Source organism: Heyndrickxia sp. NPDC080065 (assembly GCF_050281185.1).
GTDB lineage: Bacteria > Bacillota > Bacilli > Bacillales > Bacillaceae_C > Heyndrickxia.
Genome location: NZ_JBNNWS010000007.1, coordinates 1 through 57,671, shown reverse-complemented (window position 1 = coordinate 57,671; position 57,671 = coordinate 1). Strand labels below are relative to the sequence as shown.

The 57,671-nt window shown below is 34.8% G+C and carries 48 protein-coding genes, 3 tRNA genes, 1 rRNA gene and 1 other annotated feature; of the genes, 11 read left to right on the top strand and 41 right to left on the bottom strand.

Translation table 11 applies throughout. The features are described from left to right. Positions 1-463 precede the first annotated feature (463 nt). The 4 genes from ACQKP0_RS09640 to galE form a co-directional block, all read right to left on the bottom strand. The gene (locus ACQKP0_RS09640; protein ID WP_427405622.1) at positions 464-1,297 is read right to left on the bottom strand and encodes a hypothetical protein; all 834 of its coding nucleotides are present in this window, start codon (positions 1,295-1,297) and stop codon (positions 464-466) included. A gap of 1 nt (position 1,298) precedes the next feature. Next, complete coding sequence (locus tag ACQKP0_RS09635; protein WP_427405621.1) at positions 1,299-2,702, bottom strand: glycosyltransferase family 2 protein; 1,404 nt, start codon at positions 2,700-2,702, stop codon at positions 1,299-1,301. Beyond that, positions 2,695-3,624 (bottom strand): HEAT repeat domain-containing protein, encoded by a 930-nt coding sequence (locus ACQKP0_RS09630; RefSeq protein ID WP_427405620.1) that lies wholly within the window; start codon positions 3,622-3,624, stop codon positions 2,695-2,697. The genes ACQKP0_RS09635 and ACQKP0_RS09630 overlap by 8 nt, the downstream gene beginning before the upstream one ends. A 545-nt stretch (positions 3,625-4,169) precedes the next feature. Further along, entirely contained in the window at positions 4,170-5,159 is a 990-nt protein-coding gene (galE, locus tag ACQKP0_RS09625; protein ID WP_427405619.1) for a UDP-glucose 4-epimerase GalE, read from the bottom strand. A gap of 481 nt (positions 5,160-5,640) precedes the next feature. Then, positions 5,641-5,880 (top strand) — a binding site (T-box leader). A gap of 47 nt (positions 5,881-5,927) precedes the next feature. Between galE and gltX the strand changes: the two genes are divergently transcribed. Beyond that, the gene (gene gltX / locus ACQKP0_RS09620; RefSeq protein WP_427405618.1) at positions 5,928-7,592 is read left to right on the top strand and encodes a glutamate--tRNA ligase; all 1,665 of its coding nucleotides are present in this window, start codon (positions 5,928-5,930) and stop codon (positions 7,590-7,592) included. A 441-nt stretch (positions 7,593-8,033) separates the two neighbouring features. Here the strand turns inward: gltX and ACQKP0_RS09615 are convergent, their stop codons facing one another. From ACQKP0_RS09615 to ACQKP0_RS09490, 26 genes are all read right to left on the bottom strand, one after another. Further along, complete coding sequence (locus tag ACQKP0_RS09615) at positions 8,034-8,696, bottom strand: DNA-binding response regulator (RefSeq protein WP_427405617.1); 663 nt, start codon at positions 8,694-8,696, stop codon at positions 8,034-8,036. A 224-nt stretch (positions 8,697-8,920) separates the two neighbouring features. Continuing rightward, positions 8,921-9,382 carry a hypothetical protein gene (locus tag ACQKP0_RS09610; RefSeq protein WP_427405616.1) on the bottom strand — a complete coding sequence of 154 codons (462 nt, stop codon included), beginning with the start codon at positions 9,380-9,382 and terminating at the stop codon, positions 8,921-8,923. A gap of 699 nt (positions 9,383-10,081) precedes the next feature. After that, the gene (gene rlmH, locus ACQKP0_RS09605) at positions 10,082-10,561 is read right to left on the bottom strand and encodes a 23S rRNA (pseudouridine(1915)-N(3))-methyltransferase RlmH (protein WP_427405615.1); all 480 of its coding nucleotides are present in this window, start codon (positions 10,559-10,561) and stop codon (positions 10,082-10,084) included. An 83-nt stretch (positions 10,562-10,644) separates the two neighbouring features. Beyond that, positions 10,645-10,803: a CxxH/CxxC protein gene (locus ACQKP0_RS09600; protein ID WP_427405614.1), complete on the bottom strand. Its 159-nt coding sequence runs from the start codon at positions 10,801-10,803 to the stop codon at positions 10,645-10,647. A 289-nt stretch (positions 10,804-11,092) separates the two neighbouring features. After that, entirely contained in the window at positions 11,093-12,319 is a 1,227-nt protein-coding gene (locus ACQKP0_RS09595) for a S1C family serine protease (RefSeq protein WP_427405613.1), read from the bottom strand. 318 nt (positions 12,320-12,637) lie between these two features. Beyond that, positions 12,638-13,432 (bottom strand): MBL fold metallo-hydrolase, encoded by a 795-nt coding sequence (locus ACQKP0_RS09590; protein ID WP_427405612.1) that lies wholly within the window; start codon positions 13,430-13,432, stop codon positions 12,638-12,640. A 5-nt stretch (positions 13,433-13,437) separates the two neighbouring features. Further along, a complete protein-coding gene (locus tag ACQKP0_RS09585) occupies positions 13,438-14,238 on the bottom strand; it encodes a two-component system regulatory protein YycI (RefSeq protein ID WP_427405611.1) in 801 nt (266 codons plus the stop codon). Further along, positions 14,225-15,568 carry a YycH family regulatory protein gene (locus tag ACQKP0_RS09580; RefSeq protein ID WP_427405610.1) on the bottom strand — a complete coding sequence of 448 codons (1,344 nt, stop codon included), beginning with the start codon at positions 15,566-15,568 and terminating at the stop codon, positions 14,225-14,227. The genes ACQKP0_RS09585 and ACQKP0_RS09580 overlap by 14 nt, the downstream gene beginning before the upstream one ends. Then, positions 15,565-17,382, bottom strand: a complete 1,818-nt coding sequence (gene walK, locus ACQKP0_RS09575; RefSeq protein WP_427405609.1) for a cell wall metabolism sensor histidine kinase WalK — start codon at positions 17,380-17,382, stop codon at positions 15,565-15,567. The genes ACQKP0_RS09580 and walK overlap by 4 nt, the downstream gene beginning before the upstream one ends. A gap of 4 nt (positions 17,383-17,386) precedes the next feature. Further along, positions 17,387-18,097 carry a response regulator YycF gene (yycF, locus tag ACQKP0_RS09570; protein WP_427405608.1) on the bottom strand — a complete coding sequence of 237 codons (711 nt, stop codon included), beginning with the start codon at positions 18,095-18,097 and terminating at the stop codon, positions 17,387-17,389. Positions 18,098-18,701: 604 nt separating this feature from the next. Beyond that, complete coding sequence (locus tag ACQKP0_RS09565) at positions 18,702-20,168, bottom strand: peptidoglycan DD-metalloendopeptidase family protein (RefSeq protein ID WP_427405607.1); 1,467 nt, start codon at positions 20,166-20,168, stop codon at positions 18,702-18,704. Between the two features lie 304 nt (positions 20,169-20,472). Next, positions 20,473-20,545: transfer RNA gene (locus tag ACQKP0_RS09560), tRNA-Phe, on the bottom strand. A 161-nt stretch (positions 20,546-20,706) separates the two neighbouring features. Beyond that, positions 20,707-20,783, bottom strand: a tRNA-Asp gene (locus tag ACQKP0_RS09555). 27 nt (positions 20,784-20,810) lie between these two features. Beyond that, positions 20,811-20,883 (bottom strand) — tRNA-Lys (locus ACQKP0_RS09550). A 169-nt stretch (positions 20,884-21,052) separates the two neighbouring features. Further along, positions 21,053-22,339: an adenylosuccinate synthase gene (locus tag ACQKP0_RS09545; protein WP_427405606.1), complete on the bottom strand. Its 1,287-nt coding sequence runs from the start codon at positions 22,337-22,339 to the stop codon at positions 21,053-21,055. A gap of 354 nt (positions 22,340-22,693) precedes the next feature. Continuing rightward, the gene (dnaB, locus tag ACQKP0_RS09540; protein ID WP_427405605.1) at positions 22,694-24,058 is read right to left on the bottom strand and encodes a replicative DNA helicase; all 1,365 of its coding nucleotides are present in this window, start codon (positions 24,056-24,058) and stop codon (positions 22,694-22,696) included. Between the two features lie 348 nt (positions 24,059-24,406). Further along, positions 24,407-24,856, bottom strand: a complete 450-nt coding sequence (gene rplI, locus ACQKP0_RS09535; RefSeq protein ID WP_427405604.1) for a 50S ribosomal protein L9 — start codon at positions 24,854-24,856, stop codon at positions 24,407-24,409. Beyond that, the gene (locus ACQKP0_RS09530; RefSeq protein WP_427405603.1) at positions 24,856-26,826 is read right to left on the bottom strand and encodes a DHH family phosphoesterase; all 1,971 of its coding nucleotides are present in this window, start codon (positions 26,824-26,826) and stop codon (positions 24,856-24,858) included. Before ACQKP0_RS09530 ends, rplI begins: the two co-directional genes overlap by 1 nt. Before the next feature lie 78 nt (positions 26,827-26,904). Next, positions 26,905-27,849, bottom strand: coding sequence for a YybS family protein (locus tag ACQKP0_RS09525; protein ID WP_427405602.1), 945 nt, complete (start codon positions 27,847-27,849; stop codon positions 26,905-26,907). Between the two features lie 290 nt (positions 27,850-28,139). Next, positions 28,140-30,146, bottom strand: coding sequence for a methyl-accepting chemotaxis protein (locus ACQKP0_RS09520; protein ID WP_427405601.1), 2,007 nt, complete (start codon positions 30,144-30,146; stop codon positions 28,140-28,142). A 320-nt stretch (positions 30,147-30,466) separates the two neighbouring features. Then, entirely contained in the window at positions 30,467-30,703 is a 237-nt protein-coding gene (gene rpsR, locus ACQKP0_RS09515; RefSeq protein WP_427405600.1) for a 30S ribosomal protein S18, read from the bottom strand. Positions 30,704-30,738: 35 nt separating this feature from the next. Beyond that, positions 30,739-31,266 carry a single-stranded DNA-binding protein gene (gene ssb / locus ACQKP0_RS09510; protein ID WP_427405599.1) on the bottom strand — a complete coding sequence of 176 codons (528 nt, stop codon included), beginning with the start codon at positions 31,264-31,266 and terminating at the stop codon, positions 30,739-30,741. Positions 31,267-31,332: 66 nt separating this feature from the next. Next, entirely contained in the window at positions 31,333-31,620 is a 288-nt protein-coding gene (gene rpsF, locus ACQKP0_RS09505; RefSeq protein WP_427405598.1) for a 30S ribosomal protein S6, read from the bottom strand. A 241-nt stretch (positions 31,621-31,861) separates the two neighbouring features. Further along, a complete protein-coding gene (gene ychF / locus ACQKP0_RS09500; RefSeq protein ID WP_427405597.1) occupies positions 31,862-32,962 on the bottom strand; it encodes a redox-regulated ATPase YchF in 1,101 nt (366 codons plus the stop codon). 358 nt (positions 32,963-33,320) lie between these two features. Further along, positions 33,321-33,518 carry a DUF951 domain-containing protein gene (locus ACQKP0_RS09495; RefSeq protein ID WP_427405596.1) on the bottom strand — a complete coding sequence of 66 codons (198 nt, stop codon included), beginning with the start codon at positions 33,516-33,518 and terminating at the stop codon, positions 33,321-33,323. An 18-nt stretch (positions 33,519-33,536) separates the two neighbouring features. Continuing rightward, the gene (locus ACQKP0_RS09490) at positions 33,537-34,415 is read right to left on the bottom strand and encodes a mechanosensitive ion channel family protein (RefSeq protein ID WP_427405595.1); all 879 of its coding nucleotides are present in this window, start codon (positions 34,413-34,415) and stop codon (positions 33,537-33,539) included. A 172-nt stretch (positions 34,416-34,587) separates the two neighbouring features. On the opposite strand from ACQKP0_RS09490, the gene yyaC reads away from it, so the two are divergent. Beyond that, positions 34,588-35,211, top strand: a complete 624-nt coding sequence (gene yyaC, locus ACQKP0_RS09485; protein WP_427405594.1) for a spore protease YyaC — start codon at positions 34,588-34,590, stop codon at positions 35,209-35,211. 138 nt (positions 35,212-35,349) lie between these two features. Here the strand turns inward: yyaC and ACQKP0_RS09480 are convergent, their stop codons facing one another. From ACQKP0_RS09480 to rpmH, 11 genes are all read right to left on the bottom strand, one after another. Next, positions 35,350-36,066, bottom strand: coding sequence for a DUF554 domain-containing protein (locus ACQKP0_RS09480; protein ID WP_427405593.1), 717 nt, complete (start codon positions 36,064-36,066; stop codon positions 35,350-35,352). Between the two features lie 58 nt (positions 36,067-36,124). Next, positions 36,125-36,979: a ParB/RepB/Spo0J family partition protein gene (locus ACQKP0_RS09475; RefSeq protein ID WP_427405592.1), complete on the bottom strand. Its 855-nt coding sequence runs from the start codon at positions 36,977-36,979 to the stop codon at positions 36,125-36,127. After that, entirely contained in the window at positions 36,972-37,733 is a 762-nt protein-coding gene (locus tag ACQKP0_RS09470) for a ParA family protein (RefSeq protein WP_427405591.1), read from the bottom strand. The genes ACQKP0_RS09475 and ACQKP0_RS09470 overlap by 8 nt, the downstream gene beginning before the upstream one ends. A gap of 260 nt (positions 37,734-37,993) precedes the next feature. Beyond that, the gene (gene noc / locus ACQKP0_RS09465) at positions 37,994-38,851 is read right to left on the bottom strand and encodes a nucleoid occlusion protein (protein ID WP_427405590.1); all 858 of its coding nucleotides are present in this window, start codon (positions 38,849-38,851) and stop codon (positions 37,994-37,996) included. A 378-nt stretch (positions 38,852-39,229) separates the two neighbouring features. Beyond that, positions 39,230-39,946, bottom strand: coding sequence for a 16S rRNA (guanine(527)-N(7))-methyltransferase RsmG (rsmG, locus tag ACQKP0_RS09460; protein WP_427405589.1), 717 nt, complete (start codon positions 39,944-39,946; stop codon positions 39,230-39,232). Positions 39,947-39,967: 21 nt separating this feature from the next. Then, positions 39,968-41,860, bottom strand: coding sequence for a tRNA uridine-5-carboxymethylaminomethyl(34) synthesis enzyme MnmG (gene mnmG, locus ACQKP0_RS09455; RefSeq protein WP_427405588.1), 1,893 nt, complete (start codon positions 41,858-41,860; stop codon positions 39,968-39,970). Between the two features lie 180 nt (positions 41,861-42,040). Next, entirely contained in the window at positions 42,041-43,426 is a 1,386-nt protein-coding gene (gene mnmE / locus ACQKP0_RS09450; RefSeq protein WP_427405587.1) for a tRNA uridine-5-carboxymethylaminomethyl(34) synthesis GTPase MnmE, read from the bottom strand. Between the two features lie 314 nt (positions 43,427-43,740). Beyond that, on the bottom strand, positions 43,741-44,376 hold the full coding sequence (jag, locus tag ACQKP0_RS09445; protein ID WP_427405586.1) for an RNA-binding cell elongation regulator Jag/EloR: 636 nt from the start codon (positions 44,374-44,376) through the stop codon (positions 43,741-43,743). Next, positions 44,373-45,146 carry a YidC family membrane integrase SpoIIIJ gene (spoIIIJ, locus tag ACQKP0_RS09440; protein WP_427405585.1) on the bottom strand — a complete coding sequence of 258 codons (774 nt, stop codon included), beginning with the start codon at positions 45,144-45,146 and terminating at the stop codon, positions 44,373-44,375. Before spoIIIJ ends, jag begins: the two co-directional genes overlap by 4 nt. A gap of 112 nt (positions 45,147-45,258) precedes the next feature. Next, positions 45,259-45,609, bottom strand: a complete 351-nt coding sequence (rnpA, locus tag ACQKP0_RS09435; RefSeq protein ID WP_427405816.1) for a ribonuclease P protein component — start codon at positions 45,607-45,609, stop codon at positions 45,259-45,261. Positions 45,610-45,671: 62 nt separating this feature from the next. Continuing rightward, complete coding sequence (gene rpmH, locus ACQKP0_RS09430; RefSeq protein WP_427405584.1) at positions 45,672-45,806, bottom strand: 50S ribosomal protein L34; 135 nt, start codon at positions 45,804-45,806, stop codon at positions 45,672-45,674. Positions 45,807-46,546: 740 nt separating this feature from the next. Here rpmH and dnaA point away from each other — a divergent pair. From dnaA to ACQKP0_RS09385, 9 genes are all read left to right on the top strand, one after another. Beyond that, positions 46,547-47,893: a chromosomal replication initiator protein DnaA gene (gene dnaA, locus ACQKP0_RS09425; RefSeq protein ID WP_427405583.1), complete on the top strand. Its 1,347-nt coding sequence runs from the start codon at positions 46,547-46,549 to the stop codon at positions 47,891-47,893. A gap of 215 nt (positions 47,894-48,108) precedes the next feature. Further along, the gene (gene dnaN / locus ACQKP0_RS09420) at positions 48,109-49,248 is read left to right on the top strand and encodes a DNA polymerase III subunit beta (RefSeq protein WP_427405582.1); all 1,140 of its coding nucleotides are present in this window, start codon (positions 48,109-48,111) and stop codon (positions 49,246-49,248) included. A gap of 259 nt (positions 49,249-49,507) precedes the next feature. Further along, positions 49,508-49,723 carry a S4 domain-containing protein YaaA gene (gene yaaA / locus ACQKP0_RS09415; protein WP_427405581.1) on the top strand — a complete coding sequence of 72 codons (216 nt, stop codon included), beginning with the start codon at positions 49,508-49,510 and terminating at the stop codon, positions 49,721-49,723. Positions 49,724-49,773: 50 nt separating this feature from the next. Continuing rightward, a complete protein-coding gene (gene recF, locus ACQKP0_RS09410; protein ID WP_427405580.1) occupies positions 49,774-50,889 on the top strand; it encodes a DNA replication/repair protein RecF in 1,116 nt (371 codons plus the stop codon). 16 nt (positions 50,890-50,905) lie between these two features. Beyond that, positions 50,906-51,145, top strand: a complete 240-nt coding sequence (remB, locus tag ACQKP0_RS09405) for an extracellular matrix regulator RemB (RefSeq protein ID WP_427405579.1) — start codon at positions 50,906-50,908, stop codon at positions 51,143-51,145. Positions 51,146-51,348: 203 nt separating this feature from the next. Beyond that, positions 51,349-53,277, top strand: a complete 1,929-nt coding sequence (gene gyrB / locus ACQKP0_RS09400) for a DNA topoisomerase (ATP-hydrolyzing) subunit B (protein WP_427405815.1) — start codon at positions 51,349-51,351, stop codon at positions 53,275-53,277. Positions 53,278-53,342: 65 nt separating this feature from the next. After that, positions 53,343-55,826: a DNA gyrase subunit A gene (gene gyrA / locus ACQKP0_RS09395; RefSeq protein WP_427405578.1), complete on the top strand. Its 2,484-nt coding sequence runs from the start codon at positions 53,343-53,345 to the stop codon at positions 55,824-55,826. 123 nt (positions 55,827-55,949) lie between these two features. Then, positions 55,950-57,029, top strand: coding sequence for an HD-GYP domain-containing protein (locus ACQKP0_RS09390; RefSeq protein ID WP_427405577.1), 1,080 nt, complete (start codon positions 55,950-55,952; stop codon positions 57,027-57,029). 344 nt (positions 57,030-57,373) lie between these two features. Continuing rightward, positions 57,374-57,671, top strand: a 16S ribosomal RNA gene (locus ACQKP0_RS09385); the annotation flags it as partial.

Genomic DNA, 57,671 nt, shown 5'->3' with positions numbered 1-57,671 from the left:
CTCGATACCATGTACTCATTTTTATATCCAAGTAAACTACTTCACTCTCCCCCGAAAAATCAGTGGAGTAGAAATGACTTTTACTACAGTATTGGAGCCTTCCGTACATCGCTGCATCTTATACTCAAAAAAGGTTATGAATTCAATCAATTTTTGTATTAAAGCTTTTTCATGACATTATAAGGCCACATTTACTTATGGTAAGGCTCTCCGTATTTAATCAAAATGAGTCCCAAGTTTCTTAGAATAATTTTCTATATAATCAATTATCTCATATACTAAACTATCTATTTCTCTAGAATTTGTTGAAGATGCATTATATTTTGGATCCTCTAAAAAAGAATTGGAGAAGTATCCCTTAATATAGTCAAAACCACGGGAATGTTCTTTTCATCTTCAAATAGTTTTGAATAATTTCTTTTTTATTTACTAATTTTATTGAATACACCTTCTATCCCGGAAATCACCTCAATTGATGCCAACCCGCAGTTAATCTGTCATAGTTAAAGTAATCATCTATTTCTTCAAAAACAATCTGTGCCGCATCAGGACCTTGATAATAGTAAGTATTTTGGTCAAATATTGCTTTATTATCTGGTTTATCAAATTCAAAGATAGTCATTATCGGTTTGTTATATTCTTTTGCTATCGCTACTTCTGTTTTTATATGATCGATTTCTTTCCCACGATAATAATTCATCACAGCTACTTCATCACAGCCATTTTTTATGAGTCTTCTTAATTCAGCTAAATGTTTCTCATCATACCAATAAGTGATACAAACCACTACATCTAGGCCCTTATTAGAAGCATATTCATAAGCTTTTATCATATTGTCTACATAATGTTTCATTAACTCATTTCCACTATCATTCCAGTTTTCATCTTGTGCTGGTTCTACATCGAATACAATTCCTTCTATTACCAATTCATTATCATGTATAGAATTGAATTCCGCTACTTGATCGACGAAGTCTGTTAGCTCTTCATAACCATAATCTGTCGTTCCCCAATAATCTCCGCCATCCATCGCGTATACCGACACATTGTGTTTATTCATTTCACGTATATATGATGTCAGGGTGCCATCGATAAATTCATTTGGGTAGATATACTGAAATACTCGATTGATATTTAATGGTTTTTGATAATTGTCTATCAACTTTTCTGTCGTATCTTCTATTGACCATGAGAATAAAGTACTTGTTTTCTTATCACGTTGAATTATACCGACAGTAGGGAACAGTCCAATAGAACAAAATAGTATAATCATTAAAGTTTTCATTTTTGAATTCATTCTAACTCGCCTCTAGGTTTTCTCTTTCAATTGAACTCCAGCTGTGAAGCTTCCTCTTATAGGTTAAAGTAGCATATATTCTTATCATAAATAATACAGGTCTGAATAGAAGTACCTCCGCAAAGGCCATAAAAATAGTCCACGCAACATCTCCTTTATAAATCTTATCTCCTCTTTGTAAAAACTTGCTCATATATAATAAAATTGTTTGCAGGACGCAAAAACACAAATAAAGTAAAGCTATCAAAATGGCAAAGGAAATATTCAGTTTATTTGTCATAACAGCGACACATATTACGATAATCCCCAATAATTCAGTAAAAGGAGCCATTAATTCATATAAAAAGTAATACGTATAGGAAAATAGACTAATTGCCTTGAACTTAGGATTTAAAAATAATACTCGATAATTCCACATACACTGAATTAAGCCCCGATGCCACCTTGCTCTTTGTTTTCCCAAGTCTTTTAGTTTAAAAGGAGCCTGCGTCCAACAGACTGCATCTGGTGTATATTTTATGGAGTATGGAATTTGATGCGTGCGATGATGTACATGCAATCTCAATACAAGATCCATATCTTCACCTACACTGTTCGAATCATATCCTCCAACAGCAATAACAGCATCCTTTTTAAATAAACCAAATCCACCGGAAATATTTAAATTACTATTAAAGGTATCGTGAAAAATACGAGATGCAATAAATGCCCGGATATATTCAAGTGTTTGCATACTGACGATAGGATTTCTATTCATCCTCATGTCAATCGGCATAGCTTTTTCAAATTTCACTCCATTTGCAATACGAATTTGACCACCAACAGCAATGACTTTATCATCCTCGAAAAAGAGTCTTGCGGAATACTTTAAAGCATCGGCTTGTAAAATTTCGTCGGCATCCATGCTTACAAAATAAGGATATCTGGAAATATTTATTCCTGCATTAATCGCATCTGCTTTATTGCCACCATTTTTCTTTCTTACTAAAACAATAGGTATACTGTTAAACTCCCCACTATAGACTTCGAGAATTTCTTTCGATGGTACTTGAATACGAATAGGTTTGTGGTCTTTTTTCAAATTGTAATTGTCAATGATGAGCTGTGCTGTAGTATCTGTTGAACCATCATCAATAACCACAATTTCAAATAGCTTATAATCCATTTCTGACAGATGATCAACTGTTGTTAATATTGTTTTCGCTTCATTATAAGCTGGTACGAGAACGGAAATAGGGAAAAAGAAGTCATGATCCAATTCATTTTCCATTCTTTCCTTTAGTCTATTTTTACGAAGATTCCAAATAGAAATAGTTCCCCCGAGCGTAATATAAGTAGCATAACCAAACATATAAATTGCAAAAAAGATTCCAGTAACGAATAAAAGCAAATCAATATTATACATTTTGTATCCTTTTCTCTTTTCTATTTGTAATGTGATAGATTAATTGTTCCTTTGCATAAAGATCTTGTCCTTGCAATATATCCATAAGCTTATCCTCTTCTACACCTAACTGCGCAATCGAACGTGCAGCATTTAACCTGACATACCAATATTTCGATGTTAGTGCAGATTTTAATGCATGAATTGTATCTTCTCCAGGATATTTACCTAGGGCTAATGCTGCTGATGATACGCATTCCCACTCCTCATCATTAGGTATGGTTAAATAAGATAGAATTGTATCCTTATATTTTTGTACTGGGTATTTCCGGTAATAACGGAGCAAAGCGCAAACTATGTCTTTATCTGTAGCTCTCTGCTTTAATAGTTTGATTAATTTGTTCTTTAATCGTTCACCTGAAAATCGGAAAAAATCTATTATTGCAACTTGGTATTCAGGATTAAATTTATCAAAATGATCATATAGGGATTCGGCTAATGCAACGGAATCCCCCTTAAACTCAAGTAAACCATCAGTTACTAATTTACGGTGGTGTATGATATTATTTCTTGACAGTTTTATAAATACTTCTACAACTGCATCAATATTTCCAAAGGCATATAATGCTTTTAGCGCATTTTCACGACAATAGATGGAAGGTTCTAGAGCATACTCCAACATGATTTTTGTTATCTCATCATATTCTTCGAGATTATTTATACATAATTGTTCACATATAAATGCAAAATAAGCCTTTGAAATCGACCCTTTCTTCCCATATACATGTCCTAAGCTCACCCAGAACCTCTTATTTTCACGAAGGAACTGTTGAAATTTTCCCCTCACCTTGATTTGATCTGAACGAATATATTTTAATGAAGCTTCGAAAAACGCCATTAGCTCCTCAGTTGAATGAAGTTTCTTATAGTACTTCTGCTGCATCATAAGACTTTCTGAGTTTTCATTAGTTAAAAATAAATCAAAGTATACACTCCACCTATTCGTCAGCTTAAAATGCTTTTTATCTTTTCTTTTTTGATTTATTTTATAAAGAGAGATACTTAACATTATTGCAAGAGTGATCACAATTAAAATAAATAAAAAGTACCATACGATAATATACCTCCACCTTTCCTAGCAAGCTGTTATGACATAGCATGACCTTTCGTACCTTGGCTAACTAATTCATCTATTTTTTCTTAATCATAATACAAAGTTCCCAATCTGTTTTTTCAAAGTAGTTGCTGTGATCCTTATTCTTTATTCTAATTTATGTAAAATAATAAATAATACTTTTTTTAGAACTTGCATCTCTGAAAAACATAGAAATCCCTAGCATACCATTTAATGTAAGAGTTACGGTGTTTGGGTTTCTATAATTCTATCTATTAATCTAATCTGTAAAATAAAAAGGTATAATAAACTTTTCGCGAATACTAATGTATAATAATTGGTTTTTTATTACAAATTTATTATATTTCGTCGGTTCAATTATTAATCTCAAACCGCCATGCATCTCTGCACATATCAGTAATATTACGTTTAGACTTCCAACCTAATTCTCTCTCAGCTTTAGAAGCGTCGGCATAACAAAAAGCAATATCTCCTGGTCTCCGGCCTACTACTTCATAAGGGACATTAATACTGTTAGCTTTTTCAAAAGCTTTCACTAATTCTAGAACACTAGTACCATTTCCGGTACCCAAATTATGGGTATGTACACCTTCAATCAGGTTTTCTAATGCTGCAACATGACCCTCTGCAAGATCTACTACATGAATATAATCGCGAACACCGGTACCATCGGCTGTTGGATAGTCGTTACCAAATACACGTAATTTGTCTAATTTACCTTTTGCAACTTGGGCTATATAAGGCATAAGATTATTTGGTACTCCATTAGGTGCTTCACCAATTAATCCACTCTCATGAGCTCCTATTGGGTTGAAATATCGAAGTAGCGAGACCGAAAAAGCAGGATTTACATTCGCAATATCTGTTAGTATTCGTTCACTCATGACCTTTGTTTCACCGTATGGGTTTGTCGTAGGTAGTAGATTCATGGTTTCCTCAAATGGTACAATATTGTCCCCATATACTGTTGCCGATGAGCTAAAGACAAATCGATTTACACCGTATTTCAAACAAACTTTAGCTAGATTCATTGTACTGACAATATTATTAAAGTAGTATTTTAGCGGTTTTTCTACCGACTCACCTACTGATTTAAGGCCAGCAAAATGAATGACACCATCTATAGTATGGTTCCTAAAAATAGATTCTACAGCTTCTTCTTCCGTTACATCAATTTCATAAAAGGTAACTTCCTTGCCCGTAATACTCTGTATTTTTCTTATTGTTTCAAGATTACTATTGCATAAATTATCAGCAATAATTACTGAATGTTCAGCTTCTAATAAAGCAACAGTGGTGTGAGAACCAATATATCCAGCACCACCTGTAACTAATATATTCATGACTAACTTCACCTCCAAATCATTTAAGATTTATTTAGCATATAAGCTATTTGTTCTATTAGATATTATAATATACATTATTAAGACACTACCAACATTATCCAAACTATTAATATTAATTTATATTGAGCTACTCAACAATATAAACACAACCTAGAGACCCATCACCGACTCTTATCATCACAATATAGCCACTTTTATCCAATAAACGCTAGGTGCAACGACTAAAGACTCATTTCATACTGTCACATCAAATTCATAGAAAGTTAAAGTTAGAAAGCCTACAGTTCCTAAACATTCTATGGAGGTAGTTGGGAAAAGCAAAAGTGAGTATTGGAAATGTTTAAAGATCTATTTGAATCGAATGATGCTATAGAACATTTCAATACACATTGGAGCCAACCTATATTCAACGTAGTCAAATATTGTTGACAATTGGGCAATAATGTATTAATGTATCTCTAATTATATCCACATAATGTAAAACGCAATGAAGAGGAAGAGTAATTAATCACTCGAATCTTAGAGAGCCCATACTGGTGAAATTGGGTATTCGAGCTTAATGAAAGAAGCCTTGGAGCAGTAGACTGAAAAAATTGGAGTAAGTCTACCGGGAATTTCCCGTTAAAGAAATGTGCAGCAAGATAATGAATAGCTGCATCATGAGCGGGTTTTTAACCAATTTAGGTGGTAACGCGGAAGCTAGTCTTTCGTCCTTTAACAGGATGAAAGGCTTTTTTTATTTTGAATTTATAGGGGGATATGATTATGTCAAATGAGAACATGGCAGAACTGTTATTTCCGCATGTCAGGCAGTTACCGGCTGATATTTATTCACTATATCCACCAAGAAATTTGCCTTCATCTGCTTTAGTAACACGTTTTGCACCGAGTCCAACGGGTTCATTGAATATTGGTGGGCTTTATGCAACTTTAATATCGGAAAGATTAGCCCACCAAAGTAATGGAGTCTTTTTCCTGCGTATTGAAGACACAGATAAAAAACGTGAAATAAAAGGCAGCATAGAAAACATCATCAATTCATTATTATATTTCGGAATTCACTTTGATGAAGGACCTCTCCTTTCAGGTGACGATAAGGGTGATTACGGACCCTATAAACAAGGCTCACGAATACAAATCTATAAGGTATTTATTAAGCATTTAGTCCGAAATGGATTAGCATATCCTTGTTTCTGTGATACGGACGATCTACAAAAGATAAGACTAAGTCAGCAGAACATAAAAGTAACAACAGGTTATTATGGCAGGTGGGCTAAGCATCGAGATATTTCTTTTCAACAAGCCAAGGAAGAGATTTTAAATGGTAAACCGTTTGTTATTAGACTTAAATCTTCGGGGTCATCAGATAGGAGAATTACGTACCATGATTTGGTGAAAGGTCCGATTGAGTTACCTGAAAATGACCAAGATATTGTTATTATGAAAACGGATGGTTTACCAACATATCACTTTGCTCATGCCATAGATGATTATCTGATGGGTACAACCCATGTCATTAGGGGCGATGAATGGCTTTCTTCAGTGCCTATCCATATTCAGTTGTTTGAAACCTTAGGTTTTAGAGTACCGGAATACGGACATATTGCTCCAATAATGAAGCAAGTTGGAACTTCTAAACGGAAATTTAGTAAGCGGAAGGATCTTGATGGTACCGCTGAGTATTACAAAGAACAAGGATACCCAGGAATTGCTATAAATGAATACTTCATGAATCTCATCAATTCTAACTTTGAAGAATGGAGGATGATAAACCCTCGTAAATCATTTAGAGACTTTTTTATCTATACAAATAAAATGAATGCCAGTGGTGCTTTATTAGACATGAGTAAATTAGGTGACATCAGCAAGGATGTTATCTCTAGGCTTACGGGTATACAAGTATTTGACCATTTATACACTTGGTCAAAGAAATTTGATTCTGAGCTTTATACTTTAATTGACAAGAATAAGGAGTACACTGTAAACATTTTAAATATAGGTCGAACAATTAAAAAACCAAGAAAAGATTATTCAAAGTGGTCAGATGTGAAACCAATGATTGCTTTCTTTTATGACGAATTGTTTGAAAAGGATATATTGAGCGGTTATAAGTTACCTACAAATATAAGCTTTGATGTTGCGAAAGAAATTGTACTAGGTTTCAGCAAAACTTATAGGTTTAATAATGAAAAAGATGCTTGGTTCCATGAAATTAAAGAACTTGCTGGGAAACTCGGATTTGCAAAGGAAATGAAGCAATATAAAGCCAATCCTAACAATTACAATGGGCATGTTGGTGATGTAGCGATGGTAATTAGGGTCGCTCTAACTAACAGAACCAATACACCTGATTTGTTTGATATTATGAAAGTAATGGGCGAAAAAAGGGTTCTTTCAAGAATGCAGACATTTTTCGGTGATTCCATTTAACCAACTTAATAGCATATGAAAAAAATGACCGGGCATTACTTTTTTACTTTCCCGGTCATTTTTACTTTATTTACATAGCTACATCTTTTAGATTAACCACTATCTCCACCCTTCGCTTTACCACTATTTGTGATACGGTTCCCCAAAGTGTATCTAAATGAGGTTCTCTTCACCCTTTTTGGAATGATCTTCATCTCACTTCCTTTTAAAGGAAGAAGTATGGTCCTTAATTGGAAAGCAAACAAAAGTAAATAAGCGGAGGTTTTCCGGTTAAATGCAGAATGAGAGATCGTTTTGGGGTAAATAAGGGGAGATTTTCCGACTATGCAGAGCAAAATCCCTCAATTTCACGTTTTTCGAGTCAATAGGCGGAATCTATCCGTCTATTCAAGCTATTTTTTATCTTAATTAATAATTAAGCGGAATTTTTCCGTCTACTTTTCAGATTGGGCCTTTAACCTGATCCCCCAATCGATAAGAGCGGATCCTTTTGATTCCAGATGCGGGAATCAGCATCTTTTTATCGACCAGATGAGAAAGTGCTTTTTTTACTGTCTTATCACTTAGCTTCAAATATTTCTCGACTTCAACAGGGGATATGGCTTCTCCTTTTCGAATCGCTAGCCTAAGCACTTCCTTTTCGACAATAGACAGAGAGGTTTGATCCAGTTCATCACCCAGCCATTGGCCAATCACTTGCTGAACAATCTGTTGGCATCGACGAGGCTTCTCATTAACTTGGTCATAAGAAAAGCGGATCACGGTCCATCCATCAATCACCAACTGGTTTTGACGTTCCAGGCTATCGGAAAATTGCCATCTGCTTATATTCCTTAGGTGTGGGCCATACCCGTCGACTTCAAGGCAAATTCGGATGGCGGGTCGAATATAAGCAAAATCCAAATACCTTTTGCCATCCTTGAAATCATCGACTTCATATTCTGGATGAAGATATCGAAAATGGTGAAATAAAGGCCACCACACTTGCTTCAAAAACAACATTTCAGCCTGATTGTGACCTTCTTGTAAGCGCCGCAACCTTTCACCGGTTTTTGCCTGCAAGTGAATATTCAAAAAAGCCTGGTATTCTTCTTCAAATCCCACAGTATCCTGCTCCTCTCCAATGGTCTAGGCTATTACAGCACCCTTTATAGCCTATATATCAATATGAGATTCTCGGGAATAGTTCTACTAAATGATGTCTTTTGTATTCTTCCCATTCAAAGGTTGACTCGGGGAAATTTGATATGAATGATAATTTTTCAATATGCCGGATTGAATTTATAACTTCGACTAACCAATTTTTGTTTTCCTTTAAAATCAACTAACTATTCTTCAATAGGAACCATGAAATCATAGTCAGGAACCCCATACTTAGCAAACATTTTTTCCTTATATTCTTCAAAGGACAAATAGAAATTTTCAGGGGGATTCCCTAAAAGAACTGTGAAAACTCCGTCTCTAAATAAAACTAAGTAGCTTTTATTCTGATCGATATTATCAGCCAAAAAGGATGTTTTATAGTTTTCCAATTGCTCATCCGTAACAGCACTATCCAACAATATTTTTTTACGGCTTCCGTCTTTTTTTTCTAAAACTACTACACCATTTCCATCATTCTTTTCCTCTTTGTATTCAAGGCAATCAGTCGTACATTTTTCAATTGTTTTTGAATAATTATAACCACAACGCATGCAAAAGGTATATTGTTCACCCGTTTTGTAATAATAATCCCCTATAGCTGAACGTCCACAACACGGGCATTTTGTCGCATAAATATTCGATGCCACAGAATTATCATCTCCTATATTAAATTAAATTAAATTTTTTGGGATTAATATGTTTTTTTAAAAGGAAATTAAACTGAGAAGGAAAAGTTTTTGTCAGAGTAAAAGAAGTGTTTTCATGAAGCAGGTATAAGTAAGGACGGAAAAATGAGTATTTTTGTTAGTCGAAGTTATTGGGGATGGAACTACTTTTAGTTTAAAAGAAATCCTAATTTTGTCAATAAAAATTTAACTAATATTTCGACAAATACTTTTTAGAAAAGTGCTATCACTCCCCTGAATATTGCCAATAAATTCGATAAAATACGGGTGGTTACAATCACTGTTTTAAGTATAGTTCAAACTTAATTGTCCATTTTATCTGCCACTTCTCTATTATAGTTAAAATGACAATGGAATGATTTTTTTCATTGAACAACTGTCCTCTTATTCTTAAAGAGTTGGATCTAGTGCCAATCCCATACCTATTATTTATTTTTCTTAGAGTATTTCCAGCAATTTTCCCAATTAATGTATTACGAAGTTTTGATTATATCCATCTTTGGTTACTGTTAAATCAGAATTGATAACACCGACTGTACTAACATATTAGCTTATAAATAAAAGGAGAAAGGAAATCACCATCAGATGATTTCCCTTCTTACTTTTTTAAGTGATCATTTTTCTTTAAATAAAACTCTTTATTTGGGATAAAGTATACCACTATTTGTGATACGGCTCACCCCTCATAATCCGAAACGCCCGATACACTTGCTCTACTAATACCAGCCTCATTAACTGATGTGGAAAGGTCATCTTTGAAAAAGACAGACTTTCATTCGCCCGTTTCATCACGGTCTCACTTAGTCCTAATGATCCTCCTATAACAAAAGCAATTTTGCTTTTTCCATATGTTCCAAGCTTGTCGATGCTATCAGCTAATTCCTCAGAAGTTTTCATTTTTCCTTGAATGGCGAGTGCGATGACGTGTGTATCGGGGTGAATTTTGGCGAGGATTCGTTCACCTTCTTTCTCTTTTACTTGTTCCATTTCTGTTTCACTTAAGATTTCTGGTGCTTTTTCGTCAGGTACTTCAATGATTTCGACTTTTGCATAGGAGGAAAGACGTTTTAAATATTCATCGATCCCTTGTTTTAAATATTTTTCCTTTAGCTTTCCAACACTAATAATTGAGATATTCACAAATTACCCCCACTTTACAAACATTATATCCACAACAGTTATCCACATATCCACAAAAACTATCCACATTTTGTGTGGGAATATTAGTTCCCTACAATATATATTGCTCGATTATCGCAATACTCACAGGTTGTGGATAATTGATTCTCCGATTGAATTTCTTCTAAACTCGGTGCTGTTTCATATTCATCTACAGCTACATCTAGTGCTAGTTCAACGTGATCGGCACAAACATAAATCATTCTTTAAAATTTCCTTTCTTTAAAAAATTTTATATCAGTAGTTTTCTCTTTAATCCACAAGTTATTTTAACATTTATTATGGCTTTTTTCGTAAACTTTGTTTCTTTAGACTAGAATTCAGCTATAAATTTAACGAATTTTTCACGAAAACACACCTGGAATTTTATATATGTTATTTTGTAGCTATTATACAAAATAACAACACTCTGTTAGAAATCACTCTTATTTATCCACATAAAAAAGGAAAGCAACTATTGCTTCCCTTTTTATAAAATTATTCACATGTGGATTACAATCTAGATTCATTTGTTAATTTAAGTGTAACTTCTTTTTCTTTTCCTTGGCGATAGAATTTTACCTTCATGGAATCGCCTGGCTTTTTCTTAGTATATAAGTATTTTCTCAATTCAAGAATATTATTTACCTTTTGTCCATCTAGTTCAAAAATAACATCCATTTCCTGCATTCCGGCATCAGCTGCAGGTGAGCCTGGTGCTACCGTTTCAATCATAATTCCTTGTGTCACATCTTTTGGCAATCTTAATGTTTCTTGTTGATGATATGCAGGAATATCACTTACATTTTGTAACGTTACTCCCATTGCAGGGCGTCTAATTTTCCCATACTTTTCTAAATCACTTATCACTGGTTCAGCAGATTTAATTGGAATGGAAAACCCGATTCCTTCAACAGCTTCCTGGGCGATTTTCATCGAGTTAATTCCAACTACCTGACCTGCTACATTCACAAGGGCCCCACCACTGTTACCAGGGTTAATAGCAGCATCTGTTTGGATTACCTCTGCTTCCCAATCCTCAACTCCATCATTGTTTAAATCCATCGGAACAGTACGATTGACACCAGATACAATCCCTTGTGTCACTGAACCAGCAAATTTTTCGCCTAATGGATTACCAATCGCAATGACTGGTTCACCAAGTTTTAATGTATCTGAATCACCAAATTGAGCAACAGTAGTTATATCTTTTCCATCGACTTCAACAACAGCTAAGTCTGTCCAAACATCACTTCCCAATAATTTTGCAGGTAATTTCTTGCCATTGGAAAGTGTCACTTCTAATTGATCAGCACCTTCGACAACATGGTTATTCGTTACAATAAATGCCTTGCCGTCGGCTTTCTTATAAATTACTCCAGAACCCGATCCCGTTTCTTGGGATTGCTTCCCTTGGCCTTGCTGTGTCCAAAAACTTTGCGTTTGAATATTAGCAATTCCTACAACCGCACTCTCGACCTTTGAAACGGCCTTTGTAATATCAGTAGTCACATTTAAGGAGACATTTTTCCCAACCACATTATTTTGACTATTCGTTGCATTTTCCACTGTTGTTTGTTCATTAGTCGCTCGATTAAAAATATTTCCAAGTGATGGGGACACCAGCATTACCACCAAAGCACCAACGATTACTCCGATTAAACCAGAGATAAAGGCGCCACCTTTTGTCCCTTTAGGTCGTTTATAGCGACTTTCGTCATTATCATCGTAATATCCCATAATCCACCAGCCCTTTCATCAATACTTGTTACGCTATAGTTTGGCTTTCGTATGCCTTTATTATAATCAGCAATTATTAAAATATCATTAAACCGTACTAAGAATTCAATTTATTTCCACAAATGTAGATTGTCCAAAAAAAAGAGTAAAAAATCTTATCAGAGATCATCCTTAAGATTTCTTACTCTTTTGTTCTAATATTTGTTAAGTTTATTGTTTTATAAGAGCTTTCCATAGGGTAATATTTTTATACTTAGCACCCGCACATACTACGTAGGTTTTTATTGTAACAAAATACTATTAAATCTAACTCTATAACTAAACCGCTGCTAATGGAGTTGGGATTTTTGGATCGGTATCAAATAATTCAAATTGATGACCAACACCCATTCCTTGAGCTTCCAACGTTTGAGCAACACTCATTCTCGCTAAATCCTTCATATTGTTATCAAGACTTAAATGTGCTAGGTAGATTCGTTTCGTAGAATCTCCAATAACATCACTCATTGCAATGGCTGCATCTTCATTCGATACATGTCCGACATCACTTAAAATACGTCTTTTGATACTCCAAGGGTATTTGCCCATGCGGAGCATTTGTACATCATGATTACTTTCAAAGATAAATACATCCGCATTTGAAATAATTCCCTTCATCCGATCACTGACATACCCAGTATCAGTAATTAACACGATCTTTTTCTTTCCTTGTTTAAATACATAAAACATTGGTTCAACAGCATCATGAGAAACTCCAAAGGACTCAATATCTAGAGAACCAAACGTTTTCACTGTTTCCATTTCAAATGTGAATTTTTGATCGACAGGCACTACGCCAATAAGCCCATCCATCGCTTTCCATGTTTTTTCATTTGCGTATATAGGTAATTTATATTTACGTGCTAAAATACCGACACCTTTTATATGGTCAGTATGCTCATGTGTAACAAGAATTCCATCTAAATTTTCCGGTTTGCGATCAATTTTTTGAAACAAGGCTTCCATTTGCTTGCCGCTTAATCCAGCATCGACTAAAAATGAATGATTATCTGTTTCAACATATATCGCATTTCCTGTACTTCCACTGGCAAGTACACTAAAATGCAATGACATCTTTTTCACTCCATTGTTTCATTTTTTGGTATAACACGGCCTTCTATGGCATTAACATAAAGATCATCAATTTCCCCATTATGATCAACAACAAAGTGCCACGTCGGGACAAGCATTTGTGTTTCTGTTGGCTCAATCAATGTATAATATCCGAGCTCAGCAGATTTTATTTTACTGTTTTCTAAAAGCATATGTTTATCGTAAAGATTCCCTATGGCAGTGATAGCAGCTATTACTTTTTCTCCGCCTCTTTTTTCAATCTTTTCTAATAGGGTTTGTTTATAGGAATCGACTTCATTCTTATCATTTACATGTAAAAGAACACATCCACTTTTATTTCTAAAAAACATTTTATCCTCAAATGTTTGGTAAAAAACAATGATCTTTTGTTCCTTATCATATTTCCAAAACTTATATTGGTCCCCAAATAAAATATTTCCTTTAAGAATGCTTTCCAACTGAATTTTAATTTGATCGGTTTCCGATTTTAACTTTATCGGCTTTTTAAAAGTGGATAAAAGTGTTGTTTTATTGGGTCCAATCGTTATTACTTGATCGGTTTTGTCTTTCGTTTCCTCTTCACTAAATGTTTTTGTTTTTGCACTAACATACTGACTTTTGATGGCATCTGGAGGCAAACTTCCGTCATAGGTAATTTTTGCATCTTCTAATTTGTCCTCTAACGACGTACCCTTTAATGTTTCTATTTTGCTATCCATATATTGGCTTCTAAATTGCACTAATAAAAAGATATCAAGGATCAAAAATACAAAAATAAACATCGATTTCGTCTTATTCCAATCCACGTTGCTCCTCCTTAATATCCAATGGCTTCCAAGTACCATCAGATAAATAATACCAAGTAGGTTCAAAGAGAAGAATTTTGACCTTAGGATCGTATTTGAGTTGATATCCAATTAATACATTATCAATTTTTTCATTATCAATTTTCGAATCGTTTAATAATGAATCTATTACAACCTCTGCAGTAGAAAGCTTAACCTCAGAAGAATTTATATATAGCAATGTGTCTTGACCCATATATGGCCTTGCATATTCGTAAATTTGTGTTTCCCCCCAGTTTAGCATTACTTCTGCAAGATGATTTGGGTTAAAAACAGGGAGGCCATCCTTGTATAGACGAAAAATCACTTGATTCCTCTTCAAATTTTTACTAAAGTAACGGAAATTGTCAATCCAGCCTCCGTAATAATTAACAAAATCATTACTTTTTTTAATTAAATCCTTTCCATGAATTTGGACATCTGAGCCTTCTCCCGGATTAGTAAAATAAATGGTACCTTGATCTGTATTTGCTCTCATAAAGCTAGTACCATCGGTATATTCAATAATACTCCCCTCCTGGCTTTTTTCTACCAAATTCGGAACTGGAAATAATGCTGTTTTGAATTTTTCAATGATTACAGAATCAGTTTTATCCCAATAATAACTATATCTAGATATTTTCGGTTCATTTGTAGGCAAAAAAATGGTTTTTCGATTGCTTAATTTAAATGCACTGTAAGGCTGATATAAATTTGGCTGATTTAAATTGATTCTATTTTGAAGTTTATTTACAAATGCTTGTAATCCACTGTAGCTTGCAGAACCACTAAATACTTTAATCTCATTTTTATTTTTAGTATTGATAAAATAGACATTGGTAACCTTCTGTGATGGATTAGATAAATCAATAACCATCCGATCAAAATCCTCAATCGAACCTTTTCTATCATTCATTCGGAGTATCCCTTTATAAGTGTCAAAAGGAATTTCATCTGGAAATTCAATATCTAATTTTTTTGAACCATTTATTATATGCTCAATCTCATTATTATCCTTATAGGTTTTGACTTCTCCAATATCATAGAATTTCCAGTTGCTAATTTCATTCATCACAAGATCAATTTCTTGCTCTTGAATCGTTCCATAATGTCTATTTTTTTCATGAAGAACGATTTTCATTGGCTTTATTAAGTCTTTAACGTCCTTTTGTTCTACATGTTTTTTTTCCGGAATCTCTGTGTTATCTATTGTTTCGTATTTTACTTGGAATGTCCATAATGTCCATGTCAAATAGAGACTAACTGCTACAAGAAATACTAAAACAACTGTTTTTAAAGTTTCATACTTCATGCCCAATCATCCTCTTGGGTACGATCATATGGGAGCGTTAAATAGATGGTTGTTCCTTTTCCCTCTTCACTTCTAGCCCATATGTTCCCACCATGTGCTTCTACCATATCCTTAGCAATTGCAAGTCCTAAACCTGAACCGCCCATTTTTCTCGTACGTGCTTTATCAACACGATAAAAACGTTCAAAAATCTTTTTAAGTTTATCCTTCGGAATCCCCATACCTTGATCAGAAACACTAAGTTCAATCATATCCTCAAGCTCTCGAGCTCGGAATGTAACTTTCCCGCCCTCTGGTGAATATTTCAAAGCGTTCGATATGATATTATCGAGTACTTGAGTTAGTTTATCTAAGTCAACCTCAACAAATACATCAGTATTCGGAAGCTTACGTTTAAAAGTGACATTTTGATCTTTTGCCATTTCAAAACGATCAATAACATGATGGAAATATTCAATGATATTAACCCATTCTTTATTTAACTGATAATCTCTGCTATCCATTTTCGATAGCTTCAGCAAATCATTGACCAAACGAATCATTCGCTCCGTTTCATTCTGTGTCACTGTTAGAAATCTTGGTGCAATCTCTTTATCTTCCCAAGCTCCTTCTGCTAAAGCTTCTAAATAGCTTCTCATAGTAGTTAGCGGTGTTCTTAATTCATGTGAAACATTTGATACGAATTCTCTTCGTTCCATTTCAATTTTTTCTTGTTCAGTAATATCATGTAAAACGGTAATTAACCCACTAACAAACCCTGTTTCACTTTGTATAACGGAAAAATTCGCCCTTAAAATATAAGGTTCTTCTTTCGTACTATAATCTAAAATGACAGAATCCTGTTCATTTAGTAAATCCTCAAAGTGATGTAGGTCTTCAATTTTTAATAAAGTAACAAGCTCTTGCGAAAGGACTGTTTCACGTGAAACATCCAGCATATCTGCAGCAGGTTCATTAATTAATATGACTCTACCTTTTCGATCTGTGGCTATGACGCCGTCTGTCATATGGGCAAGGATTGATGCTAATTTTCTTCGTTCACCTTCTGTTGTTGCTTGTGCTTCTTGAAGTTTTTTCGTCATATGATTAAAACTATATGCTAGCTGCCCAATTTCGTCATTTCCGTACACCTTTACTTTTCGGGAAAAATTCCCTTTTGCCATTGCCAATGCTTGTCTTCGCATATCGGATATTGGTCTAGTGATCGTTTGAGCGAGCACGATGCCAAGAATTGCTGTTATTAGTACGGCTATAGCTGTACCGGTCGCTAATATTTTATTAATTTCATTAATTTGTTTATATACTGTTTCAATTTTACCAACGATATAGATGTAGCCGGTCTCATTACTAGTTAAACGAATAGGATTTACTAAAACCCATATTCTTGACCCAGATTTTTCATCGACAAAACGCCTGTCCCATTTCTTTCCAGAAACAATTGCCCTTCTCACATTAAGATCAGTAATCTTCTGGCCAACAATACCTTGATTGCCTGTATCCGAGGTTCCTAATATCACCATATTACTATCAATTAATCGAATTTCTGCGATGTCTGAGCCTGCATTATCATCTAATACTTTTTGAATCTTTGCCATACTATCTTCGTTCGCTTCCTCACTTCTCAATACCTCGCGAATGGAATACTCTAAACTGGTTACACGACTTTCAATAGAAGTCGTAAAGTTTTTTTGTAATTTCTCTTCCAATTTATTCACAAAGTATACTCCAATAATTTCCATCGAGACTACTATTAGAAGTATGAAGATCAGAACAAACTTTAAATGTATTGACTGAAAAAAACCAACCTTCTTCATTTCATTACTCCTGTTCAGGGTTTCGCAAGTAGTAGCCCACTCCTCTTCGTGTTACAATCCATGCAGGATGACTCGGATTATCTTCTACTTTCTCTCTTAAACGTCTTACTGTTACATCTACTGTTCGTACATCACCATAATAATCATATCCCCAAACAGTTTGAAGCAAGTGCTCCCTAGTCATAACCTGTCCAATATGCTGTGCCAAATAATAAAGTAGTTCAAATTCCCGATGAGTTAATTCAATCGTTTCACCACGTTTTGAGACAATATAAGCATCTGGATGAATAATTAAAGAGCCTATTGTGATTTCACTGCTTTTTTCTTCTTCTTCCGTTAAAGCTGCTACATGCTGATGACGGCGTAAATTTGCCTTTACTCGGGCAATTAATTCACGAGTACTGAAAGGCTTTGTAACATAATCATCTGCACCAAGCTCTAATCCGATAATCTTGTCTATTTCAGAATCCTTCGCTGTTAACATAACGATTGGCATTTCATATTTTTTTCGAACCTCTCTGCATACCTCTATCCCATCTCGTTTAGGGAGCATGATATCAAGTATAAGTAAATCAGGGTTAATTTCTTCTACCATTCTAATTGCTTCTTCACCGTCATACGCACAGAATACAGTATATCCTTCCTTCTTAAGATTAAATTGAAGAATATCTGCAATTGGCTTTTCATCATCAACGACCAATATTTTTTTTTCCATATTAAAACTCCCTTTAAAAAATTTTTATATATTATTCATAGCCTTTTCTTAAACTTTGCTGTTATATAAACCGTAGTATATTCCTTTTCATTTTAGGAGACAGAACGATTTTTAAGAAAACTGTCCTATCACCTACTCAATTATCATTTTAAACACTTTACTTAATAGCCACAACTGTTTGCAAAAACAGTCTTTTTAAAGGGTAAGAAAGTATAAAATTTACTAAGGATATTAGGCATGAAAAGTGTCTGCTGTGTCTAGCTTCAGCGCCTATCGGCTAGCGGATTTCTACGTCTTCTCCCTACGATAAGTCAACATCGACTCGTCCCTCGCCGTGTTTCCTTTATCTCAGTCGAAGACTGCAAAATCCGTACGCCGATGAACAAGGCGCTTGCGCTTTTCTTAGTTAATGTATTTATTACTACAAAAATCATATAATACCTCTATTTTAATGTACCATTTTCTTCTCATGAATTCATCTGCAAAGGTATAACAGATTTTTTCCATCTTTACCATATTCAAAATTTACTTTTGTAGAACAAAATGCCAAAATGCCTCTAGACTATGCTAGAGGCACCAATAACCTTTAAAAATGGTGGGAAATTTAATAATAATTTAACGGGTTTTGCAAGCTGCCATTTTTATATACTTCGAAGTGTAGGTGAACACCTGTAGCATCTCCTGTTGCTCCCATTACACCGATATTTGCACCTTTCGCAACAGTTTGCCCTGCGGAAACATTAATCGAGCTTAAATGGGCATATACGGTTCGGAGACCATTATTATGGTCAATGACTATTTTATTTCCGTAGCCACCATCCCATCCTGCAGAAACGACTACTCCATTATCTGCAGCTTTAATTGATTTGTTACTAGGTCTAGCGATGTCAATTCCTTTATGCATTTTCCCCCAGCGATGACCAACTTGACTAGAGACATAACCTCCTACAGCAGGCCATGTGAAATGACCCGTGCCTCTTGAAGGGGTAACTTTAGTACCTTCTACTACTATATATTTTACAGGTTTACTGATTACTTTTTCAGCTTTTACATTTTTTTTCGTTTGTTGCCCATTTTTTTCTGTGATTAGATAAGTTAATCTACTTTTACCATTTTGACCTTTTTGTCTTACTTTTGTATCTCCTTTATACATTGAACTATCTTTAATTACTTCTTTTTTGTATGAAAGGGTTTTTAGTTTATAGGTTTCCTTTAAGACGACTACATGGATTAGTGGTTCATTAACAATTATATTTAGCTCTTTTCCAATTTGTAATAGTGTATCCTCTTTCAATCCAGGGTTCAATTTCATTAGCTGTTTTGTATCTAAATTGTGTTTAGTTGCAATCGAACCTAGTACATCTCCTTCTTTTATAAGATACTTTTTCTCATTCAGAGTTCCTTTAAGTAAAAATTTAGCAGCTTGGTCTACTGTCAAAATGTTACTTGGATCAATTTCTGTATTTTGAAGTGAAACCTTTTCATTTATTTTAACGTCTAAAAGACGAGTTTGATTTTTCTTTAATGGTGGTAATGTTTCCATTGAACTTTTCCGATTGTCTAGTTTAGCTAATTCTTTTTTAGAAACATAATTTAACTTAATCTTTTCTATCACTTTATTAGCATCAGTCAAATTTTTTACATATAGTAATGGTTGATCATTGATTTCAATACTAGTCGCTTCAGCTTCAATGGTTATCAAAGACTCTACTTTTTTAGTTGTTTCCTCGTCCTCCACTAGTGGACGGAATACTTGCTCGGGTATATATGTAATATTGTTTGCTAATTCTATGTTGTAATCCTTATACTTTTCTTTCATGTCACTTACTTTTGTATTCACTAAGTCTTCTATCACTTTTTTATCCGAAACGGTTCCAATAAACTCATTATTCAAATAAACATGGAAAACGGTTTTTAAAGGTGAATCTGCAGATGAAGAAATAACTGTGAAGGAAAGGGATGAAATAACCATAGCTGATATAACCGCTTTTTTGAATAGACTAGTAGATTGAGATCGAGTTTTTAACTTTTGCACTTCGGATGAAGACTGGAATAATTTTTTCCAATTCATTCGTTATCCTCCCAAATGTATGTATCATGACTTTTTTCACCCTACTACAGTATCATAAAGCAGGCCTAAATTGACGGAATTTTTCATAATGTAACATAATTGTATAAAAAGTTACATATGTAACCAAATACCATTATTTTAATTGATAAATGACGAATATTGTCAGGGAAAAAAGTATAACAGAGAGTGCATAAAGTCTTTTGTATTTTTTAGTTTTATTACGGAAATATTACGGAGAGATTAGAGACTATGGAATATAAAAAAGCATTGCGAGAGGCTTTGTCATCGCAATGCTTTTTGACAATGGCTCGGGACGGAATCGAACCGCCGACACATGGATTTTCAGTCCATTGCTCTACCGACTGAGCTACCGAGCCGTAATTAATATTTATTCCCTTTATTTAATTGTAGTTCGCCATCGTCCCAATCTCAGAAAGATTATTCAAGATGTGGCTCGATTGGTACGCTGATGTTTAGCTTCGCAGCTTATTCGGTCGTGCTCTACCGACTGAGCTACCGAGCCGTATGTAATAAATAATGGCGGTCCGGACGGGACTCGAACCCGCGACCTCCTGCGTGACAGGCAGGCATTCTAACCAGCTGAACTACCGGACCATTATTATGTGATAATATTTTTAACGATGAGCCATGAAGGACTCGAACCTTCGACCCTCTGATTAAAAGTCAGATGCTCTACCGACTGAGCTAATGGCTCGTATTTGATAGAAAATATAGTAAGAAAATAGTTTTTATTATTTCGTAACAACGTATTTTATATTACCATAACATTATTTATTTATGCAACAACTTTCGGCAATTTTCGCTAAAAAAATTTTTATTCATAAAAAAACTGCTGATTACATATTGTAATCAGCAGTTCATATTTATCTCCAAACGCTATAAATAACATTTGTTTGTGAACGGTCTGGACCAACAGAAAAGATTGATAAAGGAATCCCTGTTAGTTGTGAAACTCGTTCTAAATAATGACGAGCATTAGCTGGGAGTTCATCTAATGTTTTACAGCTAGTTATATCTTCAGTCCAACCAGGTAGCTCTTCGTAAATTGGTTCACACTCAGACAATATATTTAGATTTGCAGGAAATTCTTTAATTACTTCATCTTTGTAACGATATGCTACACAAATTTTTACCGTATCGATACCAGTTAATACATCTATGGAATTTAGAGAAAGATCCGTAATCCCACTTACACGACGGGCATGTCTAACAACCACGCTATCAAACCAGCCCACACGTCTTGGGCGACCAGTCGTTGTACCATATTCCCGTCCTACTTCACGAATTTGATGTCCAATTTCATCATGTAATTCAGTTGGGAAAGGGCCATCACCTACACGAGAAGTATATGCCTTTGCGACACCCACTACATGATTAATTTTAGTTGGACCCACACCAGAGCCAATTGTTACTCCGCCAGCAATTGGATTAGAAGAAGTAACAAACGGGTAAGTACCTTGGTCAATATCAAGCATTACTCCCTGTGCACCCTCAAATAGAACGCGACGACCTTCATCTAATGCGTCATTTAAAACAACAGAGGTATCACATACATGTTGCTTAATTTGCTGTCCATATTCATAATATTCATCTAAAATATCCTCTAATTTAAATCCATCTGTTTCATAAAAACGTTCTAACAGACGATTTTTTTCTTTTAAATTTCGAGATAATTTTTCTTCAAATACTTCTCTGTCCAATAAATCAGCCATTCGGATCCCGATTCTAGCAGCCTTATCCATATAAGCTGGTCCAATACCTTTTTTCGTCGTTCCAATTTTATTCGCGCCTTTTCTTTCTTCATCAACCTCATCAATTTTTAGATGATAAGGAAGGATAACATGTGCACGATTGCTAATGCGCAAATTGCTAGTTGAAACTCCTCTTTCATGTAAACCTGCCAATTCTTGTACAAGAGCCTTCGGATCAACTACCATTCCATTTCCAATGACGCTAATTTTATCTTTGTAAAAAATCCCTGATGGAATCAAATGTAATTTATATGTTTCACCGTTAAAACGAATTGTATGCCCTGCATTATTTCCACCTTGATAACGCGCAATAACTTCTGCATTTTCAGATAGGAAATCTGTAATTTTCCCTTTTCCTTCATCGCCCCATTGAGTTCCAACTACAACAACTGATGACATAATAAGGCACCTCCGATATATGATTTTACGATCTATACCTTTTACCTTTCTTATTTTAACAATCCAAACGAAAAAGTCAACCGAAACACGAACGTTTAATAGTTTAATAGTATATTTTATTCGTAATTGATAGACTTTTAAAATATTAAAAAAGAGAACTGGCCAAAATAAATACCAATTCTCTCTTTAATTTACTTGTCTGGGCTGATCAAGGCGCTTCCGCTTTTCTATTTGTCCAGCTGCAGCGCCTAGCCCCTCGAGGTCAAATGTTCTCAGTCAAGGAAAGTCCAAAATCCGACTTTCCCCGCCTGAGAATATTTGCTTGTCGGGGCTGATCAAGGCGCTTCCGCTTTTCTATGCCCCAGCTGGGACTTGTGAATCATCAAAACGCCGTTCTAAATTAACAAATTTGTTATATTCTTTTACGAAAGCCAATGATACGGTTCCAACTGGACCATTACGTTGCTTTGCAATGATAATTTCGATTATATTTTTATTTTCACTTTCCTTATCGTAATAATCATCACGGTATAAGAATGCAACGATATCAGCATCCTGCTCAATACTTCCTGATTCACGAATGTCTGACATCATCGGCCGCTTATCTTGACGCTGTTCCACTCCACGGGACAGCTGTGATAACGCAATAACCGGAACCTCTAATTCACGTGCAAGTGCCTTTAATGAACGTGATATTTCAGAGACCTCCTGTTGGCGGTTTTCACCCGAACGTCCATTACCTTGTATAAGCTGCAAGTAATCTATTAAAATCATCCCAAGACCATGTTCTTGCTTCAACCTACGGCATTTGGAACGAATATCACTAATTCGAACCCCTGGTGTATCATCAATATATATTCCAGAATTGGAGAGGCTCCCCATTGCCATCGTCAATTTTCTCCAATCCTCATCCGTTAACGAGCCTGTCCGTAAGTTTTGTGCATTAATATTTCCTTCTGCACAAAGCATACGCATAACAAGTTGTTCCGCACCCATCTCAAGGCTAAAAATAGCAACATTTTCTCCTGCTTTTGTACCTACATTTTGAGCAATATTCAGTGCAAATGCTGTTTTACCAACTGATGGACGTGCCGCTACAATAATAAGATCATTCCGCTGAAAACCTGCAGTCATCCGGTCAAGCTCAGTAAAACCGGTAGGAATACCTGTGATATCCCCTACACGATTATGCAGCAATTCAATATTATCGTATGTTCGTACAAGCACATCTTTAATGTTATGAAAGGCACCCGCATTTTTCCGCTGAGCAACCTCTAAAATGCCTTTCTCTGCTTCATTTAATAAAGCATCTACTTCATCTTCACGTGCGTACCCATCTTGTGCAATAGTTGTAGCCGTTCGAATGAGTCTTCGAAGTAATGATTTTTCCTCTACTATTCTGGCATAATATTCTATATTTGCTGCTGTCGGAACAGAACCTGCCACTTCGCTTAAATAAGATACTCCACCAACATCCTCTAATTGCTTTGATGCTGCAAGCTCTTCCGCAACAGTAACTAAATCTACCGCTTTCCCTTCATCATTCAGCTTTAAAAACACATTAAAAATCTTTTGATGAGCACTACGATAGAAGTCCTCTGGAATTAATGCTTCCGATGCCAATATCAAAGAAGCTGGCTCCAAAAAAATTGCTCCTATAACAGCTTGCTCTGCCTCAATATTTTGAGGAGGCATTCGATCTGCAAATAAATCACTCATTTATTAGAACCTCCCATTCCATTTATGGGTTTGTTTATTAGAAAAGCGCAAGCGCCGCAGCTCTAGCGTACTGATTTCGTAGTCTTCGACTGAGATAAAGGAGACACGGCGAGGGACGAGTCAATGCCCGCTTATCGTAGGGAGAAGACGGAGAAATCCGCTAGATGATATGCACTGGAGCTATATATGAAAAAGTAAATCCATAGAAAAAATGTGATCAAACAGAGAAGATCACATTAAATAATAGATTAGCTTAAGTGTAATTTATGAGGAGCTAATAAGATGAACCATCTAATTAGCCTCTCCTTCTATTTTACCATGTAGTGTTGTCCTATGAAGCTGGGAAATTTAACTTTCTTCTTTTACATGTACATTAAGTGTTGCTGTCACTTCTGAATGTAGTTTAACAGGAACCTTTGTAACACCTAAAGTACGAATGGCATCATCCATTTCGATTTTGCGCTTATCAATTTTTAGATTATGTGTCTTTTTTAATTCCTCGGAAATTTGTTTACTTGTAATAGAGCCAAATAAACGGCCGCCAGTCCCTGATTTTGCCTTTAATTCAATTATAATTTTGTCAATTTTATCTTTTAACACTTTCGCTTCATCAAGCTCTTGGGCCGCTAATTGTTGTTCTTTTTTCTTTTGTGCATCTAAGTTCTTTAAGTTTCCTGATGTTGCTTCTACAGCTAATCCTTGTTTCAGTAGGAAGTTATGTGCATATCCGTCTGCAACATTTTTTGTTTCACCTTTTTTCCCTTTTCCTTTAACATCCTTTAAAAAAATGACTTTCATTATTTCTGACTCCCTTCCAAATAATCATTAATTGCATTTAATAATTGCATTTCTGCTTCTGCAATCGTAGTATCCTTTAATTGTGTAGCAGCGTTTGATAAATGACCGCCCCCACCTAAGTTTTCCATAATCACCTGAACATTGATTTTACCTAATGAACGTGCACTAATACCTATTTCTTCTTCAGATCGTTTAGAGATGACAAAAGAGGCCTGCACTCCATCCATTGTAAGTAGAGTATCTGCAGCTTGAGCAATTAACACAGGCGAATAGACAATAACATCGGTACCTTTACTAATAGCAATACCATCATGGTGGAATTTCACACTTTCAATTAACTTTGATCGTTTTATATAAGTATCTAAATCCTCTTTTAAGAATTGCTGAACTAAAACGGTATCTGCCCCTTGTGCACGCAAATATGAAGCAGCATCAAAGGTACGAGAGCCCGTTCGTAATGTAAAGCTTTTTGTATCAACGATTATCCCTGCTAATAAAGCTGTTGCTTCAAGCATATTGATTTTTTCATTTTTCGGCTGGTACTCTAACAACTCAGTTACAAGTTCAGCTGTAGAAGAAGCATAAGGTTCCATATAAACTAGCAGAGGATTTTTAATAAAGTCTTCTCCACGACGATGATGATCAATAACAACAACGTTTTCGATTTTCTTTATCAATTTTTCCTCAATTACAAAAGATGGTTTATGTGTATCCACAATTACTAATAATGAATCCTCTGTTGCCATTTCTAATGCGGCTTCCGGTGTTATGAAACGTGAATACAGTTCTGGTGTATGCTTCACTTCATCGATTAATCTCTTCACTCCTGTATCAATCTCTGAAAAATTAATAACGATATACCCTTCTTTATGGTTCATTTCAGCCACTTTTCTAATACCAATAGCAGCACCTACTGCATCCATATCAGGAAATCTATGTCCCATAACGAAAACTTTATCGCTTTCAATCATCAACTCTTTTAAGGCATGTGAGATAACCCGAGCTCGAACCCTCGTACGTTTTTCCATTGGATTTGTTTTTCCACCGTAGAACTTAACCTTACCATTAATTTGTTTCATAGCCACCTGGTCTCCGCCTCTACCAAGGGCAATATCTAGGCTGGATTGGGCCAATACCCCTAGATCAGGAAGAGATGGTACACCCGCTCCGATTCCAATACTCAAGGTTAATGGGACGTTTTGCTTAGATGTCGTTTCACGGACGTCATCTAAAATGGAAAACTTGTTATTTTCTAAATCATGAAGAATTTTTTCGTTAAAAACGCCAATAAATCGTTCAGATGAAACTCTTTTTAAAAAGACCCCGTAATCTCTAGCCCATTTGTTTAAAATGGATGTCACTAAACTATTAAGACTACTTCTTGTCTGATCATCCATTCCTTGAGTGACTTCATCATAATTATCTAAAAATATAATAGCAATTACTGATCTTTCTTCTTTGTAGAGCTTTTCAATTTCGGATTGCTCGGTAATGTCAAAAAAGTAAAGTAAGCGCTCCTTCAGTTTCAATGTGACCCGATATTTTCTTTCATTTAAGGTAACCGTTTCCGTAGCAATTTCTTGCTTAATTAACGGAACAATCGTGTCTGCTACGTCATAAAGGGATCGTCCAACAAGAGTTTCCTCATTAAAACATGAAGCCATAAACTGATTTGTCCATTCGATAAAATAATCATCATTAATCAGCATAATCCCGATAGGCATTTCCATTAAAGCTTCTTCGCCAACCCTTTTTATACGATACGATAACGTGGAAATATACTCTTCCATTGCTTCATTTGACTTTTGTTCTAGAAAAAAAGCTAAATAAAACAATGCACCAATTAGTAGAAGACCAATAACAGTTATCCACCAATGATAAAAAGCAATGATTGCCAAAAGTGCTAAAGATACCGCTAATAATCCGTATAGTGGGTAACGTACCATCCGGTTATTAAAATATGAAGGCATATTTTTTCGCTCCTATTAAAATAAAACTTCCTGGGTTATATTCTTAACCAGCAGACAATGAAATAATGTTAACCTATTTTATGAGGTTTTCCGATTAATATGCTGTCTTAAATTAAATCCTAAATCCATAATACCTAATATTCTTATTATATATTGAAGAGGGAAGAGTAAAAAGGAAAAAATCGTAATCAAGACTGGAATTGCTTTTGACCATTTTTTTTCATAGCTATAAAAGAAAAGAAAAGAAAGTCCTTGAAGCAGCATTAATAATTGTAAGATAAAATTTAAATTGACCAAAGCCATGTAGGCAAAACTACCTTGTTCAGGTCTCATAAAAAAAGTTAAAATCATTGTTATTAAATAATACCATAATACGCTTTTCGGTAATTGTAAATCCCGAAAGGAATTCCATTTTGGTACTTCAATTTTGAAACGCTTAACAATGGGTAAGTTTATTGAGATTAGTATCCATGCAACAAGAAAGGACGTTACAACCAGCAAACTTGGCAGCAAACTAGTTATTGAATTAAATACTAAATTAAACTGGTCCATTAATTGATTAGAATATCCTTGATCAATTGCACTTATTATCTTTGCAGATTGTTCGAACGATTTTCGTGCCATTTCAATAGACTCTTTTACCACATTTATCTTAAAAAAGGCGATAGAGATGATATACTGTCCTATTGCATTGAGCAAAATTAAAATACTGGCAGCGATGTACATGGTAGACTTCGTCTTTTTATTTTGAATACAATATCCTATTACAATTCCGGTAGTACCATACATGATTGCAACAGGAACTATTAATAATGTCCCTACTAATGCAGATATAACAATGCTTCCAATTAATAATATAAATGAAAACTTCAATGGATATTTAGCACTATATAGTATAAATGGAAGGAGGAGGAAAACTGCTGATATTAAAGATAAAAATGGTATATAGTTAAAAATTAAAAGTAAAATCGTGAAGACTGCGAGCATCAAAGCCCCTTCTGTTAGCATTCTTGTATTTTTCATTCTATCACCTCTTATATATCTAGGCCCTTTTCGCAAACTTTGTTGTTTTTTAAATCTAGTAAAAATCGGCAAAAATTTTACAAAGTAAATATCGATTATGATTTTAACAATCGAAACGGCCTTCTATTAGCTTAATACTACCATACAGCATCAAAAATTCGAAATAAGGAATACCTCACTTAATGGAGGATAAGCCACTAGCAGGCGGAGGACAATAGAATACAGTAACATACTGCTGGAAATAAAAACAGTGCCTCTGCTTCGAGAAGACACTGTTAAATTAATTTTACTTAGACTTTATTTATTTTAAAGTGGTTTATTGCGCTTTCTAAAGAATGACTTTGCTCAGTGAGATTCTCTGCTAATTCTGCAACAGATTGGATAGCTCGTAACTGTTCATCAGTAGATGCGCCAACTTCTTCACAGGCTGCCGCTGTTTGTTCAGACATCGAAGCCATATTTTGAATGATGGCAATTACATCTTCTTTATAATTGGAAACATCCTGAATACCTGTATATACTGATGCAATTGATTTTTGCATTTCAAGAACAAGCTTAGATATATCTTTAAATGTTCGATCTGTTTCATGAACTACAATAGATTGCTGTTGGAATGTATCCTTTGTTTTATCCATTTCTTCAGCCACACGATACGAGCCCGCTTGCATATCTAAAATAGTTTCCTTTATCTGATTAGTGGCTCCTACCGATTGCTCTGCAAGCTTTCGAACTTCTTCAGCAACTACTGCAAACCCCTTCCCATGCTCTCCAGCACGTGCAGCTTCTATACTAGCATTTAATGCTAATAAATTGGTTTGGGTTGAAATGTTATTAATTGTTTTTATAATTGTTTCAATTACTTTTACTTTTTCAGACAAATCAACAACCACATTGGACATTGAGTTAATATATTGCTCTGTAGTTTCGAAGGATGCCATTAAATTACTCATTTTACTAATGCCTATCCGGTTCATTTCATTGGCTTGATCAGCTATTTCGGCCATTTCTTCTGATTTCTTATGAATATCATTAATTTGTGAACTTAAAGATATCGAATTCATGTTAGCTGTCTCAGCTTCCTCTGCGGACTTAGATGCCCCTTCAGCAATTTCGTTTACTGCTGCCGCCATTTGTTCACTGGATGCATTAGTCTCCTCCGCACTAGCACTTAGAGTCTCAGCTGATAACCTTACTTCCGATACTGTGTTATTGACTCCGGTTATCATTTGCTTTATTCTACTTACCATTGTATTAAAACTATTGGATAAATCCCCAATTTCATCTTTTGATTTCACTTGAGCATATGCTCGTAGATCACCTTCTGATAATTGACCCATTGCCTTTTTTAAAACATTTATTGGCTTGGTAACCAATATAGAAATATACGTCAGTAATACTATAGAAATAATAAGCGTGATAATACCAATTATTAGCAAGGTCCTTTGAATATCCTTTGCCATTCCCATCAGGTCATTACGGCTGTAAATAGCCCCGATTTTCCACCTATTTGTTAGATTTGTACTATAAACAATAACTTTACTATCTCCGTTTTCTTGGTAATTAATAATCCCTTTTTCTTTATTTTCATCAATTATTTGCTTTATATATGGATACTTCGTTAAATCTTCACCTCGAGAATCCTTATAAACTATTGATTTTCCATCATCATTCACTATAAAAGGGATCCCTTTATAACCAATTTTCATATTCGAAACCTTATTGGTTATTTTTTCGAATTTTATATCGACACCAATGACACCAACAATCATTCCTTTATTTATTACCGCTTTAGAGGCGGTAATAATGTATTCATTTGTAATTTTGTCTTTATAAGGTTCTGTCCAAACTACACGACCAGTATTAGTAATAGCATTTTTATACCAATTTTGGGTAGTTGGATTATAATCATCTGAAAAATTAGCCGTAGGAACGGAAATTATTTTTTTATTAGTTGTTGCAAAGTAAGTATTTACGACTTCTATATATGTATTTAAATAACCGTTTAAAACTTCTTTAATATCATTATGCTTCACACTCGATGTTGAAGAAATTTGATTGAGCCCATACGCTCCGACTTTTTCATAGGTACTAATTTGTTCTATGCTTTTTTCATACTGATTAAAATATAGTTGTATCGAATCATTCAAATCATCGACTATTCTATCCGTCTCAGATATAACACTTTTTTCAGTTTTATTACTTATTTGCCACGTAGTTAGCGTAATTATAACAGCGAAAGAAACGATTAATAATATGGATATAACAATAGTAAATTTGAATTTTATAGATTTAAACACGTTATACACACCTGCCTGCCTTAGATAGACTTAGAAAATTAGGGTCTATCTTTATTTTCGACAAGGATATAATAATGTTTAGATGGTAGTGAAATATTTTAATTTTTTAAAAACGGATTTGCTAATATAAAAAACCTGAGAGACACGATTAGCTAGTTATTCTACTATAGAAATCGGCTTCCCAAATTGCCTATCAGGTATTTGTATAAACATGTTCTTAAAATATAAAAGTCCCCAAATTTATAATACGATCATTTAAATAAAAACTTTCCGAAAAAAAAAGCAATTGATCTGTTAAGATCAATTGCTTTTTTTACTTATTATTCACCTGAAACATATGGTAGTAATGCCATAGTACGAGCGCGTTTAATAGCAATCGTTAATTTACGTTGGTATTTAGCGCTTGTTCCAGTCACACGACGTGGAAGAATTTTTCCACGTTCAGAGATGAATTTTTTCAATAAATCTACATCTTTATAGTCGATGTGTGTAATTCCGTTTGATGTGAAGAAACACACTTTACGACGTTTACGTCCGCCTCTGCGTCCAGCTGCCATGTTATTTCCCTCCATTTCTTTAATTAAATATCGTTTTAGAATGGAAGATCATCATCTGAAATGTCAATAGGTTGCCCATCATTAGAAAATGGATCTTCATCTACTCGTGTATATCCTTGGTTTCGTTGATTCTGATTTTGACTGAATGGTGTATTTTGATTTTGGTTTTGGTTAAATGGTGTATTCGGATTACTTGGACCACCGCCGTAAAATTCGTTGTTACCACCACGATTAGGGTTTGAGTTTCTTGGCTCTAAGAATTGGACGCTTTCAGCCACAACTTCTGTGACATATACTCGTTTTCCATCTTGTCCTTCATAATTACGTGTTTGTAAACGTCCGTCAACCCCAGCTAGACTTCCCTTTTTCAAAAAGTTAGCGACGTTTTCCGCAGGTTTACGCCATATAACACAATTAATAAAATCTGCTTCCCTTTCACCTTGTTGATTCGTATACGTACGATTAACAGCAAGTGTAAATGTAGCAACAGCAACTCCACTCGGAGTATATCGTAACTCAGGGTCTTTTGTTAAGCGACCTACTAATATTACTCGGTTCATCATCAGAATCAACCCCTTCCCTTTTTAAAAACTATGTTTCACGTGAAACATAGTGGCTATTTATATGAATTACTCTTCTTCTTTAATAACGATGTGACGGATAATATCGCCACTGATCTTAGCAAGACGGTCAAATTCTTGAACCGCTTCTGGGCTAGCATTTACCTTTACTAGACGGTAGAAACCATCACGGAAGTCTTCGATTTCATACGCAAGACGACGCTTACCCCAGTCTTTAGATTCGATGATTTCCGCACCTTGAGTTGCTAAAACGTTATCGAAACGTTCAACTACAGCTTTTTTAGCTTCATCCTCAATGTTTGGTCGGATAATGTACATAACTTCGTACTTTTTCATCTTCTGTCACCTCCTTATGGACTATACGGCCCTTTACTAAAAGGGCAAGGAGCAATGTATATACGTTCATTACTCACAATAAGTAATTATAGCATATACAAAGCCTATATGCAATGAAAGTAAGTTAATTGATCATTACTCAATATAAATATTTTATTTTATATTAACACAAACGTACGTTCTTGTAAATGAGTTGAATATTTTATAACAAAAAGGCAGTGCAATGCACTACCTTCCTCTATTACACATTAAATCTAAAATGCATGACATCGCCATCTTGAACAAGGTATTCCTTACCTTCAAGGCGAACCTTCCCAGCCTCTTTTGCAGCAGCCATAGAGCCTCCAGCCATTAAATCCTCGAATGATACTGTTTCTGCACGAATAAAGCCTTTTTCAAAATCTGTATGAATAATACCTGCGCATTGCGGGGCCTTCATACCTTTTCTAAATGTCCAAGCACGTACTTCTTGTACACCTGCTGTAAAGTAAGTGGCAAGTCCAAGTAAGCTATACGCTGCCTTAATTAATTGATCTAAGCCGGACTCTTCAATTCCAAGCTCTGAAAGAAACATTGCTTTTTCATCATCCTCTAATTCAGCAATCTCTTCTTCGATTTTTGCACAAATAACAATAACTTCGGCACCTTCATTTTTCGCGTAATCACGTACTTTTTGAACGTATTCATTATTAGATGGGTCTGCAATTTCTTCTTCCCCAACATTAGCTACATATAGGATCGGCTTACTTGTTAAGAGGTGAAGACCTTTTACAAGCTTTGCTTTTTCCTCAGAAAATTCTACTGATCGTGCAGGCTTGTCTGATTCTAATGCCTCTTTTAATTTCGCTAAAACTTCATATTCAGCCATTGCTTCTTTATCTTTTTGCTTTGCCATTTTTTCTACTCGGCTAATTCGTTTATCAACTGTTTCTAAGTCTGCAAGGATTAATTCAAGATTGATTGTTTCAATATCATCAATAGGATCTACTTTTCCTGATACATGCGTAATATTTCCATCAGCAAAACAACGTACGACATGACAAATCGCATCTACTTGGCGGATATGTGAAAGAAACTTATTACCAAGACCTTCACCTTTACTTGCACCTTTAACAATTCCGGCAATATCTGTAAATTCAAAAGCGGTAGGAACTGTCTTTTTCGGTTGAACAAGTTCTGTTAATTTATTTAAACGGTCATCTGGAACTTCTACGATTCCCACGTTAGGATCGATCGTACAGAATGGATAATTCGCAGATTCCGCTCCAGCTTTCGTAATTGCATTAAATAGTGTAGATTTCCCGACATTCGGTAACCCTACAATACCGGCTGTAAGCGCCATATTCGGTCACTCCTCTAATAATATCTATTTTATTTTCCTCATTCATCTATCTTCGTAAACATATCTTGTACAATTATATGAATTAAAGAACAAATGCGCAAGCGCCTTGTTCTTCCCTATAAAGCAATTAGAAAAGCAGAAGCGCCGCAGCTTTAGCGTACGGATTTCGTAGTCTTCGACTGATATAAAGGAAACACGGCGAGGTAGTTCAGGAGCCGATGTTGACTTATCATAGGGAGGAGACGGAGAAATCCGCTAGCCGACGGCTGCTTGCGCTAGACACAGCAGACACTTTTCATGCCTAATATCCTTAGTAAATTTTATGCTTTCTTACCTTTTAAAAATAAAAGCATGAAACTCACTCTTCATGCTTCACTAATACTTTCTTCATTTTTCTAGCGAATTCCCGCCTTGGAATCATCACACTATGGCCGCAGCCCTCACATTTAATCCGAACATCCATCCCCATTCTAATGATCTTCCATCTATTTGTTCCGCAGGGATGCTGTTTTTTCATTTCTACTATATCATTTAATCCAAATTCTTTTTGTTCCATGAGTTACTCCCTCCAATATTAGTTATCTTTCATACTTTCATCATTATGTGAATACATCACAAGCTTTGGAAATGGTGCTTGAATACCATGATGATCCAAGGCCTCCTTAATTTCTTTTCTAATAATTCTTGCAACATACCAATGCTTCATTGGATACGTTTCCGCAACAACCCTTAACTGTACATCTGATGTTCCTAACATTTGTACACCTAGTAATTCTGGTTTATTAACCATTTCTTCATACTTCTCTTGAAGTCCTTCTAATAAATCTTCAATTACTTCCTCAGCTTTCTTAATATTCTCTTCATATGGAATATGAATATCTATAACAGCCAGACTATTATAAATAGAATAATTCGTTACTTCCTTAATACTTCCATTTGGAAGAATATGAACTTCTCCTGTCCAGCTTTTAATTTTCGTTATTCGTAAGCCAATTTCCTCTACTGTACCAACGAACTTTCCAACTCCCACATAGTCTCCAACCGAAAATTGATCTTCGAAAATAATAAAAAATCCTGAAATAATGTCACGAACAAGGCTTTGAGCACCAAACCCTACTGCTAATCCAACAATCCCTGCGCCCGCAAGCAATCCCTTAACATCTATATTTAATGAAGAAAGGATGGTTATGAAGGCGATGAAATAAATTAAGTACGTGATTATATTTTGTAAAAGCTTCGAAAGTGTTGTTTCTCTTCGCTCAGATATTCTTAATGGTGAATTTGCCCTTACCTTAAAAATATTTCGAATAGCCGCTTTCCCAATTCTAATCATAATCGAAGCTGCAACTAAAATAATAAAAACTTTTAGTATCGTCTCGCCAATATTTATCCATATTTCTTCATGTAACAATTCACCGGTTGAGTTTTCAATTGTTTTTTCCAATTTACTCAATACCATCACCAGCCTCTGCAAAAATATCCATCCTTAAAAATAGCATATTTTTTTGCTCTTTCACCTAATTATAATGATTTAATTTTTTATTTTCCCCAAATACGCTTTCTAAATGTATAGAAAAAAGATTTTATCCGTATACTGTTAATACCATTGATGAGGAGTGGAACCAATGAATCTAGGGAAAAGATTTTTCGAACAAAAAATCGATGAAAGAAAAATACCCTATGATGAACTGATGGCAAAGGATATCATTTCATCTCAGGTATTAACTATGCTTCCACTAAAGAAAAACCGACCCATCGTTATTGTTTGTATTGGGACTGATCGATCAACAGGGGATTCATTAGGACCACTCACCGGAACATTTTTACAAGAAAAAGGACCTAATACTTTTACTATTTACGGAACATTAGATGATCCCATACATGCAGTAAACTTAGAGGAAAAATTAAACATGATTTATGAAATACATGGGAATCCTTTTGTAATAGCTATTGATGCTTGCCTCGGTAAACTTAAAAGTGTCGGAAACATTCAAATAATGGATGGGCCTGTTAAACCAGGTGCCGGAGTAAAAAAAGATTTACCAAGCGTTGGTGATATGCATATTACTGGAATCGTCAATGTCAGTGGATTTATGGAATTCTTTGTTCTACAAAATACAAGATTAAATTTAGTAGTGAAAATGGCGAAAACAATTGCAGGAGGTATTTATCGGGCAAGCCGCTCCTATCAGCATTACCTTTCTTCAGATGAATTGAATTGGGATAAAAATGAAGAAAAAACAATATAAAAATACCGCTGTAAATGATTCATAAGGTAAGAGTAAAAATCGGCTAATTAGCCGATTTCTTTATTTATCTATTTTCAATTTTAATCTATATTATAAAAATATTCTGATATTTAAAAAGTAATGAAGAGGCAAACTCATTTATACAGTAATTACTTTATAAAAATAAATAATAGTAACAATTATTGCCACAACCAAGATGCCAGGCAATAGATTTGCCACTCGAATCCGTGTTATTCCAGCAATATTCAATCCTATAGCAACAATCATGATTCCACCTGTTGATGTCATCTCAACGATAAAAGAATCCATTAGTTCAGTAGGTACGATTCGATCAATCTGTGTAGCAAAGATAGCTATTATCCCTTGATAAATAATTACAGGGACCGCTGAAAAAACAACCCCTATACCTAGGGTAGTTGTTAATATGATTGCAGTAAAACCATCGATAATTGCTTTTGTAAATAAAACATTGTGATCTCCCCGTATTCCACTATCAAGAGCTCCTATAACTGCCATAGCACCAATAACAAATATTAATGTTGCAGTAACAAAGCCTTCAGAAATATTACCTTGACCATTTGACCCAAACCTCTTTTCAAGCCAATTACCTAATAGATTTAATTTATCTTCTAAGGCGATCAGCTCACCAATTACTGCCCCAAATACTAAGCTTAAAATAACAATTAAAAAATTTTCACTCTTCAATCCCATTTGCAAACCTAATACAATGACAGCTAGGCCAATTGAATACATAACCGTTCCTTTCATTTTTTCAGGAATTCTATTTAGTAATTTTCCAAGCAGTGATCCGATTATTATGCATACCCCATTCACAATAGTCCCTAGTAGTACCATGATTTCACCATCGCCTCTTGAATTAAAAAATAAACCATCTTATTAGATGGTCTATACTTTATTCATGATCATTGTTATCGAGTAATTCCAAGATTCTTTCTAAATCATCGTCAGAAAAGAATTCTATTTCAATTTTGCCTTTTTTCTTAGATTTTTTAATGGATACAGTAGTTCCAAACTTCTCTCGTAATACATTTTCTGTCTCACGTATAAACACATTTTTCTCCTCTTTAGGTTTTTTCGTTTCACGTGAAACATTTTCGTTTAATTGTTGAACCAGCTTTTCTAGCTGACGAACATTTAACCCTTCTTTTATAACCTTTTCAATAACTGCTAAGTAGTTATCCTTCTTCTTAAGACCTAAAAGGGCGCGCCCATGTCCCATCGAAATCTTTCCATTTGTAATATAATCTTGAATCTTTTTTGGAAGTGCTAATAATCTTAAGTGATTAGCAATATGCGGTCGACTTTTACCAAGCCGCTTTGAAAGCTCTTCTTGTGTCAGTTTTAATTTCTCCATCAACATCTGATAAGCATATGCTTCCTCAATTGGTGTTAAATCTTCACGTTGCAAGTTTTCAAGGACGGCAAGCTCCATCATTTGCTGATCTGTCAACTCACGAACCACAACTGGTACAAAACTAAGCTTTGCTTCTTTTGCCGCACGATAACGTCTTTCTCCAACGACAATTTCGTAACCTTTAATGCTTTTTCGTACAATTATTGGCTGTAATATTCCATGCTGAAGAATCGAAACTTTTAGTTCTTCAATTGCTTCTGGCTGAAATATTTTCCTTGGCTGGTATGGATTAGGTCTTAACTCCCTCAGCTTAATCTCTTGAACAGAATCATCTTTATTTACATCCACATTAGCAAATAATGCATTAATGCCCTTTCCAAGTCCTTTAGCCATTTACCGCCACTTCCTTTGCTAAATCTAAGTAGACCTCTGCCCCACGGGATTTAGAATCATAAATAATAATTGGTTCACCATGGCTTGGTGCTTCACTTAATCTCACATTTCGCGGAATAATCGTTCGATAGACTTTATCTTGGAAGTATTTTTTCACTTCCTCGATCACTTGGATACCCAAATTTGTACGAGCATCTAACATTGTAAGGAGCACTCCTTCAATCATTAAATCATGATTTAAATGCTTCTGTACTAATCGAACTGTACTTAATAGCTGACTTAAACCTTCCAATGCATAATACTCGCATTGTACGGGGATAAGCACTGTGTCGGATGCAGTTAAAGCATTAATCGTTAACAGTCCTAAAGACGGTGGGCAATCTATGATGATAAAATCATATTCGTCTTTAACGGACGCTAAGGCACTCTTTAGCCGCACTTCCCTAGAAATAGTGGGAACCAGCTCAATTTCTGCTCCCGCTAACTGGATTGTAGCAGGTACGGAAAATAACCTTTCCACATCGGTTTCTTTAACTACGTCTTTTATATCGACATCATCTACAAGAACATCATAAATACACTGCTGGACTTCACCTTTATCAATACCCGCTCCACTCGTTGCATTTCCTTGCGGATCTATATCAACAAGTAACACTTTTTTCCCTATGTATGCTAAGCAGGCACCCAAGTTAACAGAGGTAGTCGTTTTCCCTACTCCACCTTTTTGGTTGGCAATTGAAATAATTTTGCCCAAGCGTGTCACCTACCTTCAATTTCCTATAAAATTGGCAATCATATTAGAGGTTGTTCAAAAAGTCCGGGAAAAATAGCTGTCGAATTTCTTCGTCAGCTTGCTGCTACGGTGCTCGCAGACTTCACTTCCTCGAACTTCTCGGCTCTTTTTGTCCTCCTTTTTGAACATGTATTATTATCTATTTTAACAAAGATTCATTTAGAAGTTTTAATTTTATAAAAAAAAAAGAGAAACTTGTGCTACAAGCTTCTCTTATTCTACTAATTATCATTTTTTTTGGGGATTTTTATTGTAATTTGATAGTATTCATCAAACTCTTCTTCTTCTGAATCTAGCTTAATTCCATTATCAGCAACCATCGTTAATGATTGGCGAATCGTATTTACAGCAATTCTCATATCTTTACTAAATGCTTGGCGACGAGGTTTAGGTTTTCGTTCTGGTTTTTTAAGCAATCTTTCAACATAATCCTCTGTTTGCTTAACATTTAAGTTTTTTTCAATAATCACTGCTAATAGTTGAATTTGCTTCTCCCTATCTTTTAAAGGGATTAATGCACGTGCATGGCGTTCTGAAACTAACTTTTGAAGCAGCGCCTCTTGAATTTCTTGTGGAAGCTTTAATAAACGGAGCTTATTGGCAACAGTGGATTGACCCTTTCCTAAACGTTGTGCCAGCGCCTCTTGTGTTAAATTATGTAATTCCAAAAGTTTTCCATAAGCAATCGCTTCTTCAATTGGTGAAAGCTCCTCACGTTGAAGGTTCTCGATTAATGCAACTGAAGCTGTCTCTGTATCATTTAAGTTTTTAATTATAGCTGGAACAACATCCCAACCTAACTTTTGTACAGCCCTGAATCTGCGCTCTCCAGCAATTATTTCATATTGGCCAGAACTATATTCACGTACTACAATTGGTTGAATAATTCCGTGCGTATGGATTGTACGTGCTAATTCCTCTATTTTATTCTCATCAAATACTGTTCTTGGCTGAAAACGGTTAGGAACAATGCATGAAATAGGTATTTTCCTGACTTCCTCATTATCACTAACTATTTCTCTTTCCGACTCTTCCACCTTTTCGCCCACACCAAAAAAACGAGAGAAAGGATGTTTCATCGTCTGACACCACCTTTAAGAGACTCCCTACCTACATATTCTCTATTATAAGACAAGTTCCTGCATTTTCGTTGGTAATTTTTCGAGTTTTTCCTACACTATTAAACAAAAGGACGATAATTGATTGAATTTTACGTAAAAATTTCTCAAAAAAACGTGAAGATTAGACTATTATGACAAAACTTTTTATTGCAAGGCTTATTTCATTTGCTTTGTTAATGGTTATTGTTGATAAAATCATCTGTAGGGTATGCATGAAGCGGTTTCTTTACGTAGTAAAACTAGCTGAACGCATCCCCTACAGATGTTTAGTAAAACAACAATATTATTTAACAAAGCCTTTCATTTAAACCCTCAAAAACCATTAGAATGGAGATTTCATTCTAATGGCATTTTATTCGGTGTACCTGGTTTTCGAGGATATTTTTTAGGAGTTTGTTTATTTTTCCTGATTACAATAATATTCCGTTCGCTTTCCTCAAAAGGTAAAGTCAACGAATAGGACTTCTCTACTTCTGCCCCAAGAATACTTATTGCCTTTAAACTTGAATTCAATTCCTCTTTTGCATTTGCAGCTTTCATCGCTATAAATACTCCGCCTTGTTTAACTAACGGAATACATAGCTCACTTAACACCGACATCCTTGCGACAGCTCTTGCTGTAACAATATCATACTGCTCCCTATGTTCAGGGTTTTTTCCAAAGGTTTCTGCTCGATCATGATAAAAAAAGGTATTTTCTAGTTCAAGTTCTTTTGCTAAGTTTTCTAAAAATGTAATACGTTTTTGGAGTGAATCGACTATCGTGACCTTTAATTCTGGAAAACAAATTTTTAATGGAATGCTAGGAAATCCAGCACCAGCACCTACATCGCAAATGCTGAACGGTTGGTTAAAATCGAAAAAAAAGGATGCAGTAGCTGAATCAAAAAAATGCTTTAAATACACATCATTTTTTTCAGTAATAGCTGTTAAATTCATTTTTTCATTCCATTCAACTAATAGCTCATAATACCGATTAAATTGATGTAATTGTTTAGAGGAAAGGGTAATTCCCTTTTCCTCTAAAAGTTGAGTAAATTGCTCAATATTCATGTACTAATCCGTCCTTATTGATTATTCTTTCGCAACTTTTGCAATCCGGCCGTGTTCTATATAAACGAGTAATATGGAAATATCAGCTGGGTTTACTCCAGAAATTCTTGAAGCCTGAGCAATGGATAACGGACGAACTTTGCTTAACTTTTGACGAGCTTCTGTTGCAAGTCCATTAATGGCTTCATAGTCAATGTTATCTGGAATTTTCTTATCTTCTAATTTTTTTAGTTTATCAACTTGTTGTAGAGATTTATCAATATAACCTTCATACTTAATTTGAATTTCTACTTGTTCTGTTACTTCACTCGATAACTCTATTTCTGCAGGAATTAACTCATTAATATGGGTATACGTCATTTCAGGGCGTTTTAATAAATCTGAAGCTCGGATTCCATCCTTTAATTCGCTTCCCCCTACTTGACGAATCAATTCTTGTGTTTTTTCATTTGGCTTAATAATAATTGAACGGAGCCTTTTAATTTCTGACTCAATGCTTTCTTTTTTCTCTAAAAATTTAGCATATCTTTCTTCCTTAATTAAACCAATTTGGTGACCTATTTCAGTTAATCGCAAGTCCGCATTATCATGTCGAAGCAAAAGCCTATATTCTGCACGGGAAGTTAATAATCGATAAGGCTCATTTGTCCCTTTCGTTACTAAATCGTCCAATAATACACCAATATAAGCATCTGATCTGCTTAAAATAACCTCTTCATTTCCTAAAGCCCTTCTTGCGGCATTTATTCCTGCCATTAGCCCTTGGCCAGCAGCTTCCTCATATCCAGATGTTCCATTTATTTGACCTGCTGTGTAAAGATTTTTCACTAGTTTTGTTTCTAAAGTTGGCCATAATTGGGTTGGAACAACTGCATCATATTCGATCGCGTATCCCGCACGCATCATTTGCGCTTTTTCTAAACCAGGAACAGTTGCAAGAATTTTATGCTGAACATCTTCAGGTAAACTTGTTGAAAGTCCTTGAACATAGACTTCTTCTGTATCTCTTCCTTCTGGTTCTAAAAAGATTTGATGGCGAGGTTTATCTGAGAAACGAACAATTTTATCCTCGATTGAAGGACAGTAGCGGGCTCCAGTACCCTTCACCATACCTGAAAACATTGGTGAACGATGTAAGTTTTCATCGATAATTTGGTGTGTTCGTTCATTTGTATAAGTTAACCAGCATGGTAGCTGATCTGTAATATATTTTGTTGTTTCATAACTAAACGCCCTTGGTGTATCGTCACCAGGCTGAATTTCTGTTTTACTATAATCAATTGTATGGCTGTTAATTCTTGGCGGAGTACCAGTTTTAAATCGAACTAATTCAAAACCAAGTTCCTCTAAATGCTCAGATAACTTAATAGATGGCTGTTGATTATTAGGGCCACTTGAATATTTTAAATCACCAATAATAATCTCACCTTTTAAAAACGTACCCGTTGTTATTACGACAGTTTTTGCTCGATATACTGCACCTGTTTTGGTTACAACACCTTGACATATTCCATCGTCAACAATTAATTCTTCCACCATACCTTGAATAAGAGTAAGATTAGGTTCATTTTCTAATGTTTTCTTCATTTCCTTTTGATATTGGAACTTATCAGCTTGGGCACGGAGAGCTTGAACCGCAGGGCCTTTCCCAGTATTCAACATTCTCATTTGAATATAAGTTTTATCTATATTTTTCCCCATTTCTCCACCAAGAGCATCAATTTCCCGTACAACGACACCTTTTGCAGGTCCCCCTACAGATGGATTACATGGCATAAAAGCAATCATATCAAGATTTATTGTAGCCACTAAGGTTTTCGCACCCATTCTTGCAGCAGCTAGACCCGCTTCACATCCAGCATGTCCTGCACCTACAACTATTACATCAAATTCCCCTGCATCGTATTTTTGCATGCAAACCTCTCCTTGCATTTTTTCAATTTGCCTTGTTAAATGAGATTGTTGTCATTCAAAAATCCTGTAGGAGTACGCGTGCAGCTAGTAATATTAGATATATTCTCTCCTATACTTCACAGGCAATTTTTTAACAGCAATAACCGATAACAAAGCTTTAAAATTCGTCCTCAAACAAGATTATTTTCCTAAACAAAATTGCGAAAACAATTGATTGATTAAGCTCTCTTGTACAGTATCCCCAATAATTTCTCCAAGCAATTCCCAGGTTCTTGTTAGATCAATTTGAATAATATCTATTGGTATATCCATGTCAATGCCGTTGATTACTTCTTCTATCGCATCCAACGCCTGTCCAATTAAAGCAATATGGCGGCTGTTTGAAATATAAGTCATGTCAGAAGCCTCAATTGATCCTTGGAAATACAGTGAGGCAATTGCTTCCTCAAGTTCATTAATACCTTTTTCCTCTAATAATGATGTAGTTATAATTTTATGATTTACTGCTAGTTCATTTACTTTTGATAAATTTATTTTTTGCTGTAAATCCGTTTTATTAACGATAACTATAACGTCCATCCCTTTAACTGCTTCAAAAAGCTGTTCATCTTCTTTTGTTAAATCATCTGCATAATTCAAAACAAGGAGAATTAAGTCAGCCTCTCTTAATACTTTTCTTGATCGCTCCACACCTATTCGTTCAACAATATCCTCTGTTTCACGGATTCCAGCTGTGTCAACTAAACGAAGGGGAACACCTCGCACATTCACATATTCCTCAATCACATCACGTGTTGTTCCTGGAATATCTGTTACGATTGCTTTGTTTTCCTGAACTAAACTATTTAACAAGGATGATTTTCCTACATTAGGTCTGCCAATAATAGCAGTAGATAAACCTTCTCTTAATATTTTCCCCTGTCCGGCGGTTTGAAGAAGCTTTTTCAACTCATCTCTTACAAAATAAGCCTTTTCCTTTAACATGCGATGTGTCATTTCTTCCACATCATCATATTCCGGATAATCAATATTGACCTCTACATGGGCAACTATTTCTAAAATTGCTTGCCGGAGCATTTTAATTAGTTTGGAAAGTCTCCCTTCCATTTGGCCTAATGCAATATTCATCGCTCTGTCCGTTTTTGCCCGAATTAAATCCATGACTGCTTCTGCTTGAGATAAATCAATCCGTCCATTTAAAAATGCTCTTTTCGTAAATTCACCTGGCTCGGCTAATCTTGCCCCATATCTAAGTACTAATTGTAAAACTCGATTTACTGAAACAAGACCACCGTGGCAATTAATTTCGACAATATTTTCTCTTGTAAATGTTTTTGGCGCCTTCATGACACTAACCATTACTTCTTCTACAATTTCTTCTGTAGCAGGATCGATTATTTTCCCGTAATGAATGGTATGGGATTGAACATTTTCTAGTTTTTTATCACCGATCCCAAGAAAGATTTTATTCGAAATGTCAATTGCTTGGTCACCACTTAGCCGAACAATGGCTATCGCTCCCTCACCCATCGGAGTGGAAATAGCCGCTATCGTATCAAATTCCATCCTTTTCACCTCGATCCTTCTCAAATTACATCTATGTTTAAAAAGTTGAATCTAAACTTATAAATAAAATTATTCCCAAAATAATAGAATAACAAATTCTTGATCTTTTAAAAATAAAAAAGCATTTATAAATAAATGATTTATCCACAACACGTAAAGTTAATGATATTTATTTTAACTTATCCACATGTGAATAACAATATTTAAAGAAAAGCGCTAGCCGATAGGCGCTGGAGCTAGACACACACTTTTCATGCCTAATATCCTTAGTAAATTTTATACTTTTTTACCTTTAAATAAAAAAATCCAAGCTATTAATAGCTTGGATTTTTTTCGACGGGATGAATTACCAAATATCGGTTCGGTTCTTCTCCTTCGGAATGTGTTTTAATTTTTTTATTTTTTGATAGTGTATTATGAATAATTTTTCTTTCAAAAGAAGGCATAGCCTCTAATGTAACAGGTTTTTTTGTATATACAGCTTTTTCAGCTAATCGCTCCGCCAATTGAATAAGAGAGCTTTCCCTGCGATGTCGATAATTTTCGGCATCTAAAGTAATATTCAAAAAATGGTTTGTATAGCGATTAGCAATAAGTTGAGTTAATAATTGCAAGGAATTTAATGTTTGTCCTCTTTTTCCAATAAGAAGAGCCATCTTTTCACCAGTAATCTTAAAATCCGCTCTGTACCCCTCAACCTTTATTTCAATATGAGGTTCTACTCCCATTTCATTCATTATATCCAAAAGATATAGTTTAGCTTCTTCAATTGGATCTGGTTTCAACTGAACATGAACAATTGCTGGTCTTCCACCAAAAAGTCCAAACAATCCTTTTTTTCCTTCATCAATTACTCTGTATTCTATCCGTTCTCTTGTTGCATTTAATTGGCCTAGGGCTAACTCGACTGCTTCTTCGACACTTTGTCCTGTAGCAGTAACTTCCTTCACTTTTTAACTCCCCTCGCTTTACCCCTAGCTGCTGTATCGGTTTGTAATTCTGGAGTCTTAATGAAATATGTTTGAAGAATCATAAAGATATTCCCTACCACCCAATAAAGAGGTAATGCTGCTGGCAAACTAACACCAATTACAATAATCATAATAGGCATAACCCAAAGCATGATTGCCATCTGCGGATTTTGATTTGCTGTTCCTGCCATCATTACCTTTTGTTGAACAAAGGTAGTTATTCCGGCAACAACTGCTAAAACATAATCAGGATGACCTAAATCAAACCAAAGGAACATTGATTCACGTATTTCTGGAGTACGATTAATTGCATGATAAAATCCAATAAGGATTGGCATCTGGATGATTAGAGGCAAACACCCCGCTAAAGGATTTACACCGTATTTTTGAAACAGCTGCATCTGTTCCTGCTGTAATTTTTGTCGTGTAACAGCATCCTTAGAACTATATTTCTCCTGTAACTTTTTAATCTCTGGTTGAATCGCTTGCATCGCCTTTGAGCTTTTCGTCTGCTTAATCATTAATGGCAATATCGCTAACCTAATAATGATTGTTACAACGATAATAGATAAACCGTAGCTGCCTAGCCATTTTCCAACAGCAACAATAAGCTGAGAAAGCGGCCAAACGATCCATTCATTCCAAAAGCCCTTGCTGTTCGGTGTAATATCTTTATTAAACTCCGTACAGCCTGCAAGTACAGTCATTAAGCCAATTATTGCAATAATTAAAAATATTCTTTTTTTCAACCGTATACTCCTCCCTGCTTTCTAAAATTCATATTTTTATGTAGTATCTCAGCCTAAAATTAAGTTTTTTCAACCTGAGATAAAAAAATAACTTATGATAATAAATTCCACATTAATTGTTATTTACCTTTAATACTTTAGCCACCTTCAATACGTGTTGAAGGCTACTTTTAACTTCATGGAAATTCATTTCGGCCGCCGGTTTCCTAGCGATGATCACATAATCATTTCCTTTATCAATATTTTCTTTTAGTTCAGTAAAACATTGACGAAGGTATCGTTTAATTTCGTTTCTTTTAACCGCATTTCCTATCTTTTTACTAACTGACAAACCTATTCGAAAATTTTCTTGGTCTCTCTTTTTTAGAACATAGATAACAAATTGGCGATTAGCAAATGATTTTCCTTTTTTAAAAACGTGTTGGAATTCAATATTTTTTTTTATTCGATACGACTTTTTCATTCTTATATCACTCACAATAAGATATTTATATGAAAAAAAAACCACTGAGACGTTTCAGTGGTCTACGCTGATAATACTTTTCTTCCTTTACGGCGACGACTAGCTAAGACTCTACGTCCATTTTTTGAGCTCATTCGTGCACGGAATCCATGAACCTTACTTCTTTTACGAGTGTTTGGTTGATATGTTCTTTTCATTTATAACACCTCCCTGAGGATCTATTATAGTACATGTTCAAAAAGGAGGACAAAAAGAGCCGATATTCGACATCTATTTTTCCCGGAATTTTGAACAACCTTTTATTACAGTAAAAGACAGTCTTATTAATTATAAAGACCACCATTTATAATTGTCAACTCTTTAAAAAAAGAATACTATTTCCAATTTTTATTCTTACGTTTGTTTTAATTTTTCGGCTTTGTTAAACAATATTGCTATTACTGTTCAAAGTCCTGTAGCTAATTTTTCAAAATAACCATTAACAAAGGCGATTTATAATATGTTAACTCCATTGTGGATAAGTTTTCCCACATTTTTTTCTGTTTATAACATTTATCGACAAGTTTTGCACAAATTAATATCATGTGAATAATTTTCTTCCCCAAGAGTAATGTGTTGTGGATAATTTTCAAATTTCATTGCAAGCCCTATAAATATTTGATATGATTATTGTGTTTTCACTCTGAATAAGTAATTGTGAATAACTTGTTATCCACAAAGTGTGGATATCTTGTGGATAGTTTATTCACCCTGTTTGTATAAACTTGTCCACAAACAGTGGATAGTGTCGAAATCTGCTTTTATTCCTATTAATATAGTTTTCCACAATCAACGTTTTGAATAATTATTAATATACAACTTTTAGAACGAAACATTGTTACGTAATATAGCAGTATCAATATTTTTTAAATCTCAAGAATAAAAGGAGGGTATGATGTTGGAGAATATAGCTGATCTTTGGAATAAAGCTTTATCTATTATTGAAAAAAAGATCAGTAAGCCTAGCTTTGAGACTTGGCTCAGGTCAACAAAGGCACATTCATTACAAGGAGATACTTTTATCGTTTCAGTACCTAATGATTTTGCAAGAGACTGGCTTGAAGGCCGCTACGTCACATTAATTTCAGGTGTTCTTTATGAAATAACGGGCGAAGAGCTAACTGTAAAATTTATTATTCCTCAAAATAAGGAAGATGAGGAATTTCAAATGAATGTCCCACCACAAAAAAAACCAAAGATAGATGACTCTGCTGAATTATTTCAAAATGTACTAAATCCTAAATATACATTTGATACATTTGTTATTGGTTCAGGTAATCGCTTTGCACATGCTGCATCACTTGCTGTTGCAGAGGCTCCCGCAAAAGCATATAATCCATTGTTTATTTATGGAGGAGTAGGTCTAGGCAAAACCCATTTAATGCATGCCATTGGACACTATGTAATAGAACACAATCCTTCAGCAAAAGTTGTTTACTTATCCTCAGAAAAGTTCACAAATGAATTTATTAACTCAATTCGAGATAATAAAGCCGTCGATTTTCGTAATAAATATCGTAATGTTGATGTACTACTAATTGATGATATTCAATTTCTTGCTGGAAAAGAATCAACTCAAGAAGAATTTTTCCATACATTTAATGCATTACATGAAGAAAGCAAACAAATTATCATCTCAAGTGACCGTCCTCCTAAAGAAATACCAACTTTAGAGGACAGATTAAGATCTCGCTTTGAATGGGGGCTTATTACTGATATTACGCCTCCAGATTTAGAAACTAGGATTGCTATTTTACGGAAAAAAGCAAAAGCCGATGGTCTAGATATTCCTAATGAAGTGATGCTGTATATTGCTAATCAAATTGATTCCAATATACGTGAATTAGAAGGGGCTTTAATTCGTGTAGTGGCATATTCCTCATTAATTAATAAAGATATTAATGCTGATTTAGCTGCTGATGCACTTAAAGATATTATCCCTAGCTCTAAACCTAGAGTAATAACCATACATGATATACAAAAGATTGTTGGGGAAGAATATAATATTAAATTAGAGGATTTTGTAGCAAAAAAGCGGACAAAATCAGTTGCATTCCCACGGCAAATTGCCATGTATCTATCAAGAGAGTTAACAGATTTCTCTCTTCCGAAAATTGGAGAAGAATTCGGTGGCCGTGACCATACAACGGTCATACATGCTCATGAAAAAATTTCAAAGTTAATTTTAACAGATGCTCAGCTTGAGAAAAAAATTCAAGAGATTAAAAGTTTACTAAAAGGATAATCTCGGGGAAAATGTGTATAACTATAATTAATATATGCACAGTCTGTCCACATGTGGATAGGCTGTGTTTCCTTTCAATTTTCATGTTATCCACATATTAACAGCACCTACTATTACTACTACTATTTTTTAAAAAATAATTATTAATAATTTCGTATGTCATTTAGACAAAAAGATTGAGTTAAATCATTTAAAAAAATTTTGGGGGGAAAATCATGAAATTTTCGATACAACGTGATCGACTGATTCAAAGTGTACAAGATGTATTGAAGGCCATTAGTCCTAGAACAACTATTCCAATTTTAACAGGAATAAAAATAGTAGCTACAACTGAAGGAGTCACACTAACTGGAAGTGACTCCGATGTATCCATTGAATCTTTTATACCTAAAGAAGAAGATGGAAATGAATTAGTTGAAATTTTTAATCCTGGGGCTATTGTTTTACAAGCTAAATTTTTTAGTGAAATTGTTAAAAAATTACCTATGGATACGATTGAAATTGAAGTTATTAATCAATTACAAACAGTTATTCGCTCAGGAAAATCTGAATTTAATTTGAATGGCCTAGATCCTGAAGAATATCCACATTTACCTCAGATTTCTGAAGAAAATGTTTTTAAAATCCCAACAGATATTGTAAAGAATTTAATTCGCCAAACTGTTTTTGCAGTATCTACTTCAGAAACTAGACCTATTTTAACCGGGGTAAATTGGAAGGTTAAATCTAATGAATTGACTTGTATAGCAACAGATAGTCACCGCTTAGCTATGCGATCTGCTGCAATTGAGTTTACAAATGATGCTGAATACAATATTGTCATACCTGGAAAAAGCTTGAATGAGTTAAATAAAATTTTAGATGATACAAATGAACCAGTAGAAATTGTCATCACTGAAAATCAAATCTTATTTAAAGCGAAACATCTTTTGTTCTTCTCACGACTTTTAGAAGGAAATTATCCTGATACATCAAGATTAATTCCTTCAGAAAGTAAAACAGACATAATCATAAATACAAAAGAATTTTTACAAGCAATCGATCGTGCTTCACTTTTAGCTAGAGAGGGTAGAAATCCAAATGTTGTAAAGCTTACGACGTTAACTTCTGGAATGATTGAAATTTCATCTAACACACCTGAGGTTGGTAAAGTAATTGAACAAGTTCAAAGTGAATCAATTGAGGGAGAAGATTTAAAAATATCGTTTAGTGCGAAATATATGATGGATGCATTAAAAGCGTTGGAAGGTTTAGAAATCCAAATTAGTTTTACCGGAGCAATGAGACCATTTATCATTCGCCCGTTAAATGATGAATCCATCTTACAGCTAATATTACCGGTCAGAACATATTAAAAATCACCAATAAAATTAGTTCCTGTGTTTATACAGGGACTTTTTTATATAGCTGAATAATCGATAGACTAACTAAAGTCGTTTCCATTTTTCTTGGAAATTATCCACAAACTTATTTATATTTTAATGTTTTTGGAATTATCCACATGTTAATAACATTCAACTCAGATTATGATAGAACTTATGGAGCGTTGTATTAATTTAAATTATTTAGTAAAATTATATATTAGGGAATAACGAAGCGGAAAAGAGTGAGTCTATGGGAAAAAACATAATTATTGAGACGGAAACAATTACTTTAGGGCAATTTTTAAAATTAGCTGAAGTGATTCAAAGTGGTGGAATGGCCAAATGGTTTTTGAGTGAACATGATGTATTTATTAACGGTGAACAAGAACAGAGAAGAGGACGGAAACTTTCCGTTGGTGATTGTGTTGAAATACCTGGTATTGGTACTTTTATCGTTTCACAATAACCATTAAGGTCCTACTGTGTATTGGGATAAAAGGAAAAGGATGTTACTGAATGTATATTGAAGAGTTAGAACTAAAAAACTACCGTAACTATGAAACATTATCTATTTCCTTTGAAAATAAAGTAAATGTTATCCTTGGAGAAAATGCACAAGGAAAAACAAATGTAATGGAGTCCATCTATGTTTTAGCCATGGCAAAGTCCCATCGAACATCAAATGATAAAGATTTAATCCGTTGGGATGAGGAATATGCTAAAATAAGTGGTAGGATACAAAAACAAAATGGTTCAGCACCTTTAGAGTTAATCATTTCAAAAAAAGGAAAAAAAGCTAAATACAATCATATTGAGCAGCAAAAGTTAAGTCAGTATGTTGGGAATATGAATGTTGTTATGTTCGCGCCTGAAGATCTCCACCTTGTAAAAGGGAGCCCTCAAGTTAGGCGTCGTTTTATTGATATGGAGATTGGACAGGTTTCGCCTATTTATTTGCACGATATCAGTCAGTATCAAAAAATCTTACAGCAGCGAAACCATTATTTAAAACAACTTCAATTTCAAAAGCAAAAAGATGAAACAATGTTAGATGTTCTAACTGAACAATTTACCCAAATAGCAGTAAAAATCATAAAAAAGAGATTTGAGTTTATCCAGCTATTAGAAGAATGGGCGAAACCAATTCATACGGGGATTTCTAGAGGCCTTGAAACGTTAAATATTAAATATAAGCCATCAATTGATGTATCAGAAACCAGTGATTCGTCAACCCTAATAAAAGCGATGGAAGAAAAATTTTCCAGCATTAGAAAGAGGGAAATTGAAAGAGGAGTTACATTGGCGGGACCTCATCGTGATGAGCTTATCTTTTTTGTAAATGATCGTGATGTACAAACGTACGGTTCGCAAGGACAGCAAAGAACAACAGCTTTATCTTTAAAGCTTGCTGAAATTGAATTGATTCATTCAGAAATTGGCGAATACCCTATTTTACTTTTGGATGATGTTTTATCTGAATTAGATGATTATCGCCAATCACACTTATTAAATACTATTCAGGGGAAAGTTCAAACCTTTGTCACAACAACTAGCATTGATGGTATTGACCATCAAACATTAAAAGAAGCTTCAACCTTTTCAGTAGAATCTGGTTTTATGACTCCTGTATGAGAGGTGTAATTAAAGCATGTATTTACATGTAGGTGAAGATGTGTTGGTTCGAACAGATGAGATTATTACTATTTTAGATAAAGGAACAGTTAAGGATTCAGTCATTATTCAAGAATTTTTACAAGAAAAGAAAAAAAATACTGTAAACTTATCAAAAGGAGAATTTAAATCTTTAGTCATAACCGATCATCAGTATTATCTCTCACCATTAGCCTCAAATACACTTTTAAAACGTTTAAATTTGCAAAACGAATAATTTTTATCGATTGTTTTTGCACTTATATAAAAAGTATGGGACGAAGAAAAGAGCACGAACCCAGTTTAATTAAGTATTTGAGCTTTTTACGAAAAGCAACAATATTTACGAAAATAGCATTTTTTTAAACATGAATCAAAACCATAAAATTAAGATAAAAACATTTATATAAATTTCGGAAGTGTAGGTGAATTCAAGTGCCATTGGAACAAGAACAAGAACAAGTGCAAGGTCAATCATATGATGAAAATCAGATACAAGTTCTTGAAGGATTAGAAGCTGTTCGGAAGCGTCCAGGTATGTATATTGGATCCACAAGTAGTAAGGGACTTCATCACCTAGTTTGGGAAATTGTTGATAATAGTATTGATGAAGCATTAGCGGGATTTTGTAATGAAATTAATATAGTAATTGAAAGTGATAATAGTATCAAAGTAATTGATAACGGTCGTGGAATTCCAGTTGGTATACATGAAAAGATGGGAAGACCTGCAGTTGAAGTTATCCATACTGTTCTTCATGCTGGGGGTAAATTTGGTGGAGGCGGATACAAAGTATCTGGTGGATTACATGGAGTTGGGGCTTCTGTAGTAAATGCCTTATCCAGTGAATTTGAAGTTTACGTCCATCGTGATGGGAAAATTCATTATCAAAAATATGAACGTGGTGTCCCTTGTTTTGATTTGAAAATAATTGGTGAAACTGACCATACTGGAACAACTACTCATTTTATACCAGATAAGGAAATCTTTACGGAAACAACCATCTTTGAATATGACATTTTAGCCACTCGTGTCAGAGAGCTTGCTTTCTTAAATCGGGGAATTAAGCTTACAATTGAAGATAAAAGAGATGAACCGAAAAAGAATGAGTATCACTATGAGGGTGGTATTAAGTCGTATGTTGAACATTTAAACAGGACAAAAGAAGTCATCCATGATGAACCTATTTATGTTGAAGGTGAAAAGGATGGAATTTCAATCGAAGTTTCGATCCAGTATAACGAAGGATTTACAAGCAGCATTTATTCTTTTGCCAATAATATTCATACTTACGAAGGCGGTACGCATGAATTTGGCTTTAAGACAGCATTAACAAGGGTTATTAATGATTATGCACGTAAAAATAATCTTATTAAAGAAAATGACTCTAATTTATCAGGCGAAGATGTTCGAGAAGGATTAACGGCTATTGTATCAATTAAGCATCCAGATCCTCAGTTTGAAGGACAGACAAAAACAAAGCTGGGTAATTCAGAAGCTCGAACTATTACAGATTCTATCTTCTCAGAGCATTTTGATAAATTTATGTTAGAAAATCCAACAGTCGCAAAAAAAATAGTTGAAAAAGGACTAATGGCAGCGCGTGCACGCTTAGCAGCCAAAAAGGCACGTGAATTAACTCGACGTAAAAGTGCATTAGAAGTTTCAAGCTTGCCTGGAAAACTGGCTGATTGCTCATCAAGAGATCCACAAATCAGTGAGCTATTTATCGTAGAGGGTGACTCTGCAGGAGGATCAGCGAAACAAGGAAGGGATAGACATTTCCAAGCAATCCTCCCTTTACGCGGAAAAATCCTTAATGTAGAAAAAGCACGTTTGGATAAAATTTTATCTAATAATGAGATTCGTACAATCATTACGGCTCTTGGAGCAGGAATTAGTGATGATTTTGAAATTTCAAAGGCTCGCTATCATAAAGTTGTTATTATGACCGATGCTGATGTAGACGGTGCACATATTAGAACTTTATTATTAACCTTTTTCTATCGTTATATGAGACAAATTCTAGAGGCTGGATATATATATATTGCCCAACCTCCTTTATATAAAATTGCTCAAGGCAAACGAGTAGAGTATGTGTATAGTGATCGTGAATTAGAAGAAATGTTAAGTCAAATGCCTGCACAGCCAAAACCAGGAATACAACGATATAAAGGTCTAGGCGAAATGAATCCAGAACAGCTTTGGGAAACAACAATGGATCCTACAAATAGAACGTTGCTTCAAGTAAGTCTAGAAGATGCAATAGAAGCGGATGAAACGTTTGAAATGTTGATGGGAGATAAAGTTGAACCACGCCGTAATTTTATTGAAGAAAATGCGATTTATGTAAAAAACCTTGATATTTAATTAAGAAATTCAAAGAAGCAATCAGTTGATACTGGTTGCTTGATTCTCTTAAAGGAGGTTCCAATATGACTGAAACACCAAATTCAAATATAAAAGAAATTAATATTAGTCAGGAAATGCGTACTTCCTTCTTAGATTACGCCATGAGTGTTATTGTTTCCCGTGCACTTCCGGATGTACGTGATGGTTTAAAGCCGGTTCATAGAAGGATTCTATATGCAATGAATGACTTAGGAATGACAGCTGATAAAGCTTATAAAAAGTCTGCTCGTATCGTTGGAGAGGTAATTGGTAAATATCATCCTCACGGTGATTCTGCTGTCTATGAAACAATGGTCCGTATGGCACAAGATTTCAGTTATCGATATATGCTTGTAGATGGACATGGTAACTTTGGTTCAGTTGATGGTGACTCTGCAGCAGCAATGCGTTACACTGAAGCCCGTATGTCAAAAATATCAATGGAATTAATCCGAGACTTAAATAAAGATACGATTGATTATCAAGATAACTATGACGGCTCTGAAAGGGAACCAGTTGTATTGCCATCAAGGTTTCCAAATCTTTTAGTAAACGGTACATCTGGAATTGCGGTAGGGATGGCAACAAATATTCCTCCTCATCAGCTAGGTGAAGTAATCGATGGAGTGTTAGCCTTAAGTAAGGATCCTGATATTACTATTCAAGAACTAATGGAATATATACCGGGCCCTGATTTCCCAACAGCCGGTTTAATTGTTGGAAGAAGTGGAATAAGACGTGCATATGAGACTGGCCGTGGTTCAATTACTTTACGTGCAAGGGTAGAAATTGAACAGAAGTCTAATGGGAAAGAATCCATTATTATCAAAGAGATTCCATATCAAGTGAATAAAGCCAAACTAGTTGAAAGAATTGCTGAGCTTGTACGTGATAAAAAAATTGATGGGATTACAGATTTAAGTGACCAATCGGATCGTAATGGTATGCATGTAGTAATTGATGTTCGTAGAGATGCTAATGCAAATGTACTTTTAAATAATCTATACAAACACACAGCATTACAAACCACTTTTGGAATCAATTTATTAGCTCTTGTTGATGGACAACCAAAAGTATTAAATTTAAAACAGTGTTTATATCATTATTTAGAGCATCAAAAGGTAATCATTCGTCGAAGAACAGAATTTGAATTAAGAAAAGCTGAAGCTCGTGCACATATTTTAGAAGGATTGCGCATTGCTTTAGATCATATCGATGAAATTATTAGTTTAATTCGTTCCTCACAAACAACAGAAATAGCAAGAAATGGCTTGATGGAGAAGTTTTCTCTATCCGAAAAACAGGCTCAAGCGATTCTCGATATGCGCCTGCAGCGCTTGACTGGATTAGAGCGTGAAAAAATTGAAGAAGAGTATCAGGAATTAATCAAACTAATTGCAGAATTAAAAGCTATTCTTGCGGATGAAGAAAAAGTATTAGAAATTATCCGTGAAGAATTATTAGAAATAAAAGAGCGATTTAATGATGAGCGCCGCACAGAAATTGTGTCAGGCGGGGTCGAACAAATCGAGGATGAAGATTTAATTCCACGTGAAAATATTGTTGTTAGTCTAACACATAACGGTTATATTAAACGTTTACCAATTTCCACATATCGAAGCCAAAAACGTGGTGGACGAGGAGTCCAGGGCATGGGTACGAATGAAGATGATTTTGTGGAACATTTATTAACAACTTCAACACATGATACAATTTTATTTTTTACTAATAAAGGGAAAGTATACAGGGCTAAAGGGTATGAAATACCTGAATTTAGTCGAACAGCAAAAGGAATCCCTATTATAAATCTTTTAGGAATTGAAAAAGATGAGTGGATTAATACGATGATTCGTGTTGAAGAGTTTGTTGATGACTCGTTCTTGTTCTTTACAACAAAAAGAGGAATTTCAAAACGAACTCCACTTACTGATTTTGCTAATATAAGAACAAATGGTTTAATTGCTATTAATCTTCGTGAAGAAGATGAGCTTATATCAGTTAAGCTTACAGATGGAAACATGGATATCATAATCGGTACTAAAAATGGAATGCTGATACGTTTCCCTGAAGTTGATGTCCGTTCAATGGGAAGAACAGCAACAGGTGTGAAGGGTATTACCCTTACTGGGGATGACGAAGTAGTTGGAATGGAAATATTAGAAGATGACAATGATGTACTGATTGTTACGATTAATGGCTATGGAAAGCGTACAAATGCATCAGAATATCGAATTCAAAGCCGTGGCGGTAAAGGATTAAAAACATGTAATGTTACCGAGAAGAACGGAAATCTTATTGCTGTAAAAACGGTAACTGGTGAAGAGGATTTAATGCTCATAACTGCAGGAGGAGTCCTAATTAGGATGGCAGTTAGTGATATTTCTCAATTAGGAAGAAATACACAAGGAGTTAAATTAATTCGTCTTGGCGAAGATGAGCATGTAGCAACTGTTGCAAAGGTTGAGAAGGAAGAGGAAACAGAAATAGATGAATCAACTGAAGGCGAAGCAGAATCAGTTGAAGAATAAAAGAAATTATCATGAGTAAGTTTTTTAAGAGGCATCGTATTGATGCCTCTTTTTTGGTAAAATATTTTAAAAAGAGTAAATATTTTCTGATGAAACAGTCTATTTAAACTTGGGGTGGACAAAATGAAAGTCAATGTTGATGAAGTACGAGTAGGCGCAGTTATTGCGGAGGATATAATGGGAATGACTGGCCATCCTATTATCCCTAAAAAAACAGTTTTAACTCAGAAGCATATTGATGTCTTAAAGGCTTTTTTTAAAACAGAAGTAACAATTGAGGGTAGATCCATCAAACAAAATAAACAAAGTAATTTCAATAGCTCTACAAATACAAAAATAGATTCATTAGAGGAAATTAATCCAAATTTATTCATTAAGACATTTGAAGAAACAGTAAAAAAATATAAAGCTGATTTTCAAAAATGGCAATCAGGCTCGGCTGTTGATATTGCGAATGTAAGAGATTATTTGTATTCATTATTGGAACAGGTTGAGAAACATAATATCAATCCATCTTTTCTTTATTTACATAAGAAAGAACAGGATTATTTATATTACCACTCAATTTCTGTCGGAATAATTAGTGGATTAATAGCTAAAAAAGTGGGCTATGATAAGGGGCAATACTTCCAAACAGCTTTAGCTGGCTGTTTAGCTAACGCCGGTATGGCTAAAATATCTCCTTGGATTATTAATAAACCATCTGCTCTCTCTTATGAAGAATCTAGCGAAATTCGCGAACATCCAAATCATAGTTTGAAGATGATACAAAATAGTCCATTATTAAAAGCTGAAACTAAACTTGCAATCTTTCAGCACCATGAAAGACTAGATGGCAGTGGTTATCCTATGGGGGTAAAGGATAAGCAATTATATCCTATTTCGAGAATTGTAGCGGTTGCTGATGTATATCATGCATTAATTTCTGACAAGCCTTACAAAGAAAGGATTGCACCACTTAAAGCCATTGAAATATTGCAAATTGATGGATTTGGCAAATACGACATCTCTGTAATAAATGCGCTATTATCAATAACTGCCAATCTTTCAATAGGTACAAAGGTAAGGATATCCAATGGTCAAACAGGAGAGGTAATATTTACGAAACCTTCTGCTATAACTAGACCTTTAATAAAGTTAAGTGATGGAGAAATAATAGATTTAGAAAAAGCAAGAGACTTATATATAGAGGAAGTTTACTAGTATAATAAAGTGAAGAATGTATATCTAATAAGTCTAGTTCCTTGAGGTCAAGTAATCTCTAACCTATGAAGTTCAATCTTAGAATTCATAGGTTAGAGAACATTGTGCCCGAGAATTATTAAACTTTGGCACTTTCCATTGCCTTTTACTAGATTATCTGTTATAATAGCAATCGTTGAACTTTTATTACTAAAAATATTTTTAAAAAATACTTTTAAAAAAAGCGTTGACTTTTAAAAAAAGAATATGTTATTATATAAAAGTCGCTTAGGACGATTGATCTTTGAAAACTGAACAAAACGAAACGTCAATTAATTAACTTTTTATGAGCTATATCAAACATCTTTTTGGAGAGTTTGATCCTGGCTCAGGACGAACGCTGGCGGCGTGCCTAATACATGCAAGTCGAGCGAATCTGAGGGGAGCTTGCTCCCTGAAGATTAGCGGCGGACGGGTGAGTAACACGTGGGTAACCTGCCTGTAAGACTGGGATAACTCCGGGAAACCGGGGCTAATACCGGATAACTTTTTCCTCCGCATGGAGGGAAATTGAAAGATGGCTTCGGCTATCACTTACAGATGGACCCGCGGCGCATTAGCTAGTTGGTGAGGTAACGGCTCACCAAGGCGACGATGCGTAGC

Bases quoted from the DNA above. Each gene is read 5' to 3' on its own strand.
- ACQKP0_RS09390 (WP_427405577.1), top strand. From the start codon at position 55,950: ATGAAAGTCAATGTTGATGAAGTACGAGTAGGCGCAGTTATTGCGGAG.
- ACQKP0_RS09595 (WP_427405613.1), bottom strand. From the start codon at position 12,319: ATGGGATATTACGATGATAATGACGAAAGTCGCTATAAACGACCTAAA.
- ACQKP0_RS09525 (WP_427405602.1), bottom strand. From the start codon at position 27,849: ATGAAAAATACAAGAATGCTAACAGAAGGGGCTTTGATGCTCGCAGTC.
- galE (WP_427405619.1), bottom strand. From the start codon at position 5,159: ATGAATATATTAGTTACAGGTGGTGCTGGATATATTGGTTCTCACACC.
- ACQKP0_RS09530 (WP_427405603.1), bottom strand. From the start codon at position 26,826: ATGCCTTCATATTTTAATAACCGGATGGTACGTTACCCACTATACGGA.
- ACQKP0_RS09640 (WP_427405622.1), bottom strand. From the start codon at position 1,297: ATGAATTCAAAAATGAAAACTTTAATGATTATACTATTTTGTTCTATT.
- ACQKP0_RS09545 (WP_427405606.1), bottom strand. From the start codon at position 22,339: ATGTCATCAGTTGTTGTAGTTGGAACTCAATGGGGCGATGAAGGAAAA.
- yaaA (WP_427405581.1), top strand. From the start codon at position 49,508: ATGGGAAAAAACATAATTATTGAGACGGAAACAATTACTTTAGGGCAA.
- ACQKP0_RS09590 (WP_427405612.1), bottom strand. From the start codon at position 13,432: ATGTCATTGCATTTTAGTGTACTTGCCAGTGGAAGTACAGGAAATGCG.
- ACQKP0_RS09480 (WP_427405593.1), bottom strand. From the start codon at position 36,066: ATGGTACTACTAGGGACTATTGTGAATGGGGTATGCATAATAATCGGA.
- mnmG (WP_427405588.1), bottom strand. From the start codon at position 41,860: ATGCAAAAATACGATGCAGGGGAATTTGATGTAATAGTTGTAGGTGCA.
- rsmG (WP_427405589.1), bottom strand. From the start codon at position 39,946: ATGAATATTGAGCAATTTACTCAACTTTTAGAGGAAAAGGGAATTACC.
- ACQKP0_RS09495 (WP_427405596.1), bottom strand. From the start codon at position 33,518: ATGGAACAAAAAGAATTTGGATTAAATGATATAGTAGAAATGAAAAAA.
- ssb (WP_427405599.1), bottom strand. From the start codon at position 31,266: ATGATGAACCGAGTAATATTAGTAGGTCGCTTAACAAAAGACCCTGAG.
- gyrA (WP_427405578.1), top strand. From the start codon at position 53,343: ATGACTGAAACACCAAATTCAAATATAAAAGAAATTAATATTAGTCAG.
- ACQKP0_RS09635 (WP_427405621.1), bottom strand. From the start codon at position 2,702: ATGTATAATATTGATTTGCTTTTATTCGTTACTGGAATCTTTTTTGCA.
- rpsF (WP_427405598.1), bottom strand. From the start codon at position 31,620: ATGAAAAAGTACGAAGTTATGTACATTATCCGACCAAACATTGAGGAT.
- ACQKP0_RS09600 (WP_427405614.1), bottom strand. From the start codon at position 10,803: ATGATTTATGTTTGTGCCGATCACGTTGAACTAGCACTAGATGTAGCT.
- rnpA (WP_427405816.1), bottom strand. From the start codon at position 45,609: ATGAAAAAGTCGTATCGAATAAAAAAAAATATTGAATTCCAACACGTT.
- ACQKP0_RS09475 (WP_427405592.1), bottom strand. From the start codon at position 36,979: ATGGCTAAAGGACTTGGAAAGGGCATTAATGCATTATTTGCTAATGTG.
- gltX (WP_427405618.1), top strand. From the start codon at position 5,928: ATGTCAAATGAGAACATGGCAGAACTGTTATTTCCGCATGTCAGGCAG.
- walK (WP_427405609.1), bottom strand. From the start codon at position 17,382: ATGAAGAAGGTTGGTTTTTTTCAGTCAATACATTTAAAGTTTGTTCTG.
- ACQKP0_RS09630 (WP_427405620.1), bottom strand. From the start codon at position 3,624: ATGCAGCAGAAGTACTATAAGAAACTTCATTCAACTGAGGAGCTAATG.
- ychF (WP_427405597.1), bottom strand. From the start codon at position 32,962: ATGGCGCTTACAGCCGGTATTGTAGGGTTACCGAATGTCGGGAAATCT.
- remB (WP_427405579.1), top strand. From the start codon at position 50,906: ATGTATTTACATGTAGGTGAAGATGTGTTGGTTCGAACAGATGAGATT.
- dnaB (WP_427405605.1), bottom strand. From the start codon at position 24,058: ATGAGTGATTTATTTGCAGATCGAATGCCTCCTCAAAATATTGAGGCA.
- rpmH (WP_427405584.1), bottom strand. From the start codon at position 45,806: ATGAAAAGAACATATCAACCAAACACTCGTAAAAGAAGTAAGGTTCAT.
- rpsR (WP_427405600.1), bottom strand. From the start codon at position 30,703: ATGGCAGCTGGACGCAGAGGCGGACGTAAACGTCGTAAAGTGTGTTTC.
- ACQKP0_RS09565 (WP_427405607.1), bottom strand. From the start codon at position 20,168: ATGAATTGGAAAAAATTATTCCAGTCTTCATCCGAAGTGCAAAAGTTA.
- recF (WP_427405580.1), top strand. From the start codon at position 49,774: ATGTATATTGAAGAGTTAGAACTAAAAAACTACCGTAACTATGAAACA.
- yyaC (WP_427405594.1), top strand. From the start codon at position 34,588: ATGAATCTAGGGAAAAGATTTTTCGAACAAAAAATCGATGAAAGAAAA.
- dnaN (WP_427405582.1), top strand. From the start codon at position 48,109: ATGAAATTTTCGATACAACGTGATCGACTGATTCAAAGTGTACAAGAT.
- yycF (WP_427405608.1), bottom strand. From the start codon at position 18,097: ATGGAAAAAAAAATATTGGTCGTTGATGATGAAAAGCCAATTGCAGAT.
- noc (WP_427405590.1), bottom strand. From the start codon at position 38,851: ATGAAACATCCTTTCTCTCGTTTTTTTGGTGTGGGCGAAAAGGTGGAA.
- mnmE (WP_427405587.1), bottom strand. From the start codon at position 43,426: ATGGAATTTGATACGATAGCGGCTATTTCCACTCCGATGGGTGAGGGA.
- rplI (WP_427405604.1), bottom strand. From the start codon at position 24,856: ATGAAAGTCATTTTTTTAAAGGATGTTAAAGGAAAAGGGAAAAAAGGT.
- ACQKP0_RS09580 (WP_427405610.1), bottom strand. From the start codon at position 15,568: ATGAAGTATGAAACTTTAAAAACAGTTGTTTTAGTATTTCTTGTAGCA.